This is a genomic window from Oceanobacillus sp. B139/18, from assembly GCF_055524595.1.
Genome location: NZ_JBVFXI010000003.1, coordinates 288,357 through 346,027 on the forward strand (window position 1 = coordinate 288,357; position 57,671 = coordinate 346,027).

48 protein-coding genes and 1 pseudogene (2 of these 49 cut by a window edge) are annotated in these 57,671 nt (G+C 37.2%); 6 read left to right on the forward strand and 43 right to left on the reverse strand.

Annotated elements, in window-relative coordinates; translation table 11 throughout:
* The 8 genes from ACZSMY_RS11845 to ACZSMY_RS11880 form a co-directional block, all read right to left on the reverse strand.
* Positions 1–1,773: the 5' portion of a chemotaxis protein CheA gene (locus ACZSMY_RS11845; protein WP_465147809.1), read on the reverse strand. Its footprint begins 318 nt before the window's first position; only the first 1,773 of its 2,091 coding nucleotides appear in the window; it begins with the start codon at positions 1,771–1,773; its stop codon lies beyond the left edge, outside the window.
* Between the two features lie 17 nt (positions 1,774–1,790).
* On the reverse strand, positions 1,791–2,618 hold the full coding sequence (gene motB, locus ACZSMY_RS11850; RefSeq protein WP_042530147.1) for a flagellar motor protein MotB: 828 nt from the start codon (positions 2,616–2,618) through the stop codon (positions 1,791–1,793).
* Positions 2,611–3,396: a flagellar motor stator protein MotA gene (motA, locus tag ACZSMY_RS11855; protein WP_042530145.1), complete on the reverse strand. Its 786-nt coding sequence runs from the start codon at positions 3,394–3,396 to the stop codon at positions 2,611–2,613. Before motA ends, motB begins: the two co-directional genes overlap by 8 nt.
* Before the next feature lie 166 nt (positions 3,397–3,562).
* Entirely contained in the window at positions 3,563–5,218 is a 1,656-nt protein-coding gene (locus ACZSMY_RS11860; RefSeq protein ID WP_465147810.1) for a glycoside hydrolase family 13 protein, read from the reverse strand.
* Between the two features lie 454 nt (positions 5,219–5,672).
* Positions 5,673–6,692, reverse strand: coding sequence for a LacI family DNA-binding transcriptional regulator (locus tag ACZSMY_RS11865; RefSeq protein ID WP_042535782.1), 1,020 nt, complete (start codon positions 6,690–6,692; stop codon positions 5,673–5,675).
* An 86-nt stretch (positions 6,693–6,778) separates the two neighbouring features.
* Positions 6,779–7,618 (reverse strand): sugar ABC transporter permease, encoded by an 840-nt coding sequence (locus ACZSMY_RS11870; protein ID WP_193064268.1) that lies wholly within the window; start codon positions 7,616–7,618, stop codon positions 6,779–6,781.
* Complete coding sequence (locus ACZSMY_RS11875) at positions 7,618–8,925, reverse strand: sugar ABC transporter permease (protein WP_042530140.1); 1,308 nt, start codon at positions 8,923–8,925, stop codon at positions 7,618–7,620. Before ACZSMY_RS11875 ends, ACZSMY_RS11870 begins: the two co-directional genes overlap by 1 nt.
* Before the next feature lie 98 nt (positions 8,926–9,023).
* On the reverse strand, positions 9,024–10,292 hold the full coding sequence (locus ACZSMY_RS11880; RefSeq protein WP_256704991.1) for a sugar ABC transporter substrate-binding protein: 1,269 nt from the start codon (positions 10,290–10,292) through the stop codon (positions 9,024–9,026).
* A 326-nt stretch (positions 10,293–10,618) separates the two neighbouring features.
* On the opposite strand from ACZSMY_RS11880, the gene ACZSMY_RS11885 reads away from it, so the two are divergent.
* Positions 10,619–12,379, forward strand: a complete 1,761-nt coding sequence (locus tag ACZSMY_RS11885) for a glycoside hydrolase family 13 protein (RefSeq protein ID WP_465147811.1) — start codon at positions 10,619–10,621, stop codon at positions 12,377–12,379.
* A gap of 283 nt (positions 12,380–12,662) precedes the next feature.
* Here ACZSMY_RS11885 and ACZSMY_RS11890 read toward each other — a convergent pair whose 3' ends face one another.
* From ACZSMY_RS11890 to ACZSMY_RS11905, 4 genes are read right to left on the reverse strand one after another with little or no spacing between them, the layout of a single operon-like run.
* Complete coding sequence (locus ACZSMY_RS11890) at positions 12,663–13,631, reverse strand: sugar phosphate isomerase/epimerase family protein (protein WP_332094397.1); 969 nt, start codon at positions 13,629–13,631, stop codon at positions 12,663–12,665.
* A 16-nt stretch (positions 13,632–13,647) separates the two neighbouring features.
* On the reverse strand, positions 13,648–14,682 hold the full coding sequence (locus tag ACZSMY_RS11895) for a Gfo/Idh/MocA family protein (RefSeq protein WP_042530131.1): 1,035 nt from the start codon (positions 14,680–14,682) through the stop codon (positions 13,648–13,650).
* A 6-nt stretch (positions 14,683–14,688) separates the two neighbouring features.
* Positions 14,689–15,717, reverse strand: coding sequence for a Gfo/Idh/MocA family protein (locus ACZSMY_RS11900; protein ID WP_465147812.1), 1,029 nt, complete (start codon positions 15,715–15,717; stop codon positions 14,689–14,691).
* A 27-nt stretch (positions 15,718–15,744) separates the two neighbouring features.
* A complete protein-coding gene (locus ACZSMY_RS11905) occupies positions 15,745–16,452 on the reverse strand; it encodes a ThuA domain-containing protein (protein WP_042530128.1) in 708 nt (235 codons plus the stop codon).
* A gap of 192 nt (positions 16,453–16,644) precedes the next feature.
* Here ACZSMY_RS11905 and ACZSMY_RS11910 point away from each other — a divergent pair, with 192 nt between their 5' ends.
* On the forward strand, positions 16,645–17,418 hold the full coding sequence (locus tag ACZSMY_RS11910; RefSeq protein WP_042530125.1) for an AraC family transcriptional regulator: 774 nt from the start codon (positions 16,645–16,647) through the stop codon (positions 17,416–17,418).
* Positions 17,419–17,752: 334 nt separating this feature from the next.
* Here the strand turns inward: ACZSMY_RS11910 and ACZSMY_RS11915 are convergent, their stop codons facing one another.
* From ACZSMY_RS11915 to ACZSMY_RS11975, 13 genes and pseudogenes are all read right to left on the reverse strand, one after another.
* The gene (locus ACZSMY_RS11915; RefSeq protein WP_256704995.1) at positions 17,753–18,871 is read right to left on the reverse strand and encodes a glycoside hydrolase family 172 protein; all 1,119 of its coding nucleotides are present in this window, start codon (positions 18,869–18,871) and stop codon (positions 17,753–17,755) included.
* A gap of 27 nt (positions 18,872–18,898) precedes the next feature.
* Positions 18,899–19,723 (reverse strand): carbohydrate ABC transporter permease, encoded by an 825-nt coding sequence (locus tag ACZSMY_RS11920; protein ID WP_042530121.1) that lies wholly within the window; start codon positions 19,721–19,723, stop codon positions 18,899–18,901.
* A gap of 3 nt (positions 19,724–19,726) precedes the next feature.
* Positions 19,727–20,659 (reverse strand): carbohydrate ABC transporter permease, encoded by a 933-nt coding sequence (locus tag ACZSMY_RS11925; protein ID WP_332094399.1) that lies wholly within the window; start codon positions 20,657–20,659, stop codon positions 19,727–19,729.
* Positions 20,660–20,680: 21 nt separating this feature from the next.
* Positions 20,681–21,979 carry an ABC transporter substrate-binding protein gene (locus ACZSMY_RS11930; protein WP_465147813.1) on the reverse strand — a complete coding sequence of 433 codons (1,299 nt, stop codon included), beginning with the start codon at positions 21,977–21,979 and terminating at the stop codon, positions 20,681–20,683.
* Positions 21,980–22,053: 74 nt separating this feature from the next.
* Positions 22,054–23,061 carry a substrate-binding domain-containing protein gene (locus tag ACZSMY_RS11935; protein WP_379542464.1) on the reverse strand — a complete coding sequence of 336 codons (1,008 nt, stop codon included), beginning with the start codon at positions 23,059–23,061 and terminating at the stop codon, positions 22,054–22,056.
* Between the two features lie 470 nt (positions 23,062–23,531).
* A complete protein-coding gene (locus ACZSMY_RS11940) occupies positions 23,532–24,155 on the reverse strand; it encodes a YesL family protein (RefSeq protein WP_379542465.1) in 624 nt (207 codons plus the stop codon).
* A gap of 23 nt (positions 24,156–24,178) precedes the next feature.
* The gene (locus ACZSMY_RS11945) at positions 24,179–25,072 is read right to left on the reverse strand and encodes a carbohydrate ABC transporter permease (RefSeq protein ID WP_339179511.1); all 894 of its coding nucleotides are present in this window, start codon (positions 25,070–25,072) and stop codon (positions 24,179–24,181) included.
* Positions 25,073–25,084: 12 nt separating this feature from the next.
* The gene (locus tag ACZSMY_RS11950; protein ID WP_084613013.1) at positions 25,085–25,939 is read right to left on the reverse strand and encodes an ABC transporter permease; all 855 of its coding nucleotides are present in this window, start codon (positions 25,937–25,939) and stop codon (positions 25,085–25,087) included.
* A gap of 310 nt (positions 25,940–26,249) precedes the next feature.
* Positions 26,250–27,926 (reverse strand): extracellular solute-binding protein, encoded by a 1,677-nt coding sequence (locus ACZSMY_RS11955; RefSeq protein ID WP_052485102.1) that lies wholly within the window; start codon positions 27,924–27,926, stop codon positions 26,250–26,252.
* A 196-nt stretch (positions 27,927–28,122) separates the two neighbouring features.
* Positions 28,123–29,859, reverse strand: coding sequence for a cache domain-containing sensor histidine kinase (locus ACZSMY_RS11960; RefSeq protein WP_226894996.1), 1,737 nt, complete (start codon positions 29,857–29,859; stop codon positions 28,123–28,125).
* A 16-nt stretch (positions 29,860–29,875) separates the two neighbouring features.
* Complete coding sequence (locus tag ACZSMY_RS11965) at positions 29,876–31,414, reverse strand: response regulator (protein WP_256704998.1); 1,539 nt, start codon at positions 31,412–31,414, stop codon at positions 29,876–29,878.
* 277 nt (positions 31,415–31,691) lie between these two features.
* A pseudogene (locus ACZSMY_RS11970) lies at positions 31,692–31,817 on the reverse strand (LacI family DNA-binding transcriptional regulator); the annotation flags it as partial.
* A 438-nt stretch (positions 31,818–32,255) separates the two neighbouring features.
* Positions 32,256–33,068, reverse strand: coding sequence for an SDR family oxidoreductase (locus ACZSMY_RS11975; protein WP_465147814.1), 813 nt, complete (start codon positions 33,066–33,068; stop codon positions 32,256–32,258).
* 292 nt (positions 33,069–33,360) lie between these two features.
* Here ACZSMY_RS11975 and ACZSMY_RS11980 point away from each other — a divergent pair, with 292 nt between their 5' ends.
* Positions 33,361–34,446 (forward strand): Gfo/Idh/MocA family protein, encoded by a 1,086-nt coding sequence (locus ACZSMY_RS11980; protein ID WP_465147815.1) that lies wholly within the window; start codon positions 33,361–33,363, stop codon positions 34,444–34,446.
* A 51-nt stretch (positions 34,447–34,497) separates the two neighbouring features.
* Positions 34,498–35,484: a Gfo/Idh/MocA family protein gene (locus ACZSMY_RS11985; RefSeq protein WP_465147816.1), complete on the forward strand. Its 987-nt coding sequence runs from the start codon at positions 34,498–34,500 to the stop codon at positions 35,482–35,484.
* Positions 35,485–35,569: 85 nt separating this feature from the next.
* Here ACZSMY_RS11985 and ACZSMY_RS11990 read toward each other — a convergent pair whose 3' ends face one another.
* From ACZSMY_RS11990 to ACZSMY_RS12015, 6 genes are all read right to left on the reverse strand, one after another.
* Entirely contained in the window at positions 35,570–36,391 is an 822-nt protein-coding gene (locus tag ACZSMY_RS11990; RefSeq protein WP_042530103.1) for a carbohydrate ABC transporter permease, read from the reverse strand.
* 14 nt (positions 36,392–36,405) lie between these two features.
* The gene (locus tag ACZSMY_RS11995; protein WP_332094426.1) at positions 36,406–37,677 is read right to left on the reverse strand and encodes a carbohydrate ABC transporter permease; all 1,272 of its coding nucleotides are present in this window, start codon (positions 37,675–37,677) and stop codon (positions 36,406–36,408) included.
* Between the two features lie 144 nt (positions 37,678–37,821).
* Positions 37,822–39,144 (reverse strand): ABC transporter substrate-binding protein, encoded by a 1,323-nt coding sequence (locus ACZSMY_RS12000; protein ID WP_212928330.1) that lies wholly within the window; start codon positions 39,142–39,144, stop codon positions 37,822–37,824.
* 250 nt (positions 39,145–39,394) lie between these two features.
* On the reverse strand, positions 39,395–40,696 hold the full coding sequence (locus tag ACZSMY_RS12005; protein WP_465147817.1) for an ABC transporter substrate-binding protein: 1,302 nt from the start codon (positions 40,694–40,696) through the stop codon (positions 39,395–39,397).
* 209 nt (positions 40,697–40,905) lie between these two features.
* On the reverse strand, positions 40,906–41,889 hold the full coding sequence (locus ACZSMY_RS12010; RefSeq protein WP_212928332.1) for a LacI family DNA-binding transcriptional regulator: 984 nt from the start codon (positions 41,887–41,889) through the stop codon (positions 40,906–40,908).
* Positions 41,890–42,208: 319 nt separating this feature from the next.
* Positions 42,209–42,961: an SDR family oxidoreductase gene (locus ACZSMY_RS12015; RefSeq protein ID WP_465147818.1), complete on the reverse strand. Its 753-nt coding sequence runs from the start codon at positions 42,959–42,961 to the stop codon at positions 42,209–42,211.
* A gap of 334 nt (positions 42,962–43,295) precedes the next feature.
* On the opposite strand from ACZSMY_RS12015, the gene ACZSMY_RS12020 reads away from it, so the two are divergent.
* Entirely contained in the window at positions 43,296–43,442 is a 147-nt protein-coding gene (locus tag ACZSMY_RS12020; protein WP_193064245.1) for a hypothetical protein, read from the forward strand.
* Between the two features lie 193 nt (positions 43,443–43,635).
* Here the strand turns inward: ACZSMY_RS12020 and ACZSMY_RS12025 are convergent, their stop codons facing one another.
* From ACZSMY_RS12025 to ACZSMY_RS12040, 4 genes are all read right to left on the reverse strand, one after another.
* Entirely contained in the window at positions 43,636–43,875 is a 240-nt protein-coding gene (locus tag ACZSMY_RS12025) for an indolepyruvate ferredoxin oxidoreductase subunit alpha (RefSeq protein ID WP_042530092.1), read from the reverse strand.
* 125 nt (positions 43,876–44,000) lie between these two features.
* Complete coding sequence (ptsG, locus tag ACZSMY_RS12030; RefSeq protein ID WP_212928334.1) at positions 44,001–46,040, reverse strand: glucose-specific PTS transporter subunit IIBC; 2,040 nt, start codon at positions 46,038–46,040, stop codon at positions 44,001–44,003.
* Between the two features lie 156 nt (positions 46,041–46,196).
* Positions 46,197–47,057 carry a glucose PTS transporter transcription antiterminator GlcT gene (gene glcT, locus ACZSMY_RS12035; protein ID WP_212928335.1) on the reverse strand — a complete coding sequence of 287 codons (861 nt, stop codon included), beginning with the start codon at positions 47,055–47,057 and terminating at the stop codon, positions 46,197–46,199.
* A gap of 209 nt (positions 47,058–47,266) precedes the next feature.
* Entirely contained in the window at positions 47,267–49,432 is a 2,166-nt protein-coding gene (locus ACZSMY_RS12040; protein WP_256705003.1) for a DNA topoisomerase III, read from the reverse strand.
* A 260-nt stretch (positions 49,433–49,692) separates the two neighbouring features.
* Here ACZSMY_RS12040 and ytaF point away from each other — a divergent pair, with 260 nt between their 5' ends.
* Positions 49,693–50,325: a sporulation membrane protein YtaF gene (gene ytaF / locus ACZSMY_RS12045; RefSeq protein ID WP_256705004.1), complete on the forward strand. Its 633-nt coding sequence runs from the start codon at positions 49,693–49,695 to the stop codon at positions 50,323–50,325.
* Positions 50,326–50,478: 153 nt separating this feature from the next.
* Here the strand turns inward: ytaF and ACZSMY_RS12050 are convergent, their stop codons facing one another.
* From ACZSMY_RS12050 to ACZSMY_RS12085, 8 genes are all read right to left on the reverse strand, one after another.
* Positions 50,479–52,359, reverse strand: a complete 1,881-nt coding sequence (locus ACZSMY_RS12050) for a PTS mannitol transporter subunit IICBA (protein ID WP_256705005.1) — start codon at positions 52,357–52,359, stop codon at positions 50,479–50,481.
* Positions 52,360–52,392: 33 nt separating this feature from the next.
* Complete coding sequence (locus ACZSMY_RS12055; protein WP_256705006.1) at positions 52,393–53,397, reverse strand: Gfo/Idh/MocA family protein; 1,005 nt, start codon at positions 53,395–53,397, stop codon at positions 52,393–52,395.
* A gap of 34 nt (positions 53,398–53,431) precedes the next feature.
* Positions 53,432–54,316: an ROK family protein gene (locus ACZSMY_RS12060; protein WP_368901328.1), complete on the reverse strand. Its 885-nt coding sequence runs from the start codon at positions 54,314–54,316 to the stop codon at positions 53,432–53,434.
* Positions 54,313–54,981: an N-acetylmannosamine-6-phosphate 2-epimerase gene (locus ACZSMY_RS12065; protein ID WP_256705008.1), complete on the reverse strand. Its 669-nt coding sequence runs from the start codon at positions 54,979–54,981 to the stop codon at positions 54,313–54,315. Before ACZSMY_RS12065 ends, ACZSMY_RS12060 begins: the two co-directional genes overlap by 4 nt.
* Positions 54,982–55,029: 48 nt before the next feature.
* Entirely contained in the window at positions 55,030–55,686 is a 657-nt protein-coding gene (locus tag ACZSMY_RS12070; protein ID WP_465147819.1) for an HAD family hydrolase, read from the reverse strand.
* 12 nt (positions 55,687–55,698) lie between these two features.
* On the reverse strand, positions 55,699–56,256 hold the full coding sequence (locus ACZSMY_RS12075; RefSeq protein WP_256705010.1) for a GNAT family N-acetyltransferase: 558 nt from the start codon (positions 56,254–56,256) through the stop codon (positions 55,699–55,701).
* A gap of 43 nt (positions 56,257–56,299) precedes the next feature.
* Positions 56,300–57,184, reverse strand: coding sequence for a MurR/RpiR family transcriptional regulator (locus ACZSMY_RS12080; RefSeq protein WP_256705011.1), 885 nt, complete (start codon positions 57,182–57,184; stop codon positions 56,300–56,302).
* Positions 57,185–57,543: 359 nt separating this feature from the next.
* Positions 57,544–57,671, reverse strand: partial view of an AEC family transporter gene (locus ACZSMY_RS12085; RefSeq protein ID WP_256705012.1) — the 3' end only. 769 nt of this gene lie beyond the right edge of the window; the window shows 128 of its 897 coding nt (coding positions 770–897); its start codon lies off the right edge, out of view — the gene reads right to left on this strand; its stop codon occupies positions 57,544–57,546.

Sequence of the window (57,671 nt, forward strand, 5' to 3'; positions counted from 1 at the left end):
CATAATCGTCTCTAAAATAGAAGTTAATGGAATCGCTAATGTTTCCTTCTTAACATGGACAAGCATGGTAGTAATAATCGATAAGGTCAAAGGCAGCTGGATGGAAAAGGTGCTTCCTTTCCCTGTCATAGTTGTTACGGAAATTTTACCGCCTAATGCTTCGATTTTATTTTTTACAACATCTAAGCCAACACCGCGTCCCGATACATCGGAAATCGTATCAGCTGTACTGAATCCTGAACTCATAATTAACGCTGCAACTTGATCATCGGTTAACTCTTCGGCTTCCTGTGGTGTAATAATATTGTTTTCAATCGCTTTTTCCGATACTTTTTCGCGGTTGATTCCCGCACCATCATCTTCTATTTCGACAAAAACATGATTTCCGCTGTGGTAAGCACGTAATACGAGCTTGCCTTCCTCCGGCTTATTGTTCGCAATCCGCTTCTCCGGCCTTTCAATTCCATGATCACAAGAATTACGAATCAGATGGACCAGCGGATCCCCAATTTCGTCAATGACCGTGCGATCTACTTCTGTTTCTGCACCTTTTATTTCCAGGGCAATTTTTTTATTTAAATCTTTGGATAATTGACGGATCATTCTTGGAAAACGGTTGAAAACCTGCTCGATTGGAACCATTCGCATCGCCAGAATCAGCGATTGCATATCCGAACTTACTCTGCTTAAATGCTCTACAGTCTCTCTTAAATCACTATTGTCTATTGAGGAAACAAGCACCTCAAGTCGGCTTCTATCAATCACAACCTCTTCAAATAAGTTTAAAAGATTATCAATCTTATCGAGATTTACCCGGATATTCTTAGAAGCAGTTTTCTTTCCGTTATTTTGTGCAGTCTCTTTATTTTTCGACACTTCTGCCTTTGTTTCAGACTTCTTCGCTGGTACCTCTGTCACCTTTTCACTGACCGTTTTTTTATTTGCTTGCACGATTTCTTTCTCTGCTGTTTTTTCCTCTGTCTGTTCCTGCGTATCCGAAGCCGTTTCATCCGTTTCGATCACATGTGCTTCAACCGTTTCCACTTCTGATACATTTTTCACTGCTTCCACCAAGGCGTCCGGCTCTTGGTCTGTCAAAAATAAAAGTGTAAATCCTGAATCAAATGTCCCTTCCTCAATCTCTTCTACAGTCGGGGAAGTACGGATAATTTCTCCCAAGTTCTCTAATACTTCAAACACCATAAATGCCCGGGCGCCTTTTAAAATACAGCTCGCTTCAAACGTTACTTTTAAATCATAGGGGGTCATCCCTTGTTCTTTGGCCTGCTGAACAACCGTGAACTGAAATTCATCTAAATCGGATGCTTTGAAATAATTTCCTGTATCTTCCTTTTCTTCCACTGCTGCTGCAGCTGCTGATTCAGAAATACCTTCTCCTTTTTCAATTGCTTCCAGTTTTTTCACATGTTCACTGACATCTTTTTTACCGTCTCCTCCGTTTCGCACAGAATCAACCATATCTTCCAAATCATCAATAGACATAAATAACGTATCGATGATTTCCGTGTTTGTCATTAATTCTTCATTACGAATCAGGTCCAGAACGTTCTCCATTTTATGCGTCAGAGAGGCAATATCTTCATACCCCATTGTTGCTGCCATCCCTTTTAGCGTATGGGCAGAGCGGAATATCTCATGTACATATTCCAAGTTAGAAGGATCTTCTTCTAATTTCAATATAAAATCATTGATTGACTGTAAATGCTCCTGGCTTTCATCTAAGAAAATATCCAAATATTGTTGCGTATCCATAAGATTTCCCCTCTATTCTAATCTTCATTTGTTTCATCCGGAACATTGATCTCATAATTAGGTAAAACCAGAACTTCTACACGTCTGTTCCTTGCTCTGTCTTCTTCTGTATCATTAGGAAAAGCCGGTTCAAATTCTCCATACCCCTTCACGCTAAACAGTGTCGGATCAAGATCATCATTTTGCATCAAAATCTGCATAAAATTCATTGCCCGTGTCACGCTCAATTCCCAATTTGATTCAAAATCTGCGTTATGAATTGGAACATCATCGGCATGGCCGCTGATAACGACCTGATGCGGAGGCTCTGTATGCAGGATTTGAGAAACATCTTCTGCAACCTGTATTCCTTCTTGTTTGACCACTGCACTTCCAGAATCAAACAGAATATCATTGCGCATGGTCACCAGCAGCCCTTCTCCTGTTAAAGTTGTTCCAAATTCTTCAGTAAGACCTGCTTCTTCAATATATATATTAATTTCTTCCTCGACCTGTCTAAGCCTGAGAAGCTCCTGTTCTCCTTCTATATCAGCTTCGTCAGCTGTCTCCTCTTCGCTTCCTTCTTCATCATCTGTGCCCTCTTCCATATAATCTCCTTCGTCCCGGCCTTCTTTCATACTGGGCGGAATTGGTTCCGACTCGTAATCTAACAGTCCTGTCCCTGATCCGGATGATAATTCATCACGAAAGACATTAGCAAGCTGGAAATATCTTTCCACATTGACATCACTGGAAGCAAATAAAACTATAAATAAGGCTACTAATAAGGTTAATAAATCAGAATAAGGAAGCAGCCAAGATTCATCTACATGTGATTGTTTTTTCTTTCTTTTTCTTCTAGCCATCGCTATCCCTCTTCTGCAGTTCTGCCAGCTCTTTGGAAGAAAGTAAAGATCCTAATTTTTCCTGCACAATTAAACGGGAATCGCCTGTTGTAATAGACAAGACGCCTTCCACAATTAATTCTTTTTGCAGTACTTCCCGCTTCGATTTTTCACGCAATTTATTAGCGAATGGGTGCCATAAAACATAACCTGTGAAAATCCCCAGCAAGGTCGCCACAAAGGCTGCTGAAATGGCATGTCCCAATGCGTCAATGTCAGACATATCAGCGAGTGCTGCAATCAATCCGATTACTGCACCAAGTACTCCCAGTGTCGGAGCATATGTACCAGCTTGTGAAAATATAGCAGCACCTTCTTCATGCCGCTGCTCCATCGCTTCTATCTTTTCAATCATGACATCTTTGATAAAATCCGGTGATTGTCCATCAATGGCTAATTGCAAACCAGATGAAAGAAAGGGGTCATCTACTTCATTTACTTGGTTCTCTAAAGAAAGAAGCCCTTCTTTACGCGTTTGATCTGCCCAATCCATGAATAAGACAATAAGCTCTTTTGAATCAGTTTGTTTCTCTTCAAAAAATAATTTCTTAAATAATGCCGGGACTTTCTTCAGCGCACTTCCCGGGAAGGCAATCGTAACTGCTGCAACTGTCCCTAACAGGATGATAAGAAATGCTGCCGGCTCAAGCAATGCAGCTAAGTCTGCTCCTTTTAATACCATCCCTACGCCGATAGCAATTAGTCCTAATATTAATCCTATGACTGATGATTTATCCATATGTATCCTCCCGTTTTCCATTGTACCTACTTTTAATATCGGTAAAATTCATAAATTATGAAGTCCCTTGGAAGGTAAATTTCGCATGAATCGACAAGTATTTTACAAATGATTGATTAATCTAAAGAAAAACAGGCTGTGCAAATCAGCACAAACCTGTTTTTCTTTAGTCTACTTGATAGATGACAGCTTGATAAGGTTTGAGTTTTCCCAGCGCTGCCTCTTCGTAATTATTGATTAGCAATTTTAAGTTTTTATCCTTTAATTTCTCCGGTAATTCATATTCCGTTGCTTTCCCAAAGACATTCACCAAAATAATCCACTTATCTTCTTGATATGTTCGCGTATATGCATATATATCCGGATGTTCCGCTATCATTAGATTATAATTTCCATAGATGAGTCCCTGCTCTTGTTTCCGTAATGCAATCAGCCGTTTATAAAAATTCAAAATTGAATCGGCACGGTCTTGCTGTTCCTCTACATTGATAGCTGTATAATTTGGGTTTACTTTCATCCACGGTGCTCCTGTTGTAAAACCGCCATTTGCTTCATTGTTCCACTGCATTGGTGTACGGGAATGGTCTCGGCTTGTCTTAGCTAATGCAGCCAATATTTGCTCTTTCGGAACGCCTTTTTCCAGCTGCTCCTTATAAAAATTCTTTGAATCAACGGCATCATATTCCTCGATTGATTCAAATGGCGCATTCGTCATTCCAATTTCCTGTCCCTGATAAATAAATGGCGTTCCCTGCATCATAAAATATAGTACAGCGAAAGCTTTTGCCGAAGCTGCATGATACTTTTCCGGGTCTCCCCAGCTGGAAACAGAACGCGGCTGATCATGATTTTCTAAAAATAATGCATTCCAACCGACTTTCTCCAGACCCTTCTGCCATGTGGTAAACACATCCTTCAGTTCTTCTAAATCAAGCCCTTCCCCTGTTTCACGTCCCCAAAGATTGAGATGGTCAAATTGGAAAATCATATCAAATACCCCATGCTTTTCACCAACCCAGTCATCTGCCTGTGAAAGTTTCACGCCGTTAGCTTCCCCAACAGTCATAATGTCATAGTGATCCAGCGTTGCTTTTTTAAACTCCTGAAGGAATTCATGGATGCCCTCCTGATTCATATGTCCTTTAAAGGAAGGAACGTATTTTTTCTTTTTCGGGTTCGGCATATCTGGAAAGCCGGGTTTCTTTTTAATATGCGAGATTGCATCCACACGAAAGCCGTCAATTCCTTTATCCAGCCACCAGTTGACCATTTTGTATAAATCATTGCGGACTGCTTCATTTTCCCAATTTAAATCGGGCTGTTTTTTAGAAAAGATATGCATAAAGTATTCTTTTGTCTGCTCATCATATTTCCAGGCTGAGCCTCCAAAAATAGATTCCCAGTTATTTGGTTCTTCTCCATTCTTTTTCCCTGGATGCCAAATATAATAATCGCGGTATGGATTATTCTTCGATGACCTCGACTCGATAAACCAAGGATGTTCGTCAGAGGTATGATTAATCACTAAATCCATAATCAGACGCATGCCTTTTTGATGTGTTTTTTCAAGAAGCTCGTCAAAGTCCGCCATTGTCCCAAACTCTTTGGCAATCGCTTGATAATTGCTGATATCATAGCCATTATCATCATTAGGAGATTGATAGACAGGGCTTACCCAGATAACATCGATCCCTAAGTCCTTTAAATAATCTAATTTAGAGATAATGCCTTGAATATCGCCGATTCCATCTCCATTAGAATCCATAAAGCTTCTTGGGTAAATTTGATATGCTGTTGCTTCTTTCCACCATTTTTTATTCATTTTTCGACTTCCTTTCTTCGATCGCTGTGTAGGTTATTCGCTTAAACTAAAATAAGTCTATAGTGTTATAATAACATTAATAAACATATAAAAAGACTCTATAAAACAGAAAAATCAAACTCATCAAAAAAATAACGATTACACTTATCATAATCGTTATTAATCGGAAAAACAGCCAAATACTATATATAGCGACACCTATTTAATTGGCAATACTAATTAATATTCAATTAAGACATGAATAAAATAGTATAGGTTCTATTTGATACTATTTTATTTGATATTTTGTCCATAAATTTAATCAGATATATTAAAAGATAATTTCATTTATTTTTTAAACTGGTTTTCACACTCAAAATAAACACTTTTCATCTGTTCAAATCGTTATAATAACAATATAAAGCATATTTACAAAGAAATGAAAAGTTCTATTAAAATTAAAATTTATATTTTTTCACTTTTTTAAACGAACAGATTCACGGTAAACAATATCGTGTGGAATTATAATCCTTTTTCTAGTTAGCTTCTGATTCATGCACATCTTAATAATTGCTTTTGCTGACTCTACACCTAGCTGATAAATTTGAATATCAACAGTTGTCAACGCTGGTTTTATAATCTCTGAAAAATAAATATTATTGAAACTAGCCAACGATATATCTTCAGGAACTTTAAGTCCATATTCCTCTAACATGCTAATAACACCAACACTAATTAAGTCATCACTTACAACTATTGCATCCGGCTTAACTTCAAGTTTTAAAATTTGTTCCACAGCTTCTCTGCCGCCAGACTTTAAAAATTCTGTATGAAGCGCATATTCTTTTAGTACAGGAATCGCAGCTTCCTTCAAAGCCATTTCATAACCCTTTTGCCGATCAATAGTTACAACAAGATCAGCTGCTCCTCCAATAAAGGAAATACGTCTGTGCCCATTTTCTATTAAATACGCGGTAATATCTTTTCCTGCTTTTATGTTGTCGTTATCTACATGAACAATTTCATTTTTATACTCTAAAGGTTTTCCTACTATAACAAACGGAAAATCTTTCTCTTTTAAGAAATCTATAATTGGATCATTTAAACGGGAATAAAGTAAAATTATTCCGTCCACATACTTCCCTAAAACCATTCTTTCAACTTCTTTAAACTTTTCTTGCTCTGTTTGGCCAGTTGATAAAAGTATTGAAAATTGTTCTTGATGAAAGTAAGAACCTATTCCTCTTAAAACCTCTGCAAAAAATGGATTTTGCAGAGATTTATCTGCGGAGGAAGGCATAATGACACCAATTGTCTTTGTAGACTGTACAACTAAATTTCTTGCGGTTAGGTTAGGATGATAACCTAAATCTTGCATTGCTTTTCTAACTTTTTGCTTTGTCTTCTCGCTAATCCTCGAATTATTTGCAATCACTCTTGATACGGTGGATGGAGAACATCCGGTAGCCTTTGCTATATCCTTAATAGTAACAATTTTTATCACCCTCTAATTAGCTGGTTTATACAAATTTAGATTAAAACATTATATATAATATCCTTTCTTATATTTTAACCTATACCCTAGCCTTTTGTACCGCCTGAAGCCAAACCAGAAATTAAGAATCGTTGCAAGAACAAATAAATTGTTGCAATTGGTACAGCAATTAATACAGAACCTGCTGCAAATCTAGTAAAATTATTAGCAAACTGATCATTAATAAAATTATACAACCCTACAGCTAATGTATAATTCTCTTCACTGGATAACACAATAGAAGGAAGTAAGAAATCAAATAATGGAGCCATAAAATTAAATAAAGCAACCACTGCTAGAATTGGTTTTGCTAGTGGTAAAAGAATACTCCAAAAAATCCTAATAGGTCCTGCTCCATCGATTTTAGCGGCTTCATCCAATTCCTTTGGAATCGTATCAAAATACCCTTTTACAAGCCAGGCATTAAATGGTATTTGTCCTCCTAAATAAATTAAAATTAACCCTGTTAAAGAATCTAATAATCCAATCATATTTAAGAAAATGTATAGTGCTACCATCGCCATCATTACAGGGAACATTTGTAAAAGCAAAAAGATGTATAGCCCATTTTTACGTCCTACAAATTTAAACCTTGAAAAAGCATAAGCAACAAATGCTGTCAAAACAACACTTCCAATAGCGTTGGCAAAAGCAACAATTAACGAATTTTTATACCATAATAGATAATCACTTTCCGGACTGAATAGCCATTGATAATGTTCCAATGAAAAATTATCTGGAATAATACTAGAAGAATACAGACTTGTACCCTGATTCAGTGACATACCAATTGTCCAAAGAAGCGGATAAAAAATAACAACGGCAACAACTGCCAATATGAGATAAATAGCAGTTAATTCTAGCTTCGATTTTAATTTTGAATTCATTAAATGTCACCTTCTTCTTTAAAGGATCTTGTTCTACGGAATTGGTAAAAAGCAAATCCCGATACAATCAATCCCATAATAATTGAAATAACAGCTGCCATTGAGTAATTATTTGTATCAAAAGTTAATTTATATACCCAAGATATTAGAATATCCGTTCCACCAGCATTCTGTCCTCGTACAGCAGGACCGCCTTCATTAAATAAATAAATGACGTTAAAATTATTAAAGTTTTGAGCATATTGCATGATCAATAATGGCGCAGTTGCAAACATAACATGAGGAAACGTAATATTTTTGAATTTTTGAATCCGTGAAGCCCCATCAATATCTGCTGCTTCGTACCAATCTTTTGAAATACTTTGTAGTATCCCTGTAAATAGTGCAAAAATAAATGGAAACCCGAGCCATGTTTGTACCATAATAATAGCTACCCGACTATAGAGCGGGTCACTCAGCCAAGCCACCCCATCCCCGCCAAATAAAGGAATAATAATATCTCGGTTAATCGCTCCAAAATCATCATTAAACATCGCAGCAAATACAAGAATGGTCACAAACGCTGGAACAGCCCATGGCAAAATTAAAATTGTCCTAATTAATTTTTTAAATTTTAGTCTTTCATCATTTACCAATACTGCTAGAAAGAAACCTAAAGCAATCTGTAACGTTGTAGCAACTACCGTCCAGACAATGGTCCAGACAAATACACTGAAAAAGGTTTCTTGCCAAATTGGAACAGTAAATAAGTTTTTGAAGTTATCCAAACCGACCCAGTCTACTAAGTTCCGTGGCGGGGAATGGTATAAATCATAATTTGTGAATGCTAATAACAGAGAAAACAATAAAGGAAAAATAACAACAAAAATCATTAAGAATAAACCTGGAAAAGTAATAATATAAGGGAACGAATAGTCATAAACTTCTTTAATAACTTGTTTAAAACTTAATGGTACCCATCCCCTTTTTATTTTTTGGGCTTGTTTTCTGGCATCGAGCACATTAAACACATAAAGTGTAATTGCTATCACTGTAACAATTAAAGACAATACTCCTAATACCAGTAATCGAATGGAATGGTCAACCCCTGGGATAGTACCTAATGTACGTAAACCCCAAAGGCCGTAATTTATCGCCTCTAAAAATGCAAATAGAAATGCTCCTTCGATAACAATAAAGATAGCTCCTTTAATGTATCTGCGGTTATATAACTGACCTAACCCTGCAAATAATATGGAAAGTATAGTAGCAATAGCAGGGTTATGTTTTTGAAAATTCTTTTTTGGCTTTTTTTCTGGAGTAGTCAACCTTCCCCCTCCTTCAACTTTAAGTTAATGTACATAATAAAACCTCTTTTACATGCAGTTTGTTTAAATTAAAAAGAGGAGCTTATCTCCTCTTTTAATTATTCTCCTCCGCCTGCAGATTGTATATTATTATTAATCTGATCTACAGCTTCTTCTAACACTTCTTGGGCATCTTGCCCTTCAGCCAGGAATTGTAATGCATTTTGCATCGGTTCCCACACTTGAGCCATTTCTGGGGAACTCGGCATTGGGACGCCAAACTCGATTTGTTCAGCAAAGTCTGCATACATCGGATCTTCGATATTATTTAAAGCCTCTTCATTCGGAGGTAACTCTCCTGCAATATCATAATAAGTTTGTTGGTTCTCTTCATTTGTAATAAACATTGCTAAATCTTGAGCCCAATCCTTATTATCTGAATAATATGAAACCATCCAAGATTTAACACCTACAAATGTGGCGCTTGGCTCATTATTTATTTGTGGAAAAGGAGCAAATCCTAAATCATCACCTAAAGCGTTTTCATAAACTGGAATACTCCATGGTCCATTTATAACTGCACCTATTTTCCCTTCCGTAAACAATCCGTCAATTACATCTGCATTTGTACCTGCGGGGATTTTCCCAGATCCAAAAAATTCTTGATAAAATTCTCCGCCTTCAATTGCACCATCATTTGCTAAACCTACATCTGTCACATCATAGTCACCAGCTTCTCCCCCAAAGATATAACCGCCATAGTTTACTAAGAATGGATAAGCAAAATAGAAATCATTTGGTCTCATCAAAAATCCGTATTCGTCATTAGAAGCATCCGTATGTTCTTCAAGAATGTCTAACACATCTTCCATTGTTTCTGGAGCTTCACCCACTATACTTGTATTATAAAAAATACCATATGTTTCAATAACTGCAGGTAATCCATATATATCTGTTTCATCATCATAAGTATAAGTTACAGCGTCTACTGCTGCATCTACATATCTATTTAATTCATCATCGGTAACATCAAGAGGTTCTGCTAGTCCTTGCGCAACAATATTTCCAATTTGGTCATGCGGTTGATAGAACAAATCTGGCCCATTCCCTTCAGGTCCAGCTAATGATAACTGCTGTAATTGCTCAACCATTGGTTGTCCTTCTACCCTAACTGAAATGCCTTCCTGCTCTTCGTACCTCTCTACAATCTCATTAATGGCTTCCATTTGCTCATCTTGATCATTCATCCAAATCACTAGTTCTTCTGGTTTTTCTTCTTCTCCGCCAGCACTTTCTTCTCCAGGTTCTTCTCTGTCAGGTGCACATGCTCCTAAAATTAGAACAAACAAAAAAGAAACTAATGCAAAGAAACGAACTTTCCCTCTCATATTCCCAACTCCTTTTTTTATTCCACATTTGCGCAAACGTTTGCACGAATATTCTAGAGTTAATACTAATCTATTATTTATTTTTTTGCAAGGGGTTTCAAAAAATATTTTTTTGTTGAATGGAGAAGTGTTAGAAAAATAGTCATTTTTTCCAAAAGAAAAATTTCTATTATATTTTCCTCTTGACTTATGACAGACTTTTTGCCAATAATAGATTTAACTACTTCATGTTTCACTAAAAATTTAAGGGCAATGCTTTGTCATAACAACAACCCCTGTTTTCTTAACCAGAAAGCAGGGGTTGTTTATTTTTAAGGAGGAGTTCCATGTTAAAAGAAGCCATATATCATAGACCGAAAGGGAATTTTGCTTACGCTTACAAAGAGAAAACATTGCATATTCGGCTGAAGACGAAGAAAAAAGATGCAAACAAAGTAAGCTTGATTTACGGTGATCCCTATGATTGGAAGAAGAAAAAATGGACTTATAAGAAAAAGCCGATGTCTATTTCCGCTTCAGATGACTTATTTGATTACTGGTTCATTGAACTTGATGTGCCTACGAGACGCTTAAGATATGGTTTTGAAATAAGCGATGGGAAGAATACATTAATTTATACAGAAAAAGGGTTTTATCCAAATATAGAAACTGACGATATATCCTACTATTTTTGTTTTCCATTCATCAATCCAATTGATATTTTTAAAACACCTGATTGGGTGAAAGAGACAGTGTGGTATCAAATTTTCCCGGACCGGTTTGCAAATGGAAATAAGAAAAATGATCCGGAGAAGGTTTTGCCCTGGGCTAGTGAAGCACCTGCCTTAGACAACTTTTTTGGCGGGGATTTTGAAGGTATCATTAACAATTTGGATTACTTAACTGATTTGGGAATAAACGGGATCTATCTGACTCCTATTTTTAAAGCATATTCCAACCACAAATACGATACCATTGACTATATGGAAATTGATCCGCAATTCGGAGACAAAGAAACGTTTAAAAAGCTTGTGGATGAATGTCATCAAAGAGGAATACGTGTGATGCTGGATGCTGTTTTTAATCATAGCGGTCTGTACTTTGGTCCTTTTCAGGATGTGCTGGAAAATCAGGAGAAATCGAAATACAAAGATTGGTTTCATCTGCATGAATTCCCGGTAAAGGATGTCTATCCACCTAACTATGATACATTCGGATATGTTGAAACGATGCCAAAACTAAACACAGAGAACCCGGAAGTCCGTTCTTACTTTTTAGATGTTGCCGCATACTGGATTGAAGAATTTGATATTGACGGCTGGCGTCTGGATGTAGCAAATGAAGTAGATCATTCCTTCTGGAAAGCATTCCGCAAGAAAGTTAAATCAATTAAACCTGACTTATATATTCTTGGAGAAATATGGCATGATGCACTCCCATGGTTGGAAGGAGACCAGTTTGATGCAGTCATGAACTATCCGTTTACCTTGGCAGGTTTATATTATATTGCCAAAGAAAAGATTGACACTAAACAATTTGCTGACCGATTATCCAAATCTTATGCTTCTTATATGGAAAACAGTAATGAAGTGGCCTTTAACTTGCTCGACAGTCATGATACTCCTAGAGTTTTGACAGAATGCGGCGGGGATGTTAAAAAGGTTCGTCTATTGTATGCTCTGTTATTCTCTTTCCCTGGCACACCTTGTGTGTATTATGGCGATGAAATTGGTATGACTGGAGGAGAAGATCCCGAATGCAGAAAATGCATGGTATGGGATGAGGAGAATCAAAATACCTCTCTAAAAAACTTTATTAAACAATTTATTCAACTGCGCTTTACTGAAAAAGCATTTACACAAGGGAAGCTATCTATTATTCAGCCAAAAAAAGATGACTATTATTTTCATTTTATCCGAACGGTTGAAGACAGCTCTATTCACTTTTTTATAAACCCTGCGAATCAACCGACTGAGGTATCACTTGACTGTACTTCTACTAATCACGTTTTTAATCTATGGAATCAAAAGAAAATGCCAATTGAAAATAATAGTTTACGCATAGAAGTGCCAGCTAATGATTTCCTTATTTTAAAATTACAAAATTAGTATTATCTAATGATAGAATATATTTTTTAATTTCTTTCACCGGGTGTTATTTAAAATAAATAGTAAAAATAAGGGCTTAAATTTTTTTCATTACGAAATTATATAGAGTAAAAGTAACTGAAAGATATCTGTAATGAAAATGGAAATGTATTAGGATTTGCATTAATGACAATAGACCGCAGAAGGCATATTATTTTTATAAGATATAAAAAAGGAATTTCACATAACATGCGAAATTCCTTTTTTTCTATTTTTAGCTAGTTATATTCTCAGTGTTTTTGTCTTAAGCCCACCACATAGAAGCTGGAGGCTCCACGATATTCACCTGTTTTAAGTTCTTCACTGCAGCTTGAAAACCTTCTTCAACCGACATAATCGGATCTTCATGCTCTATACTAATCACATAATCATAGCCATATGTCCGAAGCGCACTCACAATATTCGACCATTCCTGAATACTATGGCCATACCCTACGGAACGAAAAGTCCAGGCACGTGTCTGCACTTCTCCATAAGGCTGCATATCAGTCAGCCCGTATATATTCACATTATCCTGGTCAATATACGTATCCTTAGCATGGAAATGATGAATGGCACCAGCTTTTCCAAGAATCTTGATTGCTGCTACCGGATCAATTCCCTGCCACCATAAATGACTCGGATCCAGGTTCGCCCCAATGGCATTATTTGTTGCTTCCCGCAGTTTTAGCATCGTATGGGGTGTATGGACGAGAAAACCGGCATGCAGCTCCAATCCTACTTTGACACCATGGTCTTCTGCAAATTGTCCCTGCTCTTTCCAATACGGAATCAATTTTTCTTCCCATTGCCATTTTAAGATATCGGCGTATTCCGTCGGCCAAGGGGTTACCGGCCAATTAGGATATTTCGAATCTTCATGGGAGCCCGGTGTACCTGAAAATGTATTAACAACCGGAACATCCAGCATCTCTGCCAAACGCACCGTTTTGATGAATGTATCATGGCTGGCTTTTGCCTGAGCTTTATTTGGAGAAACAGGATTATCATGACAGCTGAATGCGCTGATGGTTAATCCGCGTGATTCAATCTTATCTTTAAATTCTTTTCGCTTCTCACTGCTTTCCAATAATTCATCGATTTGACAATGCGCTGTACCGGGATTACCGCCTGTCCCTATTTCTACCGTATCCAGTCCAGCACCTTTCACATAATCAAGCATGTCTTCCAGCTTTTTATCTGCAAATAAAACCGTAAATACACCTAATTTCATTTTTCTCAGCCTCCCTTTAATTAATCGAGATACTTTTTCCCTGTTCACTGCTTTCATAAATGGCATCAATGACCTTCGTTACCTGCAGCGCATCCTCTGGACTGCTTTTCAATGTATCTTTCCCCAAGCAGGCATCGACAAAATTCTGTGCCTGTAAAAGGGCCGCTTCCTGTTGATCTTCCTTCGTATCGGCATGTGTCTCCACCATTCTATGATACTTCGGCTGATAGAATTCATAAGGAAAGACATTTACCCCTCCATTTTCGCCGGATATCGAGATATGTGTTTTATCCGCTTTGATATTTGCGGCCCAGGAGCATTCAAATAGCAGGGTGCTTCCATCATCAAAACGGATGTAGGCACTCACATGGTCATCGACGTCAATCGCTTCATGATCATAGCTTCCCCAGTCGTTAACCTGATCTGGCTGCTTACTTAAACACTGATAGGTTTGAGCATTGACCTCTATTGGTTTCGAAGGGGAAACAAGCCAAAGGGCTGTATCAAGTAAATGGCATCCCCAGTCAATCAAGCTTCCTCCGCCTTGAAGCTGTTTGTTTATAAATACACCCCAGCCTGGGACCTTTCTTTGCCGCATGGCTTGCACGCGCGTAACAATAGGTGCTCCCACTTCCGGCATCGACTCTTTTGCCAGCATCACAGAATCTACAAAACGATAATGATATCCAACCATTAATAGTTTATTATTTGCTTCTGCCGCTTCCAGCATGCGCTTTCCTTCATCTGCATTCATTGCCATTGGTTTCTCACATAAAACATGAACCCCTTGATTTAAGGCAGCAACTGCTATTGATTCATGAAATTTATTTGGTGTGCAGATGGTCACCGCATCTACGTGCTTGAACATGTCCAAATAATTTTCATATACATGAGGAATCGCATATTTTTCCGCTACTTCCTTCGCGCGGACCAAGTTAACATCCTGTACACCTGTTATTTCTACTTTATCACTTAATGACTGATAAACAGGGATGTGGCGGTTTTCCGCTATTCCCCCTGCTCCAATCAGTCCCATTTTCAAACGCTTCATGATTTGTCACTTCTCCAAGGAATAGATTCTTTTTGTTTCAACGGATTCTAATGCTGCTAAAATAATAGCGAGCGATTTCTTTCCTTCTTCACCGTCGATCAAAGGTGTTGTATCATTTTGAATGGAATCAATAAAATGATCAATGACATGTGTCGTTGTCTGGCCGCCTTCATCATTGGACTGAATGGCGCCCAGCTCGTATTTTACTGTTTCGCCATTCGTATATTGAACAACTAAAGAGTACGTCGGGTCATCTTCTAAACGTAATGTAGCTTTCTCTCCGTAAATAATGGTGGAATTATCTTCTTTCGCTGTATAAGCCCAGCTGGCAGCTAATGTCCCAATCGTGCCTTTTTCTGATTTAAGTATCAGCGTCGCGTTATCATCTACATCTGCATTTTCTTTCGCACTGGTTTCCACGAACGCACCAACTTCTACAAATTCATCCTGTAATAAATAACGGACTAAATCAGCTTTATGCACGCCTAAATCTCCCATTGCCCCAATAAATGCTTCGTCTTTTTTAAAGAACCAGCTATCTTTGCCATCTGCACTCCATCCTTCTGGTCCGCCATGTCCAAATGTGGTACGGAAGCTGTAAACCTTGCCAACCGCTCCAGATGCAATCAGTTCTCTGGCTTTTTGATGCGAGTTGACAAAACGCTGATTATGTCCGATCATTAATTTCTTTCCACTTTGCTGTGCCGCTTCAATCATCTGATCTGCCTCTTCTGCAGAGGTTGCCATCGGCTTTTCACAAAGCACATGCTTTCCGGCATTCAGTGCATCCACACTGACAGGTGCATGTAAGTAATTTGGCAGACAAACGCTGACCGCATCAATGTCATCTTGTTTCAACAGTTCCTTATAATCTGTATATGCCTTTGCTTCATATTTAACCGCTGCTTCTTCTGCCCGTTCCCCGACGATATCGCACACTGCCGTGATTTCCACATGTTTATTTGCTGCATATTCCGGCAGATGGCGATGCTTTGCTATACTTCCGCATCCGATAACCGCTATTTCCAAACTCATTTTACCGCTTCCTCTCTCTATCTTGATTTATTTTTCAATCGGCTGATAATTGCCATACGTATGCTTTGGAGTATCTTGATTCTTAGCCCATTCTACTGCATTTTTGATTACTTGCTGGACCTCAGCCTGATGATACGTCGGATAGGTTTCATGGCCAGGACGGAAATAGAATATCTTCCCTCTGCCGCGTTTAAATGTTGCTCCGCTGCGGAAGACCTCTCCGCCGGTAAACCAACTGACAAAAACCAATTCATCTGGAGCAGGAATATCAAAATGCTCTCCATACATTTCTTCTTTTTCAATTTCAAAATATTCGCCGATTCCTTTGGCAATGGGATGAGATGGATCTACATTCCATACACGCTCTGTATCATCCGATTCACGCCATTTTAAATCACAGCCTGTCCCCATCAGTGATTTAAAGATTTTAGAGAAATGGCCGGAGTGAAGAACAATTAATCCCATTCCTTCTAATACACGCTGTTTTACGCGTTCCACAATGTCATCCTGTACTTCCCCATGCGCCATATGCCCCCACCAAACCAGGACTTCTGTGTTATTCAGCACTTCTTCTGTTAATCCATGCTCTGGTTCGTCTAATGTCGCTGTTGTTACGTCATGCCCTGCTTCTGTTAAAAAGCCGGCGATTGCGCCATGGATACCTTTTGGGTAAATGGATGCAACGGTTTCATTTGTTTTTTCGTGACGATTTTCATTCCATACAGTTATATTCATTCCTGTACCTCCTAGTTGTCTTATTTGCGTAAAGTAACGATTAATAAATCCAATAGAGAGAAAAACAGATCACAAGGATATAATCGCTTTCATTTACAGATAATCTAATTATTATCATAAAGGATATTCTATCAATTTAACATAAATGATATAATGAAAACATGAACTATTTAATTATAAAAGGAGAAAAATATGAGAGTCAGCTTTTGCGGTTATTCCTATCATAACCAATTATTTCACACGATGCATAAATCTCGTTACGCCTCTTATCTGTTTCGATTACAGATCGAAGGTAAAGCGAAAATTAAAGTAAACAATGAAACACATCATATTGAAAAAGGCGATTTATTAATTGTCAAACCCGGGGAAACCTATGAACTGCATGTAGCAGAAGGCCAACAAAGCGGTGACTATTGCTTATATTGTGAAGGCGAAGAAGTTGACCAGCTTTTTCGCCACAGGCCAGTACTTTCCAAAATTACGATGGATCACACCGTCTTAAATTTATGGCAATCCCTCTTTATTGAAGAAAGAAGACCGGAAAAAGAAAAGAATAGTAAATTAACTCACTACTTGCTAAGTGCACTTTGTGTTTCTCTAGAACGCTCACTGGATAAAAAATCAACAGACATTAACAGACCTTATATTGTTACAAAGATGATGCGCTATATTGAAGAAAATGCAACCAAACAAGACTTCAAAATAAATGATATTGCAAATTATTGTAATATGAGTGTGTCAAGATGTGTTCACCTTTTCAAGGAATATATTGGACAAACAATGGTGGAATATGCACAATCGATTCGGATTTCTACCGCAATCAATCAGATGAAATATACAACAATGACATTAGAAAATATTGCCCAAAACTGCGGCTTTGGCTCTTATTCGTATTTTCACCGTGTTTTCAAGAAATTTCATCTTGTTTCTCCAAGGGAATATCGTGAGAAAATGTTTGAATCTTAATGGTTGAATAAGCAAGTCAGTAAATTAAAAATTCCAGTGAACCATCCAAAGCTAAATAGAATTTATACCTTTAAACAGCTATATCTGAATTACTTATAACTCTATACCCCTTTGTTGGCTTATAGCAATAGTACCTTTAAGTATTGCAGCCCAGGAAGTCAAAAATTAATAGTTACTTTTAATGAACTATGCTGAAGTTCTATTTTAATGGCAATTATCAAATCTCTTATCAAAATAATTTCAGTTATGCCGTGAGAGATTAGATTAGAAAACTCTCAATAAAGAGAAACTTCCTTGTTTTGTGCTAAGAAGTTTCTCTTTTTATCCCTGTATCTTATCTTGGTCGTCTCTCTTTTGTTTCTGGGAATTTAGGAAACGGCTGATGCGGCATTGTTTGATACCAATATGCAACTGATGAAATATCATCTGCACGTTCAAACAATTTAATATCATCATTACCTATTTGTTGAAGCGTCACTGTCAATTTTTCATCAAAACGTATTGGATCCGGTAAATGCCAACGATACAGTCCATGCATTGGCAACGCATCTCTTCCGAATCCATGCGTCGGAATACTATCTTTAGTTGGAAAATTATCCCTTGTATGATCCTCCGTAGATTGAAAAGCATAACCTAAAAACGGTGTATTATAAGTGGATGATCGAATAACTCCATCTTTATGTTTTTTATGAAAAGCCCAAGCTCCGCCAAAATAATCTTCGGTACCTGTGCCGCAAATAGTCGGATATTTTTCATCATCATCAATATAGAATTTAAATTCTCCTTCGCCCCACCAATAACGCTCCAGTGCAGTTAAAGCAAGATAGGTTCCAACATAATGCCCCTTTCCTTCAATATTCCTGACTACCGTATAATCTTTTGCTTCCTTCGTATATTTTTCTCGACGCCATTGTGCATGAAAATATGCTGTATCATCGTCTATTTCGTCTTCTACGGTATAATTAATAGTGTAGAAGAAAGCATCAATATCTCCCTCGTGTTCATTTGTTATTTCGATACGTGCTTTTTTCCTAAATGGCATTGGAAAATAACAATTCATTGCTCCGGATGGATTAACTACGATAGGCATAGAATTAATATCACATCGTGTTCCAAAGCCATTACAGAAGAAGTCTCCCAATGGAGTTTCAACAGATGGTGTTTCTTCATTATCCCAATACATCCGCAATACAAGATCTCTTAGTACAAAGCTTCCGTGTATGGTTGCATCTGTCACTGTCATCCAAATATGACGAATAGTTCCCGGCCCCTCTATTTCTGCCAATGTCAAGGTTTCCCCACTCTTTATTTGGATCATCGGGCTCCCTTTTCTGCTTGGTCCTAAATCACTTCCTTCTTTACCACCTTCTCCGGCTGCTCCAGTAGGATTCTCTGGATTAATAGACCTGCTTTTATTCTTTTTTAACTTTTCAATTCCTTCTAGTGTAAACATTTCAAAACTCCCTTTCTATATTATAATTTATCCTTTTATTGCTCCTCCGGTTAGACCGGAAATAATTCCTTTTCTGAATATAACTGTTAATATAACAATTGGTAGCATTGCAATGATTGAACCGGCAAATATGGTGCCGTATGGAATGGAATATGGACCACTGAATAGTGCAATACCAACCGAAACCGTCCGCATTGACGGATCTGAATTTATAATTAATGCCAGGAAGAACTCAATCCATGTTGCAATATAAGTGAAAATCGCTGCTGTAAATAACCCAGGCTTAATTAAGGGAAGGTATATTTTGTAAAAAATAGTAAATACATTTGCTCCATCAACTCTTGCGCTTTCTAGCAACGAAGTCGGAATCTGTACAAAATAATTTCGTAACAACCAAACTGCGAATGGCAAATTAAAAGCTATATAAGGGATTACCAGTCCAGTATATGTGTTCAACAAACCTAAATTATTCAGCATAATATAGACGGCCGGCGCAACGGTAACTGGAGGAAACATCGATAAAATCAACAGTCCAACCATCATTGGATATTTATTCGGTAATGGCAGTTTTGCTATAGCAAAGGCTGCCATACTTGAAAATATTAGTACAATAATTGTTGCAGATACAGATACAATCATACTGTTGAATAAATTTTCTAAAAAACCAAAATCAACTAATGCTTCCCGATAATGATCTAGTGTCCATGTTTCCGGAATTAAACTGGGCGGATAATCCCCCAATTCAGATGCCGGTTTTAAAGACGTAATAACTATCCAATAGAATGGGGCTATAATAATAGCCAAAAAACTAATCAAAACGGCATAACGGCCAGCAGTGGATAATCGTCGCATAGGTTAAGACTCTCCTTTCACAACAGAGCGAATCAGCGGATAAAATGTAATTGACAACATAATAATGAAAAATACAACGCTTACAGAAATCGCTGAACCTAGACCAAAATTCAAATTCTGAAACAATGATTTTTGTGCTAACATTGCAACTGGTTGGGTAGCGTTACCCGGTCCGCCACCTGTTAATACAAACGGTAAATCAAATACCCCAAAAGCTTGTAATAAGCGAAAAATAATAGAAACTGCAATACTACCTTTAATAGCTGGCAACGTAATCTTCCAAAATTGTTGCCAAACATTTGCTCCATCCATGGAGGCAGCTTCATATTGATCCTTTGGAACCATTTGTAATCCTGCTAATAATATAATGACAACAAATGGGGTGGTCTTCCATATTTCTGCAATCATCATGCTGATAACAGCTGTATCGGGAGTCGCCAGCCAAGCAATTGGGCTGTCAATCAGATGTAGTGTTTCCAAAACATAGTTTAATACGCCATAGACAGCATTGTAGATGTATGACCACATCTGACCGGATACGACAGTGATTAACGCCCATGGGATTAACATAACAACCAGAGATACATTTAATAAACGCTTCACTTTATTAATCGCTAGCGCAATTAACAGTCCTAGCACAATTTCAACAGCAACCGTGACAAAAGCAAAATAGAATGTAAACCATATGCTATCCCAATAAACCGGGTTGGTGAAGATATCAATGTAATGCTGCAGCCCAATAAAATCGAATATATACCCGCTGCTTGAGATATCTACATTGCTTAAGCTCATACGAATGGTGTAAAAAATTGGATAGAACATAATCGCTGCAAGCACCAGAAAAGCAGGAAGTACCATTAAATATCCGGGCACGTTTTTTTTCCATGGTCTATGATGCAAGGGTTGTTGATTCACATTTTTAGTTCTATTTGACATGCCTAAACCTCTTTTCTTGTGTTATAATCCAGATTCATTTGCTGATTTTATTTGTTCTTCCATAACTTCCAGTATTTCCTTAACATCTCGATCTCTGACTAACATATCATTCACATTCATATATATACCTTCAGAAATAGCATTATAGTTTGGAGATTTCGGCCTTGGTGTCGGAACTGCTTCTTGATAAATTTCTAATATAGGATATTCCTGAATCATTTCAGGATCTTCCGTAATACTGATATTGGTCGGAATCATATCATGTTTTTCTACCATCAGCCTTTGAGCTTCTTCACCTGTTAAATAATCCATAAAAGCTAAAGATGCTTCTAGGTTCTCTGTATTTGGGTTGATAAACACATTCCATCCGGATTGTGTTGTGTTACTTTCTCCGCCTTCAAAGGCAGGAAGCGGTACTATTCCTACATTTTCACTTATTGCAGAGGTATCCGGATCCTGTAATTGACCATAGTAACTCATCCAATTACGTAAGAAAGCTGCTGATCCTGAACTAAACGTATTCGTTGCTTCATCTTCATGAAAAGTAGCTACTGCATTTGGTGTTGCACCGCTAGTAAACAACTCTTTTACAAAGGATAAAGCTTTTTCTGTTTCCGGTGAGTTAATCACGACATTCTCATCTTCATCTAAGACATCCCCGCCTGCTGCACGTAAATATTCTAAGAAATTTGTCGTTAACCCTTCATAAGAAGCACCCTGCCAAACGAACCCGTAGTCCACATATCCCTCTTCTTGTAATTGTATGGAGGTTTCTTGCAATTCTTCCCATGTGCTCGGAACAGGCAACCCCGCTTCTTCTAAAATATCCTCGCGATAATAAAGAACGCCGATATTATCATAGAATGGAGCACCATAGATTCCGCCTTCATAAGTAACAGAATCAATCAATGTTTCTGGAAAACGATTCCAAAATTCCTCTGGCATTACATTTGACAAATCCATTGCAATGTTTGCATTCCCAAATTGTGCTGGCCAATTGGAATCCCCGCTGTAAATATCCGGTGTTTCGTTTTGCCCTCCAATTGTGGTCGTATAATAAGTTTGTGATTGATTTGTAGTAGACGGTGCTTCCTCCAACTCAACATTAACGTTTGGGTATTGTTCTTCAAACCCTTCTATTAATTCTTTTCTTAACCCTAATCCGGAAAGGCCTCCGCTTGACCATACAATTGTTCCTTCTGGCTCAGAATAGTCTACAGGTTCCTGCATATCCTCTTCAGAAGAAGCATTCTCATTATTACTACAACCTACTATTAATAAAAGTAGAATAATATTAGAAAAACAAATGATTTTTTTCATTTTCTTCATCCTCCATGAAAAGTTAAACGTTTAACTTTCGAGTTAAAAATTAATAAGTTTATCAAACTTATTATTTAAATTTTACTTTGAATACACCCGCATGTCTCTCCAATAATCAATTTATTCTTTAACTCCTCTGTCTTTTTATTTTCTCCGTTTTTTATATCTAATAACTTTTGTATTGCTTGCTCCCCTATTCTTTGAACAGGTTGCTCAATAATAGTGATTTGCGGATGTAAAAATTCCATCCATGGTTCTATATCAAATCCTATAACTGCAATGTCATCAGGAATTTTTTTATCTCTTTTTTTCAGCTCTCTATATGCTCCTAAAAGTAATTGGTTATTCGTAATGTAAACTGCTTCTATACGAGGATTTTGGTCCAATAATTTTTTCATTGCTTTCTGACCAGTTTCAATACTTCCGTCACCACAAGCTATAAAGTTGTCTTTTACAGAGAAACCAGCAGATTTCATTGCCTTCATATATCCCTGTTTTCGATCTTCCATAGAGGAAACTTCCGTATTTGCATAAATAATACCTATTTCTTTATAGGAATGTTCGTTGATTAGATGATTGACTGCTTCAACTGAAATTTGTTCATTATTTGTAGCTAACGTATATTCTTCCAGACCAGGCACTTTACGATCCAAAAAAACCATAGATGTGTTATTTAGATAGCGTTTTAATTTTTCCTTTGTCCATCCTTTTGTTGGTGCCATAATAATTCCTTCTGCTCTTTGTTGCATCAGAGAATCAAGAAATGACTGTTGTGCTTCTATGTCTTCCCCTGTACTTCCTACAATAATTTTCCAACCTAAGGCTTCTGCTTGAACCTGTATTCCATTAAGTACATCTGTAAAAAATGGATTATAACCAATGGTTAAAACACCAATTAATTGGCTAGAACCAGATTTAAGCTGGCGAGCGGATGCATGTGGTATATAACCTAATGTTTCAACAGATTTTAACACTTTCTCTTTCGTTTCTTTCTTTACAGATTTTGTACCATGTAATACATGCGATACTGTAGCTGTTGATAAACCGCAATGTTTACTTACATCTTTCAAAGTTACGTTCAAAAGACACCCTCTCCTAAATAAAAAAGTTAAACGTTTAATATTTAATTACATAATAAAGATATCGCTTTCAATTGTCAATAAATATCGAGATTTTTTATTCACTTATATAAGTTGAACTTAATATTTTACCTTTCGGCAACCGCTACAGAAAAACACTTCTTTTCCCATGGTAGTCTCTAGGATTTTTCTCCGCTGGTTACAGTGCTTATCCTTTAAATAAATAGTTAATTTTTAGACACAAAAGAAAGATTTATTAATTCACTTAATATTGATTGCAATAGTAAATGTCTCACTCTTCGGAGTGACACTATACAATGTTCGAATAGAATTTCTTAATAAGTTGCCTAAGTCAACTTATTAAGAAATTCAGCGAACTCTCCTGCTAAAATCTGACAGTTTATCAAAGGATTCGTTTAATATGCTAGAATTTTATTTATCTTTTACCAATACTATTTTCCAAAAATCTACTGTTAAGTCTCATACTTTTCAAATATTCTTCTAATCATAAAAGAGCTAACGTAAGCAATAAAAGAAAAACCAATAAAAATATCCATATATATTTTTACTACCAGCCATAATGGTGAGAAGAGCATTAACACTCCGGGTCCCAGTATAAAGACAATAATTAATAAAATAAAATACATATTGGCTATACTTATTTTTATTACATTTATACAAGCTTCTTTTATTGTACAGTTATAACGTGCAATATATGGAAAAATCAGTACAAGATATATACAGAAAATGGCCGAGAACATTACTAAACTCATTAAAATTATTGTTGAAAATTTTCCAGTATAAAATTGTAAAAAGAAATAGTTTAATGCTAGAATTATTCCGAATAAAGCTAAAAGCCCCCAAATAAGTGTACTTTGTTTGAAATTATTTTTGAATGCCTGCCAAAACCCGTTGATTAGCCCACCCTCTTCACCCCTAACCATTTTCAACGTAATTGAAAACATAGCAGTAACAGAAGCACCAATTGTTACAATCGGCAAACTGAAAAGGATAAACACTATATTTAGTAAAATCAATTCTACTACTCTAGATAAAAAATGATATACAGGACCGTCTATCCCTAAGATACTCCCCATGTTTTATTCCTCCCCAGTTGACACTATTCTTTAACAGATCCCACAACAATACCCGTTACAAAGTATTTTTGAAGAAAAGGATAAATCAATAATAAAGGAATCGTAGAAACTACTATTTTTGCTGCATTGAGATTCCGATTCTGTACTTCAGCAATATTCTGCAGCGCATCACTATTTGTACCAGACCTCACCAACTCAGAAATATCAATGGTAAGAGACTGAATATAGGTCATAATCGGATAGTTACTTACTTGACTCATATAAATAAGTCCTGTCATAAAATCATTCCAGTTACCTACAATACTAAACAATGCCACTGTTGCTAGAGCCGGCAAAGAAACCGGAATATAGACTTTAGTTAATATTTGCAGTGGACTGGCACCATCAATAATAGCTGCTTCTTCCAAAGATTTTGGGACACCGACAAAGAAATTCATAATTAAAATCACGCTAAAAATTGGTACTGCCCCCGGTAAGACTAAAACCCAAATGGTATCTAATAAATTCAGGTTCCTGATGATAATATAGGTCGGAATTAATCCGCCGCTAAATAACATGGCAAAAATAATGATGTTCATATAGATATTTCTACTCTTGAATTCACGTTTCGTTTTGGATAATGGGTAAGCCATTAACACAATTAATGTCAAGTTAATTACTAAAGCAAGCACCACGCGCTGTACAGATATAAAGAATGATCTCCAGAACTGTGCATCCTCCATAATCATTTCGTAAGCACCTGTTGAAAAATTGACCGGCGTAAGTCCAACTATGTTAGCCGCCACTGCTGCCCCGCTGCTGAAGGATATAGCAACGATATTCCACAAGGGTAATAGACATATTAACCCCAAAAATATAACGATAAGATAAATGATAAATTTTCCCATTTTCGTGGAGAGACTATTTCCTTGTATCATTTATACTCCCCCTTAGAATAATTTTCTTTCTGTGAATTTTTTGGCTATATTATTAGCTGACAGTATTAGAATCAAACCAATTACAGATCTAAACAAACCTACAGCTGCTCCAAAACTGTAATCACGTCCGACCAAACCTTCTCTATATACATAAGTATCAATCGTATCCCCAGTTTCATAAACCATTGGAGAATAGAGGTTATATACTTGATCAAAGCCGCCTTCTAGTACACTTGGGAGACTTAAAATGGCTAAGAGCAGGATAATCGGCAGCATCCCCGGTAAGGTAATATGCCAAACACGTTTCCACCAATTTGCTCCATCCATACTGGCAGCTTCATGCAAGCCTGGATCGATTGAAGCAATAGCAGCTAAATAAATCACGGAGTTAAAGCCAAACTCTTTCCAGACATCCGAACCAATTAATAAGGGCTGAAACCAGGTATTACTTCCAAGAAAATTAATTCTATCCAGACCGAACGAATCTAAAATTTGATTAACCGTTCCGTCCAAACTAAATAAATTGACCACAACCGTTGCCAAAACTACCCATGATAAAAAGTGAGGTAAATAAACAATAGTCTGTACAGATTTTTTAAGCAATTTCACACGAATTTCATTTAATAAAATCGCAAATGCAATTGCAAGCAGCGAACCAAAAATAATTTTCCCTAATGCAATTACAATTGTATTCCGAAACACTTTTCCAATATCAGGAAGGTTGAACATATAACTGAAATGTTCCAGTCCTACAAACTCTGAGCCAAAGAAACCTTTTGCCGGTACAAAATCCTGAAAAGCCATGATGATTCCAAACATTGGCGCAAAGCTAAATATAAGCAAAAAAATCATTCCTGGCGCTAGCATAGCGTGGTAGGTTAATTTCGCCTTTTTCACATCTTTCTTACGATCACGTGCAGGTGCAACCTGATTATTTATTGCCAACTTCTTTCCCTCCTTTAAAGAAAACTTGGTATTCGTTAAAGGGAGTCTTGAAAGCGTATTTTGCTTTCTTAGAATCCCTTATGCTCTGGAGTGCAAGCCTTTCGGCGAATGCCTTAGTTGCGCTTATACTTGGTACCTAAAAATTTTTACTACGTCGAATCACTTCTGCGCTAAAATTTTATGCTTTCCTAATGTGTAACAGAGGGGCTGTTGCTCAGCTCCTCTTCACTATCTATTCTTGTTGAGTCAGCTCTTCTTCTATTTCATCCAGGATTTCGTTACCGCCTTGATTATGCCAGTTGTCAACAAACGTATCAAAATAATCAACCGGCTCTGCTCCTGTTATAATCTTAATAAAGTCTTCTTCTTCTAACTTTGTTAGGTTAGCTCCTTTTTGTTCCATGGTTGGTGTGTTCACCACATAAGCTGCTTCTACCCAATTAAATCGTTCTTCTTCCGTCAGCTTGTTCATTAACCCCCACCCTACAATACGGGAATGATAGCTAGACCAGTTAGAAGTTGGTGCGTCCTCAGGATTTTCCGTATAATTTTCAATTCCATTTATACTTTGTCTAACTTGAGGATTAGTAATTTCTTCAACAGCCATCTCTTCATTCAAAACAGCTTGAACATCTTGATAATCATCCAAATATGTCTGCATTGGAAGAACTACGATGTTAAATGGTTTCGTTGAATCATCGACACCTTGTTCCAAATATTCTGCGACCTCAGGGAACGTATTTTCCATATCCTCTTCTGTTGTATTTTCAATGTCGTCATAAAATAAGTTCAACATTTCGACTGCTTTTTCTGGATGCTCATATCCTTTCCTGACAACGATAAAATTACTGCCTGTTGTTTTTTGTTCGGGTACATTTACTTTGCCCTCATCATCCGCTAATGCATAAGCTGTAAATCTTGCATCATTATCCATCTCTCTAATATTCGATAACCCCCAGTCCGGTATGTGCCAAGGGCCTGTTGCGATACCTGTTTGCCCATTTGTAAGCAAGGCCATAATGTCATCAAATGATCTCGTTCCAAATTGCGGGTCAATGATACCTTCCTCAAACCAGTCATTCATTAATTCAAGTGCTTGTTTTGTACCTTCTGATGTTGATCCATAAGAAATACTGCCATCTTCTTCTATTAAATATTTTTTAGGCTGTCCTTCATAAACCGCAGCAATAGAATTCATCGTAAATGATCCATAATCTCCTGCATTTAAATAATTTTCAAAAGGTATCCCAACCGGATTGCCAGAATCACCTGGATCATTTTCAATGAAAGATTTCGCAACTTCTTCCAATTCGTCCAAAGTAATCAGGCTGTCTCCATCTTCATCTATTGATAAATCTAATTCTTCTAACCAATCCTCACGTATCCAAACCATTTGCGGTGCTGCCAGAGACTCCGTTCCCGGAAGTGCCATAAGGCTGTCCTCAAAGGTCGCATCTTCTAAAGGCTGATTATCATAGGTGGCATAGGTTTCTTTAATATAATCACTCGCATTTTCTTCATATACATCGCTTAAATCTTCAATTAAATCATTATCGACTAAATCTTTCAGCTCCTCTCTGGAAACGATCATCATATCTGGTAAATCTCCAGAAGAAATAGCCAAAGCTACTTGCCTGTTATAGTCTTCTCCCTCTGCTTCGAATGCATTTCGAATCTCTATATCTAATACTTCTTCAGCTACACGAGTATACGCATTATCTTCAAAAGTATCCCCTTCAGGCAGTTTAGGATTGGAGCCTGTCGAACGGCCGATATTGATAATAGGCTTGCCATCTTCTGTTGTTGTTTCCCCATCATTGGAAGATTTCTGTACACATGCAGCTAATGTACTGGTTAGCATTAATAAGATTATTAGTAATTTAATATTTTTCAATGAATCCGTTTTCATTTTCTTATAATCTCCCTTCATATTCTGTCTTTCTAGCAAAATCATGGCCATCGATTTCGTATAAATTTATTTTAATTGATGTTTGATGCATGGGAAATATCAAATAATCCGTTTTCATATACTATTTTCCGGAATATTTTATTATTTTCATGCTTGAATTAAAAAAACCCCACAACTATTTTGTGGAGTTTTTCTCCTATTCATCTACATGGTGAGACAATTGTGTCTCTCCATGAACAATTGGGATAACCAAAGTTACTTTCGTATAGTAATCCATTTCACTTTCATACTTTAAACCGTAAGAAGAACCATAAAATAATTGCACTCTATTATGGACATTTCTAACACCATATCCTTCCGTCTTGGTAGTTAAGATGGACTGTAGCTTCGTTGGTTCTATTCCTGCTCCATTATCAGTCACAGAAAATTCTAATGTATTTTCTATTCTTTTTAATTTGATCATCAATTTCCCACGCTCAGAACTTTCTTTATGGTCGATTCCATGATTAATAGCATTCTCCACTAATGGCTGTAAAAGTAAATTTAACATGGTATAGTGATAAGTTGATTTATCCAGTTCATAATGTACATCAAATGAATTGGAATGCATTAATTGTTGAATATTTATATAAGAAATCACATTTTCAAGTTCTTTCTCTACTTCTATAATACTTCTCCCTTTATTTAAAGTAGTTCGATAAAAGCTGGACAGGTGTTGAGTCATCTGGCTGATTTCTTCTTGTTCTGCCATAATAGCTTTACTATTAATCAATGAAAGGCTATTGTAGAAAAAATGCGGATTGATTTGCGCCTGTAAAGCTTTCATTTCATATTCTTGCTGGGCAATTTTACTTTTATATACCTGATTGATCATATTATTTAATTTATTGACCATATCTCCAAATTGTTTGATTAAGCTTCCAATTTCATCCGTACCGCTGTTAAAAACGGAGACTGTCAAATCTCCTTCTTCTATCTTTCGCATATTTTCCGATAGTTTTTCTAGTGGTCTAACCACTACTTTTGCCAATAAATAAATAGATAATACCATAATTAAAATACTTAATAAGATAACCAATACAACCGTTACTCTCATCGGAAGCGTAGCAGCTGAAATAATATCAGTCGGCCGATATAAATAAACAGTCCAACTATAAGAAGGTAATTCAGCTTGTTGAATGACAAAATCAGATTCAATGTTATCAACACCTTCTGCTGACTCTAATAATGAAAATTTACCTTCCAGACTTCTATCAGAAAATGTTTCATATGAATAAACAGGATTTCCGTCACTGTCCAAAATTGCGACACCATAATCCTCTTCAAATAAACTGGACATTGAGTCAAAAAATTGTTGATAATTTATTTCCATTTGAAGAATATTATTATACATTCTGCGTTCATCAAATATTGGATAAATCAGCTTAAATATTTCATCCTCCGATGAAGCTACCAGAGTTGGCCGATTCGAATCCTTAGTACTGTTAAACCAGCTATTTTGATTAATGTCTGCCAGCGGTCTCAGTAATTGATCATAAGGGTTCATTTGATTATCGGTATAAACAGTAATAGAATCAATATCCGTCTGTAAAGTTGGCGGGGTAGCCAATGTAGGAGCCAATGTATCATTATAAAACTTATACATTTCATAGTTGCTATCATACTCTGCAGTTAATCCATTTTTTATTTCTTCATTCCATACAATTTGATTAACTATGTTCAAATAATTATCGATTTTATAATCTATATTTAGAATGGACTGGTTTAATGCTTCAGAAAGATTTTCATTTTCACGGGTAACTAATGAATCTTGTATTTGGTAATACCACATACTTCCTAACGTCATAATAGGTAAGCAGCTGGCAACAATACAAATCAGTAATATTTTCTTGCGGAATTTTAAATTAATAAAGCCTTGTTTAAAAAGATTCATCTCATTCACTTCACCTCTACCTTCTTTTCATCTCCCGGTATTTTTGGGGACTGACACCTAAATGCTCTCTAAAAATTCTAATAAAATAGGAATCGTTTTTATAACCAATCACTTTACTTATAGTATTCACTTTCATATTGGTATTACTAAGCAATTCTTCTGCTTTATTCATCCTTACCTGTTTAATATATTTATTAATTCCTACCCCAGTATCCTGTTTGAACTTATCACTTAAATAACCAGGCGTTAAATATACTTTTTCCGCTAACATGTCTAAACCCAGGTCTTTTTCTATATTCTCTATAATATATTGTTTCACTATTTCAATGACATGCTTCGGTGAATTCTTTTCTTCTTCTAATCCTTTTATTACTTTCCTTTGTACTTCCAGTAAAGTCTGCTTGATGTCAGAGAAATGTTTATAAGAGTAGATTAATTCAATGTATCTATTCATGCTGTCTTTACTGTATTCCGGCATTGTCTGAAAAAATAACTGCAGCAGCCGGGCGAACAAGAAGCGAAGATAACCTTGTGCAGTATTCGTTCTTTTATCGTACTTTTGAATAATTAGACTTATCTTTTGCTCTAATTCTACTGTATCCCCTTGTTGAAGTGCTCTTTCGATTTCTTCTAATAAATATTCATCTTCTTTGTACTCTTTACTATCTGTTAATGGTGTATCAATTGGATAGATAAAGACATCTGAATAAAAAAAGCGATCTTTTAAGTAACCTTCTAACTCATTATACGTTTGAGCTATTTGGACTGGATTCTTCATATGATTACTTACAGAGAGAACACAATTGATGCCATATGTTTCTTGGATTTTTTGTTGTATTTGCATAGCAGCTTCCTTATATGTAAATGGTCTCCTTAAATTATCTTTAAATAGTAAGACGATTTGAAAAGGATTTAGATTAATTACGTCATATTTACTATCTAATGTGGCTCTCTTAATTACTTCATAAAAATATTCATTTTCTTCCTCAAACAAACTATCCAAAAAAGCAGTATCAGAATGGACAAGAATCATTCGATTATAGTCATTTAAAAAATCAAAATTTAAGAAAGGGTATTCATTTTTCAATATATCTATCGGTGTTTGATTTAATAAACGATATAGAATATGCTGTTTTATAAATAATTGATTTACTTCTCTTTTTTCTTGTTCCTCTTTACGTTTTCTAATATTCCTCATTACTTCTGTCATTGTTTGATTAAATTCTTCTGGTTTAACAGGCTTTAATATATAATTATCAGCTCTTAGCGTTAGCGCTTTCTTAACAAAATTAAAATCATCATGACCGCTAAAAAATATAATTTCTATATCATCATAGCGCTCCCTTACTTTCGTTGCTAATTCTATACCGTTTACAAAAGGCATTTGCACATCAGTAAGTAAAATATCAGCAGGGCTTCTCACTAATTCTTCAAAAGCTTCTTTCCCATTAGCCGCTTCTATTATTTCTAACTCGAAATCAAATTTTTTTAATAAAAAACGAATGACGTTTCTTTCATCTTTTTCATCATCTACAATTAGAATACGATACATCATCCGACCTCCTTTATTAAAATATAACATTCATTTAAAGATATGAACTATGTTTATTCTAAATTATCTTTTGAGAAAACTTCATAATTTACTATCATTTGACTGATGTATAACTTAAATAGGATAAATAATGCATAAAATAAATGAAAAAGAACCCGTTTCCGATAAAGTTAATAGTATCACAATTAACTACCGGAAAAGAGTTCTTATAATGGCTGCTTTATTTTTTAAATCACACTTTGTTTCAAACTAAATTAAAATTATTTAACAATCGAGAAGAACTATCCTTAATTGTCTGTTCAATCTTTTTTCTTGTTGCTTCACTGACATATCCATCATTTAAATACCTGGACACGGTGCTCTTTGCAACTCCTGCTTTTTCAGAAATATCTCGAATTGTGGCCATAATTTCTATCCTTTCAGCTCTGGTCATCTTCTATTCTTATTAGATATTATATCTGATTATCCTGCCATTTTCACTCATTGTATAATTAACACCTGAATTATTCCTAGAATATTGCAGCCTTACAAATTCTTACCTACCACCGTATAGTCGTTGCAAATAAATAAAGCAATAAGCAATAATATAAGAAATTGCTCATTTAAGTGTTTTTAGCTTACCATTAAAGTTTATTTTAACTTTGATATGGACTAATTTTCATTTCTGTCATTTTCAAAATGACACCCAAAATACCAAATCACATTTATAGAGTGACTTGGTATTTTTAATAAATTAAATCTAATTATACTGTACGCTTAAAGATACATTAAATATAGGAATTAAGTAGATATTCATTATCAAATCTAAAACCAATTAAATAAATCAAACAACACTCCCCCCTCTTTAAGTCCTCCATCGTGCAAATCCGCCTTCTGAATTTATCACCTGCCCTGTAATCCAGGACGCTTCGTCAGTTAACAGCCAGCTTATGAGATTAGCCGTATCACTAGGTTCCCCAAAACGATTAAATGGGAATTTACTTCTTACCTCTTTCCATTTACTTTCTGTTAAATAACCTGTGTCTACTGGACCAGGATTCACTGTATTAATTGTAATATTTTTATCAGCTAATTCATCAGCTAACGTAAGGACGATTTCTGCTAATCCGCCTTTTGCAGTAGCATAAGCCACTTCTCCGGGCATCGGGCCTTGCTGCTGTCCGGAAGTCATAAAAATAATCTTCCCAATATTTTTTTCGGATGAATGCTGTTTCATAAATAATTGGGCAAGCAGCAGAGAAGAACGTGTATTTATAATATAGTGTTTGTCAATCATCTCTGCCGTTAGTTCTTCTAAAGGTCCATCGGAACCACTCAAGGCATGATTACAAACTAAACCGTCTACATGTCCACAATGTTTTTTTATTTTTTTGAACAACTCTTCAGGAGCAGAAGCATCCATAAAGTTGCCTTTGAACTCATGAAATGTTGCGTCTTCTACAAGCTCTGCTTTCACTCCCTCTATCACAGCATCTAAGTCATCAGCTCCCCAATCTTGCTCTCGATCGTGTGCTTGATAATGGTGAATAATAATAGAAGCTCCAAGGGCAGCTGCTTTTCTGGCTATAGCATATCCTATTCCGGCTCGTCTGCTGACTCCTGTAATCAAGATTTTTCTTCCTTTTAATGGATACTGTTTCCTCGTTAATTCGTTCATGATTTTCTCCTTTCTAAAATACAGCTTATAAATGACTTGAAGTTTTTAATTCACCTAAATCATGAAAACGTTTTCTCGAATTATATTTTAACATAAAATATAGGGATAATATGAAAAAAGCACTTGTTTTATAACTTTTATTTTGTTAAATACAATGCCTTGATATGGTTTCGTATGATTTATTGTTTAAATTTGGAGTGAGACTTGGTTTTATGAATAATTCAAGATTGACAATAGTTAAAATTAAATTTAAACTGATATAAATGTAATCGTTTTCATAGGAGGTTCTATTATGGTTAAAAAGCTTAAAATAGCAATTATCGGTTGCGGTGGGATTGCAAACGGGAAACATCTGCCAAGCCTTAGCAAATTGGAGCAAGTAGAAATGACAGCGTTTTGCGATATTGTACTTGAAAGGGCAGAAAAAGCTGCAAAGGAATATGGAACGAAAGATGCGAAGACATATGTGGATTTTAAAGAATTATTACAAGACACATCCATTGATGTTGTTCATGTCTGTACCCCAAACAATGCGCATATGGAAATCACAGTGGCTGCGTTGGAATCTGGAAAACATGTCATGTGTGAGAAACCAATGGCCAAGACAACAGAAGAAGCTAAAAAGATGGTAGAAGCAGCTGAACGCACAGGCAAAAAATTAACGATTGGGTATAATAACCGATTTAGACCCGACAGCCAGCATCTGCATAAGCTTTGTGAGCGAGGAGATTTGGGAGAAATATATTATGCAAAAGCACACGCTATAAGAAGAAGGGCAGTACCTACATGGGGAGTGTTTCTCGACGAAGAAAAGCAAGGAGGCGGACCATTAATTGATATTGGTACACATGCGCTTGACTTAACATTATGGATGATGAATAACTATAAACCCAAATCGGTTATGGGAACGGTCTATCATAAATTAGGGAAAAATGAAAATGCAGCAAATGCCTGGGGACCTTGGGATCCAGAGGCCTTTACAGTAGAAGATTCTGCATTTGGTTTTATAACGATGGAAAATGGCGCAACAATTGTTCTGGAATCTAGCTGGGCATTGAATTCCTTAGACGTGGATGAAGCAAAATGCTCTCTCAGCGGCACGAAAAGTGGTGCAGATATGAAAAATGGATTACGAATTAATGGTGAAGACTTTGGTAAATTATATATTCAGGAAATTGAATTGGAATCAGGAGGAGTGGCATTTTACGACGGTAACTCTGAAAGTGATCCTGATTTAGAAGCAAGAAATTGGATTGAAAGTATTATCAATGATACCGAACCAGTCGTGAAGCCAAGTGAAGCACTTGTTGTCACGCAAATATTGGAAGCAATATACGAATCGGCACGAACGGGGAAAGCCGTTTATTTTAATCAATAGTAAAGTTAAAAAAATGAGTTTTGTAGAATATATATTTAGGGGGAAATTGAATTGGTTAATATTGCATTGTTAAGCAGGTGGCATGTACATGCGGATGACTACGCCCGAGAAATTCAAGCTAATGATAATTTATCTATTAAACTCGTGTGGGATGAAAATGCGGACAGAGGAGAAAAGTGGGCAGAGGAATTAGGAGTCCCTTTTGAATCGGATCTTCAAAAGGTTTTAACAAATCCATCAATTGAAGGAGTAGTTGTCACTACCCCAACAAATTTGCATAAAGAAGTAATTATCTCAGCTGCAAAAAATAAAAAACATATTTTCACTGAAAAAATTTTAGCTTTTACAGTGAAAGATTGTGAGGAAATTTATAATACGATAGACCAATATGGCGTTAAATTAATGGTTTCACTTCCAAGATTAACAGAAGATTATTATTTATATGCGCAAAAGGTAATAGATAATAACTGGATTGGAAGACTTACTACTATTCGATGCCGTACTGCTCATGATGGCGCAGTTGTAGGGCCGGAAGAAAGCGAGGGCTGGTTACCGAAGCGTTTTTTTGAAAAAGAGCAATCTGGAGGCGGCGCATTAATTGATTTAGGTGCCCACCCCATCTATTTGACTAACCGGCTGGCTGGTAATGTAAAAAAACTGGTTTCCCATATGAATCATACAAACAACCTTGGAGCAGATGACAACGCTGTCGTCTTAGTAGAATATGAATCTGGTGCGATGGGGATTCTCGAGACTGGTTTCCTATCCAAAGGCAGTCCGTTTCAATTAGAGCTCTACGGAACAGAAGGCACGATACTAATCGAAGACAACAAAATCCGCCAGACATTTGGAAATGGGGAGTGGTCCACACCGGATAACCCGCCAGAAGCATTGCCTATGCCTATGGAACAATGGGCATCCGCAATTATAAATGGAACTGCCCCGTCAATAAATAAGTCTGATGTTATTAATCTAACCTTAGTTAACGAAATAGCAATGAAATCAAACAAAGAAGGATGCTGGATAAATCCTTCATGACTCATAACCATAATTACTGAGATGAATTTCTATCATATAGTTAGAGCGGATAACCCTTAAGTTATCCGCTCTAACTATGTTTTCTCTATTCTTTTACAGATCCTGATGTTAAACCTGAAACAATTCGTCTTTGGAAAATCAATACTAAAATAACAATTGGAATGGTTACAATAACCGTTGCTGCACTGATATCTCCCCAAGGAACAGAATATTCACTTTGGTACATGGAAATTCCAACTGGTACCGTTCTCCATACATCATCACTATTAATTGTTAGAGCAAATAAATACTCATTCCACGCCGCAATGAATACCAGAATAGCAGTCGTAAAAATACCTGGTGTCGCCAGCGGTAAAATAATTTTACGGAATGTTTGAAATGGACTGGCTCCATCAAGTTTAGCAGATTCCTCCAATTCAAATGGAATCTTTTGAAAAAAGGTAGACAGAATCCAAATTGATAATGGTAAACTGATTGTCATGTAAGGAATAACCAATCCCGTATAACTATTACGTAAGCCTAACTCTGTTACGATATTGAAGATTGGCGAAATAACTGCTACTTGTGGAAACATGGAAGCAGCTAAAATAACTCCCAGGAATAAACCTTTCCCTTTTATCGGTAATCTAGTTACTGCGTAAGATGCGAAGGCAGCACAACCTACCGCCAAAATTGTTGTTACCGTTGAAACGACAAAACTATTTAACATATATCGCAAAAGCGGGCGATTCGTTACCGCAGCTTCATAGGATTCGGTCGTAGGATTTGTTGTAAACCATTTAAATGATGTAAATATTTCTCCTACAGGCTTTATCGACGTTAAGAACACCCAAATAAACGGAAACATCACTAAAAATACAAATATGATTAGAAATATATAGAAACCTATACCTGCACGTTTATTCATATTATTTCTCCTTCCTATTTCGTACGTCCTGCGAATAGATCTGAACCAATTAAGCGTACATAAATAAAGCTAATCAATGCTACAGCTAAAAATACAATAACCGATAATACGGAACCTTCTCCAAAGTTCTGTTGCGAGAACAAGGTTATGTATGCGTATATCGAAATAGATTCGGTAGCATTCGCTGGTCCCCCGCCAGTTAGTACATAGATAAGATCGAATACCCGGAAGGCATCAAGTGTTCTAAATAATAAAGCAACTAAAATAGAAGATTTCAACAACGGCAGTGTTATCTTGAAGAACTGTTGAAATTTGTTGGCTCCATCTACATCACTTGCTTCATATAAGGAATTCGGTATGGTCTGCAGTCCAGCTAAGAGCAATAATGCCATGTAAGGTGTCGTTTTCCACACATCGGCAAAAATTATTGAGAACATCCCGCCAGACGAGGTAGACAGCAGCCAAGATGAATTGGGTATCAGGTTCCATTCATTAAAATAATGCGCTATAACACCCGTTTGACCATCTAATAAGAAGCCCCACATCATCGCACCTACTGCAGTCGGGATTGCCCAAGGAATCAGCACGGAGGCACGTACAATACCACGGCCGCTGAAGGTACGGTTAATTAATAAGGCAACAGCCAAACCTAATACAAGTTCAAAAGCAACAGAAGCAATCGTAAATATCATCGTATTACTTAATGATTTCCACATTCGGCCATCCTGAAGATATTTAGCATAATTAGAGAAGCCAATAAAATTAGATTCCAAAATATTTGTGCTGGTAGCCTCAATTAAGGAGCTTGTCTGTTCATAATTCTGTGCTAAATCCTCATTGTCTGCTTCTCCAGCCATCACCTGCAATTCTTCTGAAATAGAAGTCAAAGCAGTTCGATAATCTTCTGCAAAATCATTGTCCAGTTTCGCATATTTCAAATCGCTGTCGGAAATCGGCTCGAAATTCATCAGCATCTCATCAATTTGTTCCATTTTTGCACTGATTTCACTATCTGATGCCAATTCACTATGGAAACCTTCAATTGTTTCTCTAGCTTGCTGAATAGTCGCTATATCATCACCATCAGCACTGCCTTCTAAATTGCTAAGCTGACTGTCGATATAAAAGTAATTATCCACATAGCGTTCCAAATCCATATTGGCACTTAACATCCGCTCCGATCTTGTCGGATCATTTAAGCGATAATCAAATAAACTATTATAAAAGGACTGGGCAACTGGCCACAATGTAATTAATACGACAAGTATGATAGATGGAAGTATCATCAAATAACCCAGCCGCTTTTCATTCAAATGAAATTTCTTCACATTTTTCCCCTCCCTTTCCGTTAAGCACACATTTTGATGTACTTAATAGAAAGAGCAAGATGAAATTCAAAGCGCTCATCTTGCTCACCTCTTTAGAAAGCTTTATTCTTCCATAGCATTTTCGATTTGTGTCTGCATGTTCTCTGCAGCTTGTTCAGCTGTTTGATCACCAGTCAGCACTTGTGAAACCTGAATTTGAATGATATCGGAAATTTCAGGGTAAATCGGTGATACTGGTCGTGGAACAGCTGCACTAAGTCCCTCAACAAATTCTGGATTTTGGAATAAAGGGGCAGCTTCTTGTACTTCTGGATCATCATAAAGCGCTTCGATAGTTGGAGCGTGATTTCCTACAATTGCTCCTGTTTTTTGACCTTGTTCACCAGCTAAATATTTTACTAATTCCCAAGACTCTTCTGGATGCTCTGTATAACGATTAATCATTGCTGTCCAGCCTCCTAATGCCGAAGCACTTCCTTCATCACCGGCAGGTAATGGAGCGATTTGTACGTTATCGACAACTTCAGAACGCTCTTCATCATTGGAAGAAGATTGCATATATGGCCAGTTACGGGCAAATACAGCATCTCCTGCAATCCAAGCATTTTCTGTTTCGATCTCTTGGAAATTCAAGATATTACCTGGTACAAAATCAGATTGTACTATTTCTGCTAATTTCTCTAAACCTTTAATTGTTTCAGGACTATTTACCACTACTTCATTATCTTCATTAATAACTTCACCGCCATAAGAAGCAATGATTTCAACAAAGTTTGTCACCAAGCCTTCATATTGAGATGCTTGTAATAGATAACCAAACTCTGTATCTCCTTCACCTTGCAGTTCACCAGCTTGTTCGATTAATTCATCCCAAGTAGCTGGCGGTTCTTCCGTTACATCTGTACGATAATAGAGGAAGGATGCGTCAATAAATAATGGAAGTGCCCATTGCCTGCCATTAAAATTACCTGCTTGAATCGGTCCTTCAAAGTGCTCTTCTAAATCAATGCCGTCTGCTTCAATGAAACGGTCTAATTCTAATGCATAGTTTGCCTGAGCAAATTCAGCCGGCCAAATGCTGTCACCGTTAAACACGTCGATCTCAGAGCTTTGCGAACTAAACATGGTTACATATTGATCATGCTGTTGTCCTGTATCTGAAGGCATTTCACGATAATCAACTTTAATATTTGGATTTAATTCCTCAAATTCTTCAATTTGTGCTTCTACTTTACCAGTCGTATCCACACCTGTAGCATAAACAATCGTTACTTGCTCACCGTCTTCGGAAGCGCTTTCATTTTCTCCATTACTTTCTGCTTCCGAATCATCTGTCCCTGAACCGCCATCTCCACCACACGCAGCCATAAAAGCAACTAATAAAAATAATACTCCAAACAATAACAATTTCTTTACCTGTGGCATTACAGACCCTCCTCTTTTTGTTAATCGACCACTCTTTGAAATCGATTACATTTATTATAGCAGAATGTTCCTTCCAGTCAATCGTTTCTTTAAAAATTTTCAGTTATTACTTGTTTCTACTATATTTTTCAAATAAAAAAGTTCAATTAAATGATATCAGTAGATGTAACAGACGCTTTTTTCATAAAAAATATACGTAAATAAAAAGCAAGATGAACAACCTTTCACTACTTATCCACCTTGCCTATCATTACTCTTCTAAAGCTGCTTCCAATTGTGCTTCCATATTTTCTACCGCTTCTTCAGCCGTCTGTTCTCCTGTTAATACTCGAGAAACCTCAATTTGAATAATTTCAGATATCTCTGGATAAATCGGGGATACCGGACGCGGCACAGCCACACTTAAGCCTTCTACGAAACTTGGATTTGAAAATAATGGTCCAGCTTCCTGTACCTCTGGATCATTATACAGGGATTCTACAGTTGGGGCACGTGCGCCTTCTACTGCTCCAATTTTTTGACCTTCTTCACTTGCCAGGAACTTTACTAATTCCCAGGATTCTTCTGGATGTTCAGAATATCGATTAATCATTGCCATCCATCCGCCTAATGCTGAAGTGCTTCCCTCATCACCTGCAGGAATAGGTGCAATGTCTACATTTCCTGCGACTTCTGAACGTGCTTCGTCATTGGATGAAGACTGCATATATGTCCAATTACGGGCAAATACAGCATCCCCTGCAATCCATGCATTTTCTGTTTCAATCTCTTGAAAATTCAAGATATTCCCTGGTACAAAATCAGATTGTGCAATTTCTGCAAATTTTTCTAAGCCTTTAATTGTTTCAGGACTATTAATGACTACATTATTATTTTCATCGATAACGCTTCCCCCATAAGAAGCGATAATTTCAATAAAATTGGTTACCATCCCTTCATACTGAGAGCCTTGCATTAAATAACCAAATTCTGTTCCTTCTTCTCCTTGCATTTCTTCCGCTTGCTCAATCAATTCATCCCAAGTCGCAGGCGGTGTATCTGTTATATCTGTACGGTAATAAAGAAAGGAAGCATTCATATATATCGGCAATGCCCACTGTCTGCCATTGTAATTACCTGCTTGAATGGGACCATCAAAGTGATTATCTAAATTAAAGCTGTCTGCTTCTATAAAACGATCTAACTCCAAGGCATAGTTGGCTTGAGCAAACTCCGCTGCCCAAATAATATCTCCATTATATACATCCACTTCCGAACTCTGAGAACCAAACATCGTTACATATTGATCATGCTGCTGGCCTGTATCGGCCGGCATTTCACGATACTCCACGTTAATATGCGGGTATTCTTGTTCAAATGCTTCAATTTGACTTTCCGTGGCACCTGTTGTATCTACACCTGTCGCATAGACAATCGTTACCCATTCACCGGAAGCGCTTTCATTTCCTTCATTACTGTCTGTCTCGGAACCATTATCTCCACTACATGCAACCATAAAAATAACTAATAAATATAATACTCCAAACAGCAATATTTTCTTTATCTGCGGCATTAGAAATCCTCCTCTTTTTATTAGTCGACCCTCTATGAAATCGATTACATTCATTATAGCAGAATGTTCTTCCCGGTCAATTGTTTCTTTTTAAATTTTCAGTCTTTACTTTGAATTAAATCAGCTATTAGTTCATGTGCTTAGCTAGTAATAGGTAGAGTCAGATAAAATAAAACCCCTCTCTGTTGTAACAATAGGTACATCTCTAATCAGGTTGACTCTCTTATAATAAGTTCATGCTCTAAGATTATATCTTCTACCTCTTCGCCCTGTATTTTTTTTATCAGCATGTCCACCGATATCTCTCCCATTTTATACATCGGCTGTGCAACGGTAGTTAAAGAAGGATATGTCATGCTGGTAAATTCAATCTTATCAAATCCCACTACTGCCATCTCATTTGGGACATCAATCCCTCTGGTATTTAATTCTTTCAATGCTCCAATAGCTAACATATCTGAAACAGCAAACACTGCTGTAAGATCCTTGTTCTTATTCAATATAGAACGCATCACCTGCTGTCCCGATTCAAGTGACACATCGTTGGCAGAATAGAACCAGTCTTCTTCCGGTTCAATATGAAATTCTTTTAACGCTCGAAGATATCCTTTTTTTCTATCCCTCGCGTATAGAAATGACTCGCTGACATTTATGAGTCCTATTCGCTGATGCCCCTGTTTTAATAAATATTTTGTTACTTGATAAGCTGCTAATTCACTATCTATTGTTACATAAGGCAAATTTTTCGAACTTACATATTCACTGCATTGTACAAATGGATACCTTTTTGCCATATTAACCAATACTTGACGGTCAATTGTTGGATCCATCGTAATCGCGCCCACAGCCAGTTGATTTTTTAATAAATCAAAATATACTTTTTCCCTTTCCAATTTAGAATGCGTTTGACAAAGCAGAATATTATAACCATACTCAAGTGCTTTTTCTTCTATCCCTTCTACAATTTTCAAATAAAATTGGTTAGATATCTTAGGTAATAACACTAATAACATCTTACTTTCCGCGTTCCGTAAATTCCGGCCTAAGATATTTGGTGAATAATCCAATTCCCGGATGGATTGTTCGACTTTCTTGCGTGTTAATTCTGCAACCGATGAAGGATTGTTTAATACTCGCGATACAGTAGCAACGGACACCCCTGCATGTTTGGCAACATCCTGAATTGTCGGCAATATAATCCCCTCTTTTCAACATATAAATATATCTTTTTTATAAACCATATCACCTCTCTAAAAAAGTAATTGAACTAAATGTAATCCTTTACATTGTATTTTTATCATAATACATAATTCGATAAAAGCAATAGAAAACTGTTTTATATGAGGATGAGTCGATTTTTGAATTTACATCTCAGCAATAATTTTTGAGAGTATCACCTAATATTTTCCAATGAAACAGAAAGCTTTATCATGCAAATTTTGATTATTTCTTTTAGATTCAAAAAGCGGTTGCACAATCAGATAATTGATTGTGCAACCGCTTGCTTCTCCCTTATATCCCTAACGTATTCTCTCCATTTACAGATAACGATTGACCAGTGATGAAATTTCCTGCGTCTGAGGCAAGAAATAAAACAGCATTTCCTATATCTTGAGGGACTCCCATTCTGCCAAGTGGAACTCCACTCCGATATTCACTCGTATCTTCTGCTTCATGTCGTTCAACCGGTATAAACCCAGGGTTAATCATATTAACAGTAATACTAAAAGAACCAAGTTCATTTGCCCAGGAGCGTGTCAACCCTAGCTGGGCAGCCTTGGCCATGACATAGTTTGAATGATTAGGAATACCTAATTGAACTACTTCACTTCCGATATTTATAATTCGACCATTCTTTTTTTCTTTCATCCCTGGCAGGACAGCCTTTGTTAATAATAACGGCGCTTTTACAAAGAATTCGAGTTGCGCTAAATAATCTTGCCATGTAAGTTCTTCAATTGATAATACAGGCTGGGGACCAGTAGCGTTATTAACCAATATATCAATACTTCCTTGTGTTTTTTCTTCTGCCTGTTTTATCAGCTTTTCTACTGATTCTTCATCCCGTACATCACCTTGAATGGCTATCGCTCTTCCTCCATCGGATGCAATAAAATCAACCATATCTTGCGCATTTTTGTAATTATTCGCATAGTTCACGATGACTGTAGCTCCTGCATCTGCTAACGTTTTACTTATATGTTTCCCAAGTCCTCTTGAAGCTCCTGTAACCAATGCCACTTTTCCGTTTAGTCTATGAGACATAAGTATTCTCCTTTATTTTAGTATCGAGCTATTTGCACTTTCTTTCTAAATAAACTCTATTTCATCCTTTCAGTTTGCATGAAAATTAACGTAAAGGGAATCTTTTCCTCCAAAGAACAGAAAGAACTCTGTCGGTAGAGATTCTTAATCGAATTACCAAATATCGGTATTTAAAAACCCAAAAGTTACGTACAAAAGTATTTTTAACATATCAAGTAATATCGTACCCATTCCACGTTTGTAAAAATTTGAAGCACATAACTATGCACCTAAACACATTAACTTCCTTCTATGATATCATAGAAGAAAACAACCCATCAGAAGGAGCATCCCCATGAAAGTAAAAATGAACGTACAAACTGCCTACCACGGAGATTTACTACGTGCCGGCAAAGAATATGAAATCGACGAAGAAACGGCAAAACGCTGGATTGCCAGTAAATTGGCTGAGGAAGTACAAGAAATCTCTGAAGATGAATAACAGGTGCATCGATAAAAATTAGGCTTTCCTGGGTTGATTTTCAAGAGTATCATTAGTATTTTTCATTACTCTATATTTTATATTTCGAACAACCCTTTGAACATTCTATTAGTTCGGTCAGAACATACCAAAATAGCCCGTCTGCTTTTAAAACAGACGGGCTATTTTTATAACGCGCTCCAATCAAAAGTACCTACCGATTCGCAAAAAATTCTTCTGCTTCTTCTAAATACTTCTCTTGATCTGGAGTCAAATCATACTCCTCTTCGATTGCAGATACGGGGCAAACTGCTTTGCATGCGCCGCAATCAATGCAAATATCCGGATCAATATAAAATTGCTTGAGTCCTTCTTCTATACAATCAACAGGGCAAACACTGACGCATTCTCCTGCTTTTTCTCCTCTGCATGGATCAAGAATAACAAAAGCCATGGAAAGAAAACCCTCCTTACATGAATAAACATGGTTCACCTTAAATGATAATTCTTTTAAAGAATGAAGTAAACTGTTTCACCTTTATTTATGTGTATTTTCTGTGAAAAAATAAAGCTTTCACATTATTTGATTTCAATAATCCCTTTTTCTCCAGCATATCCTTCCCTTTTCAGTAATTCGATTTGCCGGCCATCTTCCAGATTGGTAAAGATAATTGGTGTAATCGTTGACTTGGCATTTTTATCGATATATTCTAAGTCTGCATTTAATAAAGGCTGGCCTGTTCCCACTTCTTCGCCTTCTTTTACAAATATGTCAAATCCTTCTCCTTTGAGATGCACGGTATCGATTCCGATATGAATCATGATTTCTTTACCTGTTTCCGATTCCAGACTAATTGCATGCTTGGTAGGAAAGATGTTACTGACTCTTCCATTTACCGGAGAAACAACGATTCCATCTGACGGCTCAACTGCAAAGCCGTCTCCCATCATCCTGCTGGAAAATAGTTGATCAGGAACATTTGAAAGCGGAATGAGTTTTCCGCTTAGAGGAGAAGCAATCCCTTCCACACTATCAGGATGCTGTCTTTGAAGATTTATTTCATCCACAGTATATAAACTCGAACTGTCTAATGCTGGTCTAGGCGTTCTCCCAGATATGATATCTTGCATTTGTCCTTTAATAATTTCCGAACGCGGTCCGAAAATAGCTTGGATATTATCCCCTACCTCTTGTATACCTGTAGCTCCAAGCTGTTTTAGCTGATGCTTATCAACATGTTGAATCGAATTTACTGATGCCCGTAATCGCGTGATACAAGCATCCAAATGCGTAATATTTTCTCGTCCGCCCATTGCCTCCAGTACATGATAAGCTAAATCAGCAGGCTTTCTTTGCTCTCCGCTCTCATTTGATTCCACCGCTTTTTCTCTTCCCGGTGTCATCAGATTAAATTTCTTAATAAAAAAGCGGAATAAGAAGTAATAAAGGATAGCAAACAGAAGCCCGACTATGATCGCTATCCACCATGATTCCTGATTCGGCAAAACACCGAACAGCACAAAGTCTATAGCTCCTCCAGAGAAGGTATAACCGACATTGACACTGAACCATGTCATCAATACAAAGGATAATCCATCTAACACAGCGTGAATAAAGAACAGGAATGGCGATACAAATAAGAATGAAAACTCAAGCGGTTCGGTAATTCCTGTTAGGAAGGACGTTAAAGCTCCTGAAGCCAGCAGTCCCGCAACCAGTTTTTTATTCTCCGGTCGTGCCGTATGATACATCGCAAGTGCTGCAGCAGGCAACCCGAACATCATAATCGGAAATTCCCCGGCCATAAAATTCCCTGCCGTAATCTCTGCATTATCTCTTAATTGCGCAAAGAATATCGTCATATCTCCGCGAATGATTTCACCGGCAAGGTTGGTATATGTGCCAAATTCATACCAAAAAGGAGAGTGAAAAATATGATGCAGTCCAAAAGGAATCAATAGACGTTTAATAAACCCAAACATAAATACAGCAATATATGTACCTTCTTCAATCAGCCAATAGGAAGCGCTGTTCATGATATATTGGATTGTCGGCCAGATAAACATTAATAAAATGCCGGCAAGGAAGGAAACAGCTGCAGTCACGATGGGGACAAACCGTTTTCCTGCAAAGAATCCTAAGTAGGATGGCATCTCCATATGATGAAACCGGTTAAAACAATAGGCAGCTATCACCCCGGCAATAATTCCACCAAATACACCGGTCTGTAAGGTTCCTATTCCAAGCACGCTTGCAAATCCGGGATCCTCCGCTATCAATTCTGGGGTTACCTGCATAAACGAACCCATTACCTGATTCATCACCAAATAACCTACCAGCGCAGCAAGACCGGCCGTACCGTCACTTGCCAGCCCTATCGCCACACCAATCGCAAAAAGCAGCGGCAAATTATCAAATATAATACCGCCGGCGTCTTCCATTACCGTTGCAGTCAGCTGAATCCAATCCGCTTCCAAAAAAGGAAGATAGCCAAGCATGGTATGCTGCTGGGCAGCATTGCCAAATCCAAGCAAAAGACCTGCCGCCGGCAAGAGTGCTACCGGCAGCATAAGCGCTCTGCCGACTTTTTGAAGACCTCCAAACGTTTTTTTGAACATCTCAATCACCTCTTTCGTTTCTTTCCGACAATAAAAAAGACATCAGTAAAAACACAAGGATAGCGCTTATGGATACAGAAATACTGTACCCGCCGTTATCTAAGTATTCCTACTCATGCCTGATCGAATCAGTCACACGTATAAGTGCGAAATAAATTAATTCGTTTTTGATTTTAGCTGGATGTTTTCGTGCAGCCGCTGCAAATGAATTGTCAAATAGACAGATTCCGCATCATAAACAGGTTTTTTTAACGTCTGCTGCATAATTTTAATCAGCTTCCAGGACAAATTATAAAACACGGGATATTCTTCTTTTAGCAGGTCTGCCATTTTTCGCGGCTCCTCTACCTTGTCCCCATTTAAAACCCGTTCTATTGTGTACCGGAGATGTCTGACAAAACGGACATAATCCATACTGTCTCTATCTAGTGTTATATAGAGCTGATCCTCGATTATCTTGATTAAATTAGATACAAGCTGTGAATACCGGTTGATTTCATTTAGTGCTGTTCCCTCCATTGCACTATGAACGTGTAATGCAACAAAACCAATTTCTCCCTCCGGCAAATGAACTGGTAAAAATTGATTCATATATTCTACAATTTCGGAAGCAATTTCATATTCAAATGGATAAAGCACCTTCGTCTCTGCTAAAAATGGATTACGAATTTCTAACCCCTGCTGCAGACGGGCAATCGCGAAAATAATATGATCGGTCAACGCAACCAGCGTATGCTCATCCGTGAATGTATTGATGCGTTTTTTGATTATTTCTATCGAATCCACAATACTCTGCAGTGTTTTTTCATCGATATTGTCAATTATTTTTTTATAATTTTCCTGTTCCTCTCTATCCCGAAGAACAAACAGCTTCTCCACGGTTTTGGATTCAATGAGATCTCGCTTCTTTTTAGCAAATCCGATGCCCTTCCCGATAAGGATAACTTCATTTTGATTCATATCTTCGGCAATAAGAACATTGTTATTGAGTGATTTGATTACAGAAAAGGCATCCATATCAATCATCCCTTCTACATTTTAGCCGTCTCTTCTTCCTATTATATAACACTTAAATCAAACTGCAAATTATGGATTTTTCAGGAAATACGGTCTTTTTACTCAGGTAGATGTTACTGCTGCTTCGTCAGACTTCCTGCTTCCCTTCTCGCTGCGTTTTACTTTTCCAGCAGAAAAGCCCCCGTTTTTCATACGGGGACTTCACTGCCTTATTTATCTTTTAATTTCGCAAGCGCATCCGCAAGTGCGTTATTTTTAAAATCATCCTGCTTTTTCATATACTTATTAACATCTTTTTTAGACACCTTCTGATTCTTTTCCTTCTCTTTTCTCGCTTGGAAGGTGGAAAGTTTTTCACGGTGACCGCAGGAGCACGTAAACATCTGGCCTTCTCCCTCACCACGGAGCTCTAGACGCTTATGGCAATTAGGACAGCGGGCATTCGTATACTTTGCGATATTCTTTTTCCCGCCGCAGCTGCGGTCCTGACAGACGAGTCGTTTCCCGTGCTTGTTTTTTACTTCCAGCATCAGCTTGCCGCATTTCGGGCATTTTGTCCCTGTCATATTATCATGCTTGAACTTTTCCTCACTTGCTTTTATTTCTTGGACTGCCTGTTTGGTATATGTCTTAATTTCCTTTAAAAAGACATCCTTTTTCAGCTTGCCTTCTGCAATCTGTGCTAATTTTTGTTCCCATTCTGCCGTTAAAATAGGAGAACGGAGCTTTTCTGGTGCTAATTCTAGTAATTGTCTGCCGGTTGAGGTCAGATAAATATACTTTCCTTTCAGCTCCATATATTGATTATTGAACAGCTTTTCAATAATATCCGCACGTGTAGCAACTGTTCCAATACCGCCAGTCTGCTTCATTGTTTTCACAAGCTCTTGTTTTTTCGTTTCCATATATTTCGTCGGGTTTTCCATTGCCTGCAGGAGGCTTCCCTCTGTAAACCGTTCCGGCGGTGTCGTCTGCCCTTCTTTGATAGTAAAGCTGAGCGCCATTTCCTCTCCTTTTGTTACTTGAGGGACATTGGAACGAATCTCTTCCTCATCGTCTGCTTGATGCTGGTAAATTTCCTTCCAGCCTAAAGCAACAACTCTGTTTCCTTTTGCTTCAAAGATTTCTCCGGCAGCTTCTACCGTAATACTTGTCTGTTCATATTCATACGGCTTGGAAAGTGCTCCTAAGAAACGTTGGACAATCAGCTGATAAATTTTCCGCTCCTGGTTAGACAGCGCGCTATAATCCACTGTTTCTTCTGTTGGAATAATCGCATGGTGATCGGTTACCTTGCTGTTATCCACAATGGCTTTTCCAGTGCGTAAATCATCTTTTAAAATTTTATTCGCTGCTTTCGCATATTCATCCACACCACATGCCCTTACACGTTCTTTTAATGTAGAGACCATATCCGTTGACAGATGCCTTGAATCGGTTCGCGGATAGGTGACAAGCTTATGCTGCTCATATAATTTCTGCAGTACAGTTAAGGTTTGTTTTCCGGAAAATTGATAAATCCGGTTGGCATCCCGCTGTAAATCCGTTAAGTCATATAAGGTTGGTGCATGCTTTTTCTTATGCTTTTTATCCACATGCTGAATAAATGCTTTTTCCTTCGATACCTTTGCCTTTAATTTATCTGCTGCTTCTTTCGAGAAAATACGGGACTGATTCTTTTTATCCTTCCACGTAACGGCAAACCCGCCTTTTGTTTTTCCCTGCAGCTGATAATAGGTTTTTGGCTTGAATTGATTGATTTCCTGTTCGCGCATCGCAATCATTTCCAGTGTCGGCGTCTGGACGCGGCCGCTGGATAAGGACGCATTATGCTTGGTGGTCAGGGCTCTTGTTGCATTTAATCCGACATACCAATCCGCTTCCGAACGCGCTACCGCAGATTGATACAGATTCCAATACTGATTTCCAGGCTTTAAATTCCGAAAGCCGTCCTTAATTGCTTTATCCGTAACCGAGCTGATCCACAGACGCTGCACCGGCTTCTTAACACGCGCTTTTTCAATAATCCATCTGGCAACGAGCTCTCCTTCTCGCCCGGCATCAGTGGCAATTACAATGTCCCCTACATCCTGACGTGACATTTGCTGCTTCACCGCTTGAAATTGCTTGCCCGTCTTCTTCATGACCACTAATTTCAAATGGTCCGGAAGCATCGGCAAATCTTCCATATTCCATGTTTTATACTTAGGGTCGTACGTTTCGGGATCTGCTAATGTAACTAAATGTCCCAATGCCCATGTCACAATATACTGTTTTCCCTCTTGATAACCATTTCCTTTTTTGTTACATCCGAGGACTCTTGCTATATCTCTGCCTACAGACGGCTTTTCTGCTAATACCACTGTCTTACTCATATCTATCCCTCATTTTATCGATTTCTAGTCTGATACTACTTTAACATATTTCCTTCTAATACGTTCACCCAAGGCACACATTGCACCCAAAAACATAGAATATCATACACAAAAATTACAGGAATGACATGGCTTCATACTCTTTTTTGAAGCTTTTACTTCTACTTATTAGAGGATGTTCAAAAAATCCCCGAATAATAAGCAATGAACGCTTTAATTGACTTTTTTGAGCATGCACTATTAGAAAGAGGATGTTACGTATGATATATACAGGTATGCTTTTACTCGTTATTGCGGTAAGTCTGGATGGATTTAGTGTAGGAATAACCTATGGGATGCGGCAAATCAAAGTGCCTCTTCTCTCTTTATTTGTTATTATGTTCTGCTCCGGATTGATTGTCTTTCTATCGATGGAGGTAGGCGATTTCTTACGTTCCTTTATTTCTCCTCAGGGAGCCAGCATGCTTGGCGGAGGGATTCTTATCTTTTTAGGCTTCTTCTCCCTTATTACCATGTTTCGCTCACGAGAAACGGAAGCAGCCAAAAATGGAGATCACGCTTCTTCCAATGTTAAATTTGAAAATATGAAAACTGTGCTCACTCGTCCAAAAGAAGCCGATTTAGATAAGTCAGGTATTATCTCTATTAACGAATCCATTCTATTAGGTTTCGCTTTAGCTCTCGATGCATTTGGTGCCGGAATCGGCGCTGCGATGCTTGGATACTCCCCGCTGATTACCGCGTTATTAACAGCCGGCATGAGTGGATTGTTTTTATTTAGCGGAATCATGTTCGGAAGTTATTTATGGAGAATACCTGCCTTACAGCGTTTATCTTTTTTACCATCTGTATTTCTGATTACGCTGGGGTGCTGGAATATCTTCAATGTCTAACTTAAGTATCTGTTATCCTGCCTTGCCCATTAAACTTTTCTAAAGCTGTCTAATTAATTCAAAGTCCAATTTAAGGGTTACAGACAAAATCACCGTATCGAATGTATTTTAAAATATAAATTCGATACGGTGATTTTATATTATACTTAAAGATTAATCTTCTGTTTCTGAAAAAAATGTTATAACATCCTTCTTATTTTTTATATTAATCAATTGCTCTACATTTTCTAATTCAGAGCAGCTAGTAGCAATAGAAGACAATATCTCCAAGTGCTCATTTCCTTTTCCAGCAATGCCAATAACTAACCTCACTTCATTTCCGTCCCAATCTATTGGACTTTCATAAACTACGATTGCTAAACCAGATTGGTAAACTACTTCTTTCGCATCATCTGTACCATGAGGAATAGCTAAGAGGTTTCCCATATAGGTTGATACGCTTTTTTCTCTTTCAAGCATTTTCTCAACATATTCTTCAGAAACGTAACCTTGTTCCACAAGGATTCTGCCAGCTTCGGCTATCGCCTGCTCTTTATTCTTCGCTTCACCAGACAGTTTTATATTTTCTTCTGTCAATAGTTTATCAACTTTTTTCTCTCTGTCTAAGCTTCGGGCAGCTTTAATATGTTCTACAACTTCATCATAGGATGGACTGTTTAAGAAGTTATCAATAGATACATGATAAACATCTGGCTGCTTCTTTTTCGCACGGTCTGTAAGCTCTTTATGTGTAAACATAATATCTGCCTCAGTCGGCAAATTGCTGATAGCAATATTTTTAACAGTAATCTCCTCGTACCCTGCATCCTTCAGTTTCTTTTTAACCAATGAAGCCCCCATTGCACTTGACCCAAGACCTGCGTCACAAGCAAATATAATATGCTTTACATTTCCAAAATCGATTGTTTCATTATTTTCTGTCTGGTTTGAATTATTCAAGCCAGAAACAACACTGCTCTTCTTCCCTTTGATCGCTTCCATTTTTTTACTTGCTTCTACCAAATCTTCACTATCGACTTTTTTATCAAACTTAAGAATAACCGATGCAATAGCAAAAGATACTGCAGTAGCAAACAGAACACTTAAAGTAACACCGATATAACTGTCCGTAGCCGTCATTAATAAGATAGAGATAATACTTCCCGGAGAGGCTACACTCACTAAGCCAGCATCAAACATTGTTAACGTAAATATACCTGTCATTCCCCCTAAAATAGCAGCAATAATCAGTGTTGGCTTCATTAATACATACGGGAAATAAATCTCATGGATTCCGCCAATAAAATGGATAATTCCAGCGCCATAAGCTGATGCTTTCGTTGCTCCTTTACCAAAAAGCATAAATGCCAGCAATATACCTAGACCTGGACCAGGGTTGGCTTCGAGTAAATATAGCACAGACTTACCAGTTTCTTCTATCTGACTACTTGCGATTGGATTTAAGATACCTTGATTGATTGCATTGTTAAGAAACATTACTTTTGCCGGCTCAATAAAAATACTGACAAGCGGAAGAAGACCGTGGCTTACTAAAAAGTCTACTCCTGCTCCTAACAACCTGGTAAGCGCATTCACAAATGGACCAATAGCGATTGACCCAAATAATGCTAGTATTGCTCCGATAATTCCAGCTGAAAAATTATTAACCAATAATTCAAACCCCGACTTGATTTTACCTTCAAAGAGCTGATCAAACTTTTTAATTGCTAATCCGCCTAGCGGTCCCATAATCATTGCCCCAATAAACATTGGTATATCTGCTGCAACAATGACTCCCATTGTTGCAACAGCACCTACGACCCCTCCGCGAAAATCATGGAGGATACGTCCACCGGTAAAACCAATCAGTAATGGAAGCAGATAATTTAGCATTGGACTGATAAAATTAGTAAAAAGCTCCAGTTGTGTCGGTACAGCAATCGCTGTTAAGATTCCCCATGCGATAAAAGCTCCAAGATTAGGTATAATCATACTGCTTAAATTACTGCCATACGTTTGAATCCTTGAACGAATACTCTTCTTTTGCCCGCTCATTCGTTACAACCCCTTTTGTTATGATCAGCTTTTTTATTGATCTACTTTCACTGGCTGACCAGTTTCAAGTGATTTTTCAATACTTCTGACAATTTTAACTGCTCTTAAGGCTTCTTCTACTAGAATAGGAAATTCTTTATCATTCAGAACGCTATCTACAAAAGAACTTAGCTCTTCCTTCATGATTCCAGTCTGTGTCCCATATAAATCCACTCCATACATGGTGTCCGGGAACGTAATCTTATTACCTTTTTCAAATACCCGGATAGACTGGTCGAGAATATCAATATTGATAACACCGTCCGTTCCGATAATATCAAGCTTGGCATCCAGTTCTACATGATTATCCGGTAAAACCCAGCTCGTCTCATAGCTGCCAATTGTTCCAGATTCAAATTTTAATGTTGTTATAATAGCATCTGCAACATTAAATTCTTTTAAGCGCTTTCTTACTTCAACTGCAGAAACTTCCACAATCTTATCTTCGGTAATCCATTCAATAGCTTCTAAATCATGAACACCTAAAAACATGACGACAGATGTTCTTCCTTTTAATCTTCTTCCATTCTGATAGGAATTATTACGCCGGGAATGAAGATGGACAGGTTCGCCGATTTTCCCTGCTGCCACCGCCTGTTTCGCATTGTAATATCTCGGATCCCAACGCAATGTGTGACCGACCATCATTTTCACACCAGTTTCTTTCACTTTATCAATAATCCCTTGAGCATCCGCTACATTATCAGCCAATGGTTTTTCAATCAGAATATGTTTATGAAAGTTACAAGCTTTACAGGCAACATCAAAATGCTGATCATCTGATGTACAAATACTGACTGCATGCACATTCTCATCTTTCAACAATTCTTCTAAACTATGAACGGCCGTTGTCCGAAATTGTTCAGCCAAATTTTCTGCATGCTCCTGATTAATATCGTGGACTGCTACTAAATTCACATGAGGAAGCTCCGAATAAATCCTTGCATGTGATTGCCCCATTACTCCCATACCGATTACAGCTACATTTAATTTATTCAACACAAAACATCTCCTTTATATTTGATAGTTCCAATTAAAATACTAAACTTGCTGCACCTATTATCATGGCATCTCCGCCAAGCATTGATAATTCAATCTCTACATCTTTATTGATTTTATTTACTTGACTGCGAACCTGCTTTCGTATATCTGTGATGAATGGTACTAATGAGCCGGATACCCCGCCCCCCAGAATGATTTTTTCCGGATTAAAAATATTTGTCAACGATGTCATTCCAATAGCTAAATTTTCTATATATTGATTGATGATGAAAGCTGCATTCTCATTATCACCTAAAGCCTCTGCAAAAATTTCCTGTCCTTTCTTCACCTCCTTAAAATTTTCTGCATACATTGCTTCTAACGCTGTTCCGGAAGCATACGCTTCAAAGCAGCCTTTATTTCCGCATGGACATTCCCGGCCGTTTGGATATAGAACCATATGTCCAACTTCGCCTGCAGCTCCAGCATGCCCACGCAGGAGTTGTCCATCTGCTATAATCGCTCCGCCAATTCCAGTTCCTATCGCTACACAAAGAAAATTCTTTACATCTCTGCCTGCTCCAAAATACTGTTCTCCTAACCCCATTGCCTGCACATCGTTAACAACAGCAACCCGGTATCCTGTTTCATTTTCTAACCAGGTTTGAATCGGCAGGCCCTGCCAATCACTGAACGTATCTGTCGCTGAAAGTACCTTGCCGGAATGTCCAATCTGCCCAGCCGATCCGATGCCAATACCTGTTGTATTTTCGTCATAGAAGGAAGGGATTCTATCTGTTATCATACGAAGGATTTTCTCACCTTTTTCTTTTCTTAAGGTGGTAAATTCCTCCTTTTTTAATAATATTCCATTTTCTTGAACTAAACCCATCGCTATTTTTGTGCCGCCAATATCTATCCCTATTGCATTTCTCATTTTCTTTTCAGCCTTTCTGCAAATTTTCTCGTGATCAACTGCGGCCTGGTAATTGCTGCACCTACTACGACAAATGCTACACCGATATCCATTGCTTTTTTAGCTTTTTCCGGTGTATCAATATTTCCTTCTGCAATCACAGGTACCTTCAATGTATACACCAAACTTTCCATCAAGCAAAAATCTGGTCTAGGTCTCCCTTTTGTATCTTTTGTATATCCAGATAACGTTGTACCTACCATATCACATCCCAGAGACTCTGCTTGAACCCCTTCCTGAAGCGTTGCCACATCTGCCATCACCAGTTTATTTAGATCTTTTTTTATATATTCAATTAATTTTGGCAAGTCTTCTTTTCTTTTGCCATTTGTTGCATCAATAGCTATAATATCGGCACCAGCTTCTGCAACTAATTTTGCATCTTCTTTTGTACTTGTTATAAAAGCTTGAAAACCAGGATATTGCTTTTTTAAAATACCAATAACCGGTAGATCAACTTTTACCTTAATTGCCTGAATGTCTTCTGGTCCATTTGCACGAATTCCTGCTGCCCCTCCCTGTTCTGCTGCCAGAGCCATCGAAGCCATATGAGATGAGCCATGCATTGGCTCACCTTCTAAAGCTTGGCAGGATACAACTAATCCACCTTCCAAATCCTTTAACATCTCTCCACCTAACCTTCTTTCCATTTGCATGCAATATAATTTTCAAATTTATTTATTTAATGATTTTAAAATTTCATGTAAGGACATATCAGTCATCGAATTTAATTTTAAATGATAATTTTCAAAAGGTAATGCAGCAGTAACTGGATTCGGTATAATTACTGTAGGAAGTTTTACCTCCTGTGCAGCAACTAAACCATTTAAGGAATCCTCAAAAACCACTGCCTCGTGTGCTTCTAAATCTAATTTTTCAAGTGTTTTTAGAAATATGTCTGGCGCTGGTTTCACTCTTTTTACCATATCCTGAGTTACCAAAAAATCAAAATAAGAAAGCAAGTTTAAATTTGTTAAATGTGTTGTTGCCCATTTGGTTGTTGAACTCGTTGCTAGGGAGACCGTTAAACCTTCATTTTTTGCATCTCTCAGATAATCTACCACACCTTCTCTCGCTTTTGCATCACTCACATATTGGCTATGAAGTTTTCGAGCTTCGTTACGAATAAATCCTGTATTCAACTGGTAGTCTAATTCTTTCTGCAGATAAGAAAAAAGCACAATATCATCTGAACCAACACATTTCACAAATTCTTCAAGCGGTAAATCAAATTGAAATTGATTATGAAGAACCTCTCTATAAGCATCGAACCAAGCAGTTTCTGTATCTAGAATGAGGCCGTCGAAATCAAAAATAGCTGCCTTAATCATTGTCTTCCTCCTTTAATAACGTTTTAAAATTTTTCGTTCCAGTTTTTGCTCCATTAATCTCCAGCCTTCCTCACAAGTCGGTTCCATAAGATATGGTTCAAAACCGTAATTTAAATACATATTAATTGCTTGGAAACTTGTTGTTTGTGTTGTGAGATATGCTTTAGAATGGTATTCAGCCAAGGTGTTCATTGCTGCTGTCATTAAAGGCTTCGCGAGTTTTTTACCTTGATATGCTGGCGTAACGCCTACCCAGTGAATTCTTCCACTGATTTCTCCATCCCCTCTTAAATCACCATGCCAGGCAGTAGTTGTCGCTATTTCTTCTCCATCTTCATTTTCAACAAACAGGCAGCGCTTTGTCATCTCATCTGTAAACAGACCAAATTCCTTCTCAAAGTACGCTAGTGCTGCTGCTTCTTCCTTAAATTCATCGACGCTTGTTTCAATTTTTGCCCAATGACGTTCATCACCTTTTTCATAGAAGCGGATGCTATATCCATCTGGCAAAGAAAACTGAGGAATATCTGACAGATTTTTTCTCAGCATATTCAACGGAATATGTTTCATTTTTTTCAGCCTCTTTCTCCATTTAGTATATATTACCATTTCATTAATAAGCTTTATCAGCTACCGCTTTTGCTGTCGCTTCTTTAAATTGAAGTGCTTCATCTTTTAATTTTCCGGCAACACCATTACACAATATATCAATCACAAATAATTGTGCAATTTTTGCAGACATCGATCCGCCTTGGAGGGCAGTTTCTCTTCCACCAGTTAATAGAACAACGTCTGATAATTTCGTAATTGGTGAACGAGTAAAATGAGTAATGGATAAAATTTTTGCTCCTTTTTCCTTAGCAATCTTTAAAGCATCGACGGTATCCTTTGTGCTACCGCTTACAGAAATGCCTATTGCCATATCTTCCTCTGTTAGTGTTGTTGCAGACATTGCTTGAATATGAGAGTCAACAAATGCTTCGGTGGATTGTCCAATTCGAATAAATTTATCTCTGGCATCTGCAGCTGTATTCCCGGATACCCCCACCCCATAAAAGACGATTCGTTTACTTGTGATAATATACTGAATGGCTTTTTCTAATTCCTTGATATCGAGGATACTCGCTGTCTCTTTTAAAGACTGAACATTATTAGCCAGTGTTTTTTGAACGATAAACTGTACCTCATCTGCTTCATTAAACTCTTCTTTTTTGGCTTCATCAAAAACATCATAGGAAGACTTCGCAACTTCTTTTGTAACAGCCATTTTAAAAGATTGGTACCCTTTAAACCCCATTTTTCTGCAAAAACGTAAAACTGTTGTTTCTCCCACGCCAATACGTTCTGCTAATTCCGTTACAGTCATATATATGGTTGATTCCATATTTGCCTGTACAAAATCTGATACTTTTTTTTCCGATTTTGTAAATGCATTCTGATAGCTTGATATTTTAGCTATAAATTGAACTTCATTATGAAATTCTTTCTGTTTATTCAATTTCGTATCCTCTCCTTTTTCGATATCCTCCAAACGATACAATACTTATGAAGTATACTTTTATTATTATCCCCTTGGTTATATAGTATATCGAAATATTCACAATGAGAAAAAGGAATATATGTTGATTGATAAGTTATAAAATTATTATAACAATTAAAATGAATATTTCCACCATTTTTTAAAAATAAAATGGATTTCTTCTCTTTTTTAGTTCATTTCTTTTATTAAAACAGCCTTTTTACTAGATAAATAAGAAAGGATAGTGTCTAACTCAATTAAAATCAGTCAGACACTATCCTTTTTATAAAGCAAAATCATTTTTTAAATTAAATCAACAAACATGTTTACTCTTATTTCTAAGCAACTATATTTAATAGAATCGTAATCGTAACAATACTGACCACCGTCGAGATAAACGTAATCGTCGATACAAGCTCCGGCTCCGTATCAAATTCAATGGCATACATCGTGGTTGTTGCAGCTG

Excerpts from the sequence above, each read along its gene's own strand:
- motB (WP_042530147.1), bottom strand. The coding sequence starts at position 2,618 with ATGGCTAGAAGAAAAAGAAAGAAAAAACAATCACATGTAGATGAATCT.
- motA (WP_042530145.1), bottom strand. The coding sequence starts at position 3,396 with ATGGATAAATCATCAGTCATAGGATTAATATTAGGACTAATTGCTATC.
- ACZSMY_RS11860 (WP_465147810.1), bottom strand. The coding sequence starts at position 5,218 with ATGAATAAAAAATGGTGGAAAGAAGCAACAGCATATCAAATTTACCCA.
- ACZSMY_RS11870 (WP_193064268.1), bottom strand. The coding sequence starts at position 7,618 with ATGAATTCAAAATTAAAATCGAAGCTAGAATTAACTGCTATTTATCTC.
- ACZSMY_RS11880 (WP_256704991.1), bottom strand. The coding sequence starts at position 10,292 with ATGAGAGGGAAAGTTCGTTTCTTTGCATTAGTTTCTTTTTTGTTTGTT.
- ACZSMY_RS11885 (WP_465147811.1), top strand. The coding sequence starts at position 10,619 with ATGTTAAAAGAAGCCATATATCATAGACCGAAAGGGAATTTTGCTTAC.
- ACZSMY_RS11890 (WP_332094397.1), bottom strand. The coding sequence starts at position 13,631 with ATGAAATTAGGTGTATTTACGGTTTTATTTGCAGATAAAAAGCTGGAA.
- ACZSMY_RS11895 (WP_042530131.1), bottom strand. The coding sequence starts at position 14,682 with ATGAAGCGTTTGAAAATGGGACTGATTGGAGCAGGGGGAATAGCGGAA.
- ACZSMY_RS11900 (WP_465147812.1), bottom strand. The coding sequence starts at position 15,717 with ATGAGTTTGGAAATAGCGGTTATCGGATGCGGAAGTATAGCAAAGCAT.
- ACZSMY_RS11905 (WP_042530128.1), bottom strand. The coding sequence starts at position 16,452 with ATGAATATAACTGTATGGAATGAAAATCGTCACGAAAAAACAAATGAA.
- ACZSMY_RS11910 (WP_042530125.1), top strand. The coding sequence starts at position 16,645 with ATGAGAGTCAGCTTTTGCGGTTATTCCTATCATAACCAATTATTTCAC.
- ACZSMY_RS11915 (WP_256704995.1), bottom strand. The coding sequence starts at position 18,871 with ATGTTTACACTAGAAGGAATTGAAAAGTTAAAAAAGAATAAAAGCAGG.
- ACZSMY_RS11920 (WP_042530121.1), bottom strand. The coding sequence starts at position 19,723 with ATGCGACGATTATCCACTGCTGGCCGTTATGCCGTTTTGATTAGTTTT.
- ACZSMY_RS11925 (WP_332094399.1), bottom strand. The coding sequence starts at position 20,659 with ATGTCAAATAGAACTAAAAATGTGAATCAACAACCCTTGCATCATAGA.
- ACZSMY_RS11930 (WP_465147813.1), bottom strand. The coding sequence starts at position 21,979 with ATGAAAAAAATCATTTGTTTTTCTAATATTATTCTACTTTTATTAATA.
- ACZSMY_RS11940 (WP_379542465.1), bottom strand. The coding sequence starts at position 24,155 with ATGGGGAGTATCTTAGGGATAGACGGTCCTGTATATCATTTTTTATCT.
- ACZSMY_RS11945 (WP_339179511.1), bottom strand. The coding sequence starts at position 25,072 with ATGATACAAGGAAATAGTCTCTCCACGAAAATGGGAAAATTTATCATT.
- ACZSMY_RS11950 (WP_084613013.1), bottom strand. The coding sequence starts at position 25,939 with ATGCTAGCGCCAGGAATGATTTTTTTGCTTATATTTAGCTTTGCGCCA.
- ACZSMY_RS11955 (WP_052485102.1), bottom strand. The coding sequence starts at position 27,926 with ATGAAAACGGATTCATTGAAAAATATTAAATTACTAATAATCTTATTA.
- ACZSMY_RS11960 (WP_226894996.1), bottom strand. The coding sequence starts at position 29,859 with ATGAATCTTTTTAAACAAGGCTTTATTAATTTAAAATTCCGCAAGAAA.
- ACZSMY_RS11965 (WP_256704998.1), bottom strand. The coding sequence starts at position 31,414 with ATGATGTATCGTATTCTAATTGTAGATGATGAAAAAGATGAAAGAAAC.
- ACZSMY_RS11975 (WP_465147814.1), bottom strand. The coding sequence starts at position 33,068 with ATGAACGAATTAACGAGGAAACAGTATCCATTAAAAGGAAGAAAAATC.
- ACZSMY_RS11980 (WP_465147815.1), top strand. The coding sequence starts at position 33,361 with ATGGTTAAAAAGCTTAAAATAGCAATTATCGGTTGCGGTGGGATTGCA.
- ACZSMY_RS11990 (WP_042530103.1), bottom strand. The coding sequence starts at position 36,391 with ATGAATAAACGTGCAGGTATAGGTTTCTATATATTTCTAATCATATTT.
- ACZSMY_RS11995 (WP_332094426.1), bottom strand. The coding sequence starts at position 37,677 with ATGATACTTCCATCTATCATACTTGTCGTATTAATTACATTGTGGCCA.
- ACZSMY_RS12000 (WP_212928330.1), bottom strand. The coding sequence starts at position 39,144 with ATGCCACAGGTAAAGAAATTGTTATTGTTTGGAGTATTATTTTTATTA.
- ACZSMY_RS12005 (WP_465147817.1), bottom strand. The coding sequence starts at position 40,696 with ATGCCGCAGATAAAGAAAATATTGCTGTTTGGAGTATTATATTTATTA.
- ACZSMY_RS12015 (WP_465147818.1), bottom strand. The coding sequence starts at position 42,961 with ATGTCTCATAGACTAAACGGAAAAGTGGCATTGGTTACAGGAGCTTCA.
- ACZSMY_RS12020 (WP_193064245.1), top strand. The coding sequence starts at position 43,296 with ATGAAAGTAAAAATGAACGTACAAACTGCCTACCACGGAGATTTACTA.
- ACZSMY_RS12025 (WP_042530092.1), bottom strand. The coding sequence starts at position 43,875 with ATGGCTTTTGTTATTCTTGATCCATGCAGAGGAGAAAAAGCAGGAGAA.
- ptsG (WP_212928334.1), bottom strand. The coding sequence starts at position 46,040 with ATGTTCAAAAAAACGTTTGGAGGTCTTCAAAAAGTCGGCAGAGCGCTT.
- glcT (WP_212928335.1), bottom strand. The coding sequence starts at position 47,057 with ATGGATGCCTTTTCTGTAATCAAATCACTCAATAACAATGTTCTTATT.
- ACZSMY_RS12040 (WP_256705003.1), bottom strand. The coding sequence starts at position 49,432 with ATGAGTAAGACAGTGGTATTAGCAGAAAAGCCGTCTGTAGGCAGAGAT.
- ytaF (WP_256705004.1), top strand. The coding sequence starts at position 49,693 with ATGATATATACAGGTATGCTTTTACTCGTTATTGCGGTAAGTCTGGAT.
- ACZSMY_RS12050 (WP_256705005.1), bottom strand. The coding sequence starts at position 52,359 with ATGAGCGGGCAAAAGAAGAGTATTCGTTCAAGGATTCAAACGTATGGC.
- ACZSMY_RS12060 (WP_368901328.1), bottom strand. The coding sequence starts at position 54,316 with ATGAGAAATGCAATAGGGATAGATATTGGCGGCACAAAAATAGCGATG.
- ACZSMY_RS12065 (WP_256705008.1), bottom strand. The coding sequence starts at position 54,981 with ATGTTAAAGGATTTGGAAGGTGGATTAGTTGTATCCTGCCAAGCTTTA.
- ACZSMY_RS12070 (WP_465147819.1), bottom strand. The coding sequence starts at position 55,686 with ATGATTAAGGCAGCTATTTTTGATTTCGACGGCCTCATTCTAGATACA.
- ACZSMY_RS12075 (WP_256705010.1), bottom strand. The coding sequence starts at position 56,256 with ATGAAACATATTCCGTTGAATATGCTGAGAAAAAATCTGTCAGATATT.